Origin of the sequence: Shewanella japonica, from assembly GCF_002075795.1 — a bacterium.
In the GTDB taxonomy this organism is placed as follows: Bacteria; Pseudomonadota; Gammaproteobacteria; order Enterobacterales; family Shewanellaceae; genus Shewanella; species Shewanella japonica.
Window position 1 is genome coordinate 2,005,828 of record NZ_CP020472.1, and the last position, 57,671, is coordinate 2,063,498.

The following is a 57,671-nucleotide window of genomic DNA, read 5'->3' on the forward strand; positions in this document are numbered from 1 at the left end:
AGTTTAGCCGATATCGCCTTATTTGCTTATACCCATGTCGCCCATGAAGGTGGCTTTGATATAACGCCCTTTGAGAATATAAGGCAGTGGTTGAGTAATGTTGAACAACAGCCAGGCTTTGTCGGTATGCAAGATTAATTACATTGATTTTGAGAACATGCGACTAGAAAAATAAAGCCCCGTATCAAACTAGATAAGGGGCTTTTTAAACTCAGTTAAACGGTGTAGCTAATAAAACGATCAATCTTTTAGGAATATCGATGTCGATATTATTTTTCTAACTTACTGAAATAATCAAAAATGACAGGAACATCATTTTGACCTAAACCTGCATCTACCGCTTCTTGTAAGCTAGTAGAAGTGCCCTGAGCAATAAGAGATTTAGTCCCTAAGTCTTCGCACATTGCAAGGAAATAACCTAAGTCTTTATTGGCATTCGCAACTGAGAAGCCAAGTTTTTCTTCACCGTCGACAGCATAGAACTTACAGAATTGCATGAACGGCGAGTTAGAAGGTCCTGCTGACATGATGTCAAATAACTGCTGTCCATCAACACCAGCAAGTTTTGCCACTGCAAATGCTTGCGACATGGTTGCTACCGTTGTCATACCCATGAAGTTATTAATTAATTTAGTTGTATGTCCTGCACCTAAAGCGCCTAGGTGGAATACATTTTCGCCTTGCTCTTCTAGTAATGGTTTAACTTTATTAAAAGTATCCATGTCACCAGCAGCCATAATGTTAAGTAGGCCATCTTTAGCATGTGCAGGTGTTCTGCCTAAAGGCGCATCAATCATGCCGACACCTTTTTCAGCAAGTGCAGCACCAATTTTTTTAGTCGAAGAGGGGATAGATGTACCAAAGTCAACTAGCACAGAGCCAGGTTTAATACCCTCTAATACGCCATCATCGCCGTATACAATTTTTTCTACCACTGCTGATGTCGTTAAACAAAACTGAACCACATCACTGGCAGCAGCTAACTCTTTTGCAGATGTAAAAGCAGTTGCATTGCCACGGTCAATAACACGTGCAACAGCTTCAGCGCTTAGATCCATTACATTGACTTGATAACCTCTCTTTTGAAGGTTCTCAACCATGTTGCCGCCCATAAGACCAAGGCCGATGAAACCAATGATTGGCTTTGTCATATCTAACTCCTAAAATTTTTATATATGTTTATCTGAGTAACAAAGATTGCTCAACGCTTAATAGTGCGAGTAAATTAGCTGCATGGATTAACTGTCCATTTTTGAATATGCAATTAATTGTTTTTACATGCTCTACTCTATTAAGTATTTGTAAATATTATCTAAATCGAGCTTATTACCAATATTAGTTAATAATAAATTTATTGTCAACCAATTTGTTATATTTTGGTTTACCAAAAGTTAAATTGGTAAGTTAACCTGTGAAGCTAAGTTGTGTTGTTATGTAATTTCGCTAAATTTATTGTCATTAATGGAAAGGTGATTGTTGGAGAAAGAGCCTACCCGTAGCGGAAGGCTCTTATTAAGTGTGGCTTATTAGAATCTAGCGCGAACTCCAACAGTATAGCGACGATCTGATTCACTGTACTTCCATACCGAATCTAGCTCTGTAGTGTATTCAATTGGTTCCCCAGTTAAATTCACAACATTACCAACAACAGTGAAGTGTTCATTGATATCCCAACTTGCAGAAAAGTCGAATTGACCTCGAGCTTCACGGTAGTTGTTACCAACAGTCGCATCAAAGTTATCTGCTGATGGGTCATTTTGGTTAAATACGTTATAACCTAATGCACCAACTGTTTGAACGCGTTTCTCTGCTTGAGAATATAAGTAACGATCGCGCCAGTTATATGCTAGACGGAATTGAAGGTCGTCATTTTCCCAGTACACTTGACCGTTAGCTGTATTCTCTGAAATATTTAGCAGTGGGTTGCCATCAGGTTGTTCACTATCAGCATAGGTATAGTTGGCATTGATACCAAATCCAGACCAGAAACCTGGTAAGAAGGTAAACTGTTGTTGATAAGCTAGCTCAACACCTTTTACTTCACCGCTGCCACCATTAACATCAGTATCAACAACAATACCTGTTCTGCCCGCAGCTTTTTCTGAGTCAACGTAGGCTAAACCTTGTGCCTCGGTTGCAAAGTTTACGTCACCTTGGCTTTGACCTGCAGTATCAAGTAAACAAACGTTGCCCCATTCTGTCGTGTTTTGGCCATCTACAGTACTTGGGTCAGCTAAACAACTGCTGTCTGTTTGTGTAAATGAATTGACGTCTTTATAGAAAAGTGCAGCTGAAACAATGCCACCATCACCAAAATAGTGTTCAACAGATAAGTCATATTGAGTCACACGGTATGGTTCAAGTTGGTAAGAACCTTGAGTACCAGTCACTAATGAGTTATCAATTGATAATGCTGGGCTTAGCTCATCAAAGTCTGCACGACGCATAACTTTTGCAGCAGCAAAGCGCATTAAGGTTTCATCTGTAAGGGTATAGGTCACATTCAAGCTAGGGAGAAAATCTGAATAATCGTTTTCGCCAGTATCAAGAATTTTGTTTCCATTGGCATCAACAGAAGCAACAACGCTAGACTCTAATTCTGTTTGAATATAACGACCACCAAATGCAGCAGTTAAATCATCAAAATCCAAATGGAATTGAGCATAGATAGCGCTGGTTTTCTCGTTAATTTCTTTATATGCACCATTATCTTCTACCATGTTGTCAGCTAATGAGCCGTTCATGGCATAAGAAGTACCTTGCAGCATTTGTTGAACTAATGCGTAAGTGGCTTCAGTGTTCTGTAGTAAATCAGCATCATAAACATTGTAAGTCATTAAATCGTTTTGACCATTTACACCTGTTTGGTCAAATGAATTACTCATGTTAACGATTTTCATGCTGTCAGCCAGTACAGGATTATCAATCCAAATAGGGCTATAGAGTCCGTCAGCATTGGTTGCTTTTTTATAAGAATCTTTAAGGGTAGTGTTGCCGTTGATAGGTTTTAGGTCATAGCGGTTGGCACTATAATCTCGGTCAGTAAAGCGCACACCAGCTTTTACCGCTGATACCCAATCTACACCAATGTCAGAGATTTTGAAGTCAAAGCGTAATGCTTGTTCTTCATTGTCAGTTTCAAGTGTTTTATGGAAGAATTCACGAAATACTAAGTTATCAGGGTTAGTTAACATACCTGAATCAGCATATGTGTAACCAGGAATGCCACTGCCCGTAAACGAACTACCTGTACTGGTATGTGTTACAAGATCAAGGGTAGGATCTGTACGTTCAATTGGACGTAAGTTAAATTCATTTGCTGTTTGTTTTTCTTTAGATTTTGATATTGAGTATTCAGCAGATAATTCAATGTTATCAGTGATAAACCACTCACCACCGAGGGCATGAGAGGTGGTATCTGATGTCGTAAAGTCACTCCAAGTTTTTGGAATTACAAGGACACCATCTAAATCGTAATTATGTAGCTGACCGTTAGCATCATAGTAAGAATCACTTCTTGCTACAGAACTACCACCCACATCTAAGATAGAGTAAGCAGATTGGCCGCCATCAAGTTTAGTTGCATTCAAATCAAGATAAATGTTGGCTTCAGCACTAACAGGTTCCCATTGTAGTGAAATACCATAAGCTGTACGTTCACGTTCTTCTGTTTTTTGCTCTAACGTGCTTTGCGTTCTACGTAAGTATTTGCCATTAGGTCCACCTGAGTCATCAACAACGCCGTCACCGTTAATATCGATGTTATCGAGCAAATCAACTTTGTTGAAATATTCATCACGGCGTAGTTCACGGTCTAAATAAGCAAGGTTAGCTGAAGCACCAAATGTACCTGCATCACCTAAATCCCAGTTATTACCAATACCAGCTGAAAAATTTGGTGCAGTATTTTCTGTTTTATCTGAATATTCGCCATCAAGCGTAATTGCCACAAGCGGTTCTGACAGCTCTAATGGACGAATAGTTTGCATGTTTACCGTACCACCTAAAGCACCCTCAATCATGTCAGGTGTAGGTGATTTAATGACTTCAACCGTTTTCAAAAAGCTTGAAGGAAAGTCATCCAATCCAATACCGCCACGACCAGCACCTGCAGTAGAGCGACCATTAAGTAGTATCAAGTTTTCAGATACGCCTCTAATTGTTACTGACTCACCCACCCCGAAGTCAGTTCCAATAGAAACACCTGTAATTCGTTGCAAGGCTTCTGCAATGTTATTATCAGGTAATTTACCAATGTCTTCTGCAACAATAGCATCGACAATACGATCATCAGCTCGCTTTAGTAAATTAGCTGCTTTTAAACTGCCAAATATCCCTTTAACTGCAATGACTTCAATTTCGTCTGTTTCTGCATTTTGAGTTTCAGCATCAGCAGCGAAGGTCGGCATAGACAGTAGAGCTGTTAGTGTCGCACCAAAAATCGTTATATTAGTTGATTTATTTTTAGTCGCACTAAACATTGCACTTATTTTGTTGAGCTTCATAATTCCCCCGAAAATTATTCCCTTTGGTCTTGCCTTTTTTGGTATGACCAATTGTTGTTATTTTAAACAACAGAAACATTTATATAACACGTTACCAATTAATGCAACATGTTATTACCAATCTGGTAATGATTGGTGGCAGTGTTCAATGACAGCTAAATTGGGGTAAAAGTGTTGGCTGCTTGTTTATGTCAGATTTTAAGTTGATTGGTTAGGTGTTAGTCGCTAAAAGCAGCGATTAGTGCTGAATTAATCATCAGATTGTTGATTTGATTATATTAAAACAATGTAACTTTTTTGGTTTTTTCTACAGATGAGTCTTAATTGGTAAGTCTGCTTGGTAATGTTTTTTTGGTAATATTGGTTGGTGTGGTGTCTTGCAATATGCACATGTTAATCGTATTCGAAAAATTTACAGGGTAACACTGATTATGAAGTCATAACTCAAACATGGATATAATATCAGTCAGCTTAATGAGTCGCTTTTATGGTATGCGGCGCATGATTGGAGAGACTAAGTAGCCAAACTAGAAATTGTTTCTAGGTCTGGCGACTTTATATATTTCTGGCTCTAATCAATTTAAAAGTCTAACGATAGTGGTTATAGCAGTTAAAATATGATTAAGTGCAGCGAGTTGCTGCACAGATAAATAATTAGCCATTACTGAATGTATCAGCACTGCTTTGTTCTTGAGTGATATCAGCTGCGATGATTTTCATCGCATTCGTCAGTTTGGTTAACTGAGCTGACGTAATCGTGTAGGGCGGGGTGATGTATATAACATTGCCAAAAGGTCTAATCCAAACGCCAAGCTCAATAAATGCTTTCTGCAGTGCTCCGGTATTAATTGCACTGTCCATTTCAATCACGCCAACAGAGCCAAGCACTCGAACATCTTTTACATGCTCATAATCAATTGCTTCAGCAAGCTCTTGCTTCATTTGCGATTCAATATCGGTTACTTGCTGCTGCCAATTGCTTGTTTGTAAAATCTGTAAACTTGCATCCGCAGCGGCGCATGCGAGTGGGTTCCCCATAAAGGTCGGTCCATGCATAAACACGCCAGCAGGAGAGTCACTTATTCCTTTAGCCACTTCGTCACTACAAATCGTTGCTGCAAGGCTAATGTACCCACCTGTTAACGCTTTGCCCAAACATAAAATATCAGCTTCGATATTGGCATATTCATAGGCAAACAGTTTACCTATGCGGCCAAAACCAGTGGCGATTTCGTCTAAAATTAACAACACTTGGTATTTATCGCATAGGCCGCGCAAAGCAACTAAGTATTCGGCTGAGTAAAAGTGCATACCGCCAGCGGCTTGCATAATCGGTTCAATGATAATTGCGGCAATGTGTTGATGGTTAGTTTTTAATATTGCTTCTAAGGCATCGGTATCACCATCGACTAGCGCCTGATTAAAAGCTGATTGCGGTGCAGGAGCAAATAATTGCTCAGTGACTGCATTGCCAAACATAGTATGCATACCATTATCAGGGTCACACACACTCATGGCTGCGAAAGTATCACCATGATAACCACGTTTAACGGTAAGTAATTGTTGTTTTAATGGCTGGTTTTTACCTTGCCAGTATTGCATTGCCATTTTCATGGCAACTTCTACTGCAATGGAGCCAGAATCAGCTAAAAATACTTTAGTCAGATTAGGGCTCGTCATATCCACAAGGCGTTTACACAAATTAACTGCAGGTGCGTGGGTAATACCGCCAAACATCACATGGCTTAATGTGGTTAATTGATACTGCATGGCTTCGATAATTTCAGGACGATTATAGCCATGGATACAAGCCCACCAAGAACTGGTGCCATCAATAACAACTTGGCCATCGCTTAGGGTTAACTCACATCCCTCAGCACTAACTACACCGGTTACTTTTGCCGCGTTATGCATAGAAGTATAAGGGTGCCATATATGCTTTTTATCAAATTCGAAATCAATATTAGCTGGAGATTGTTGCAATGAGTCGTTCATATTTTAACCGTTAGTCAAGTTGTGTTGCTTGATAGCATTGACAGTTTACATGCTCAAGGTATCCTAACCCAACAACAAGCGAATATAAAATGAATAAAAAGGATTAACCATGTCATCGTCAGCGATCCGTCACGATTGGAGCAAAGCAGAAATTGAAGCATTATTTGCTTTACCTATGAATGATTTACTGTTCAAAGCACACAGTATTCATCGTGAAACTTTTGATCCTAACGAAGTACAAATTAGTCGTTTATTATCGATAAAAACCGGCGCATGCCCAGAAGACTGTAAATATTGCCCTCAAAGTGCTCGTTATGATACGGGTCTTGAAAAAGAGCGTTTATTAGAGATTGAAAAGGTGTTGACTGAGGCTAAAAGTGCTAAAGCCGCTGGCGCTTCTCGTTTTTGTATGGGCGCTGCTTGGCGAAACCCACGAGAGCGTGACATGCCTTATTTAACGCAAATGGTTAAGGATGTAAAAGCATTAGGCATGGAAACCTGCATGACACTTGGTATGTTGTCAAAAGAGCAGTCAGATGAACTTGCTGATGCGGGTCTTGATTACTACAACCATAACCTAGATACATCGCCAGAATACTATGGTGATGTTATTACCACTCGTACTTACCAAAACCGTATTGATACTTTATCTAATGTACGTGCTTCAGGCATGAAAGTGTGTTCTGGCGGGATTGTTGGCATGGGCGAGAAAGCGACTGACCGTGCAGGGCTTTTACAACAGTTAGCGAATCTTGAGCAGCACCCTGATTCAGTGCCAATTAATATGTTAGTTAAGGTAGCTGGAACACCGTTTGAAAAAATTGATGATCTCGATCCACTTGAGTTTGTACGCACCATCGCTGTGGCTAGGATCATTATGCCTAAATCACGAGTTCGCTTATCGGCAGGTCGTGAAAACATGACTGATGAACTGCAATCTATGTGCTTTTTTGCAGGCGCCAATTCGATATTCTATGGTTGCAAGTTATTAACGACACCGAATCCAGAAGAAAATGATGACATGACGTTATTTAAGCGTTTAGGTCTTCATCCTGAACAAGGCCCCTCTGCCAATATAGAATCTGATAGCGCTTTATTAGCTAAGGCCAATGCTAAAAAAGATAAGGCGACTAAGCAGTTCTTTGACGCTGGTGCGATTTAAGAATTTTCAAGAGAATTGTTCGTTATAAAAGCAGGCTGTATTTATGGCAAGTCATCCGTTACTCGATAAGATCAATCAGCGCATGCAACAGCTGGATCAAGATGGCTTACTTAGAAAGCGTAATCAGACAGGCGTTTCTTCACATATTATTGACTTTAGTCACAATGACTATTTAGGTTTAGCCACTAGTGCTGAAATGATTTCCGCTTTAAATCAAGGTGCAAATCGTTATGGCGTGGGCAGTAAGGCGTCACCTTTAGTTTCAGGTTACAGTCAAGCGCATCATGATTTAGAGAAACACTTGTGTGAGGTCACAGGACATGAAGCTGGGTTATTGTTTTGCTCTGGATTCAGTGCAAATCAAGCATTACTTAAAACACTTGTTGATGGCAATGATGTCGTCATAGCGGATAAGTTAATCCACGCTTCAATGATTGACGGCGTAAAGGATTCAGGTGCAAACCTTAAACGCTTTAAGCATAATGATTTACAGCATGCTGAGCAGTTGTTAACTCGTCATCCCGAATCAATATTACTGACCGAAAGTGTGTTTAGTATGGACGGTGACAAAGCGCCGTTAGCTGAGTTAAAAGGCTTGTGCCAACAGTATAATACGTGGTTAATTGTTGATGATGCGCATGGTTTTGGGGTATTGGCTGCCAGTTCCGTTAGCCAATATTGTGATATACAAGTTGTGACTTTCGGTAAAGCATTAGGTTGTCAAGGTGCTGCGATATTAGGCAGTCAAGCTGTGATTGATTACCTGGTTGCTCAATCTCGTCACTATATATATTCAACAGCACTATCGCCTGCAAATGCGTACTTAGCGCTCGCGGCAGTGAAACTCACCCAAAGTTCATCTCATCGGTTTAATTCGCTTCAAGACAATATTCACTATTTTAAGCAGGCTTGCGCGCAAGAAAAAATCGATTTAACAGAGTCTGAAACCGCTATTCAACCCGTTATTATCGGCAGCAGTGAGCAGACTGTTATGGTTGCGGAGCAATTGAGGGCGGTAGGGTTACTTGTTGGTGCGATTAGACAGCCTACCGTGCCAAAAGGTCAAGCAAGGCTTCGAATTACACTTAATTCACAGCACACAAAAACACAGATAAATCAGTTGGTCATGGCATTATCTAGATTAATCCATCCACACAATTAAAATTATATTTTATACACTGCCAATTTGCAGTTATCTCCTATTTGAGAGTATCGATGACTTTTAAAAATCCAGTAGCTGAAAAGTTTTCTCAAGCGGCCAAATGTTATAAACAGCATGATGTGTTGCAAAGAAGAACAGCAGAAAAATTACTGACGCACCAAATTTTATCTGGAGATATTGTTGATATTGGCTGTGGTCCTGGTACTGATTTTACTTTAGTTAACCCACAGCAAATTCAAATCAAGCAGGTAATGGCGGTTGACTTGTCATCGGAAATGCTAGCAATGGTGAAGCAAGATTTTCCTGATTACCATACGCTATGTGCCGATGCTGCAGCATTACCGCTTAGTGCCAATCAATTTAATGGTTTGTATTCAAACTTAGTATTGCAGTGGTGTGAAGACTTACCCGCAGTGCTAAGTGAGTTTTATCGTATATTAAAGCCAGGTGCTCATTGCTTAATTAGTATTGTGTCTGCGGGCAGTTTACCTGAATTAAGCAAATTGGGGCTGGGGCACAATGATTTTTCTCATTTTGATGACATCGTCGCTCAAGCAAATAAGCACCACTGGCAGATTGAAAACGCTGAGCATTGCAGTGAGAGTTTATATTTTACAGACTTACGCACTTTATTGTATTCCATCAAAGGAGTTGGGGCGTCAGTTAAGTCACATCAGCAAACTCAGTCTAAAGAAAAGCAAGGCTCAGTGAGTTTACGAGGCCGCCAAGACTGGCTTGCACTGACTGAGAAAGCGGAATCACTGAGAGTTGAGCAAGGTATTCCACTGACATACCAAATTACCTACTTACATTTGATTAAAAAATAAGGCGAATTGCGATGCTCTATTTTGTCACAGGTACAGATACTGATAGTGGTAAAACATTAGTTTCTTCAGCATTGCTGCATGCCGCTAATGGCTCAACCATAGGTGTAAAACCGATAGCTTCAGGTTGTGAACAAACGTCCCAAGGGCTGAGAAATAGCGACGCATTAGCGTTAATCGCTCAATCCAGTATTAAACTTGAATATTCGCAGATTAATCCTGTTTCATTTGAACCTGCCATCGCGCCACACATTGCAGCAAACGCGCAAGGGGTCAAGTTAACCGCGCAAGGGGTTGTGAAGTCATTACCTTTGGCGGCGCTATTGAGTGCAGACTTTAGCTTGATTGAAGGTGCGGGTGGTTGGCGATTACCCCTTGGCAATGGTGAGTTCTTGTCAGACTCAGTGAAGCGATTAAACTCAAACAACGAGTTAGGTGTTATTTTGGTGGTTGGGATGAAATTAGGCTGTTTGAATCATGCATTGTTAACTCAAGAAGCTGTGGTGGCTGATGGGTTAAAGATAGCGGGTTGGGTTGCGAATCAAGTCGATCCTAACATGGCTAATCAGCAAGAAAATTTAGCCAGTTTACAGCAAATAATGTCGGCTCCATTTCTGGGCTATATTCCTCATTTAAGTCAGCCAAGTGCAGCACAGGCAGCAAAGTTTATTACACTCACTAATCTACTGTAAGTTTATAAAGTCAGGTTAATTCATCAGTTTATTGAATGAGTTTATTGAATGAGGTAGTAAAAACGCCACTTAATTTTTGTTTTACGTCAATGTGATTGAACCGTTTCTAGGGTGAGATATGAACAAAGTTATTATTTTCGGTAATTCAGGCTCAGGTAAATCGACGTTGGCTTGTGCCTTAGCAAAGCGTCACCAGCTTTCTCACTTAGATTTAGACACCATTGCGTGGCAAGCATCTAATCCACCCACTCGATTACCCCTCGAACAATCTAAGCTTCATATTCAATCATTTTTAGACAAGTATACAAATTGGGTGATTGAAGGCTGCTATGCTGACTTATTAGCATTAGTTGCTCCTTTTGCTGAAGAAGCTATTTTTCTAAACCTGCCAGTTAGTGAATGTGTTGATAATGCAAAGCGACGTCCATGGGAGCCGCACAAATATCCTGACAAACAAGCGCAAGATGCTAATTTGCCAATGTTAATTGATTGGATTGGCCAATATACGACTCGAGAAGATACCTTTTCACTGTCAGCGCACGAGCGTTTATATCGTGACGTGAAAGCCACGAAAATGATGTTTAAATCCAATGTGAGCGCTCGCGTGTTACTCGACAATATGACTTCATAGTTAGGCTTGTCTAAAATTCAACGATATCTTTTCAATTGAGCAAGAGTTTGCGTGATTGTTTCTGTTAATAAAGAAGGTTGAATTTTGGCGATGATATATGACTTAAGCGTTAATTGGTTCTAACTAATATAAAGCGAAGTCATTAATGAGACTCGCTTCTATTTTATTTAACAGAGGTATTAGCGCAATAAGTAATAACGATGACTATTTTTCTGCTATGTTTAATTCTAAATAAAACTCCGATTTTTCAAACATTTCCCAATCACATGTAGTAATATCTTACTAACAAAATTTAAACAATGAAGCGTCGGTTCACTACAAAAGGTTTAGGTTATAGATATGGCAAATTTAACTCTGCAACTCGTGCGACATTTTCTTTATTCGCAGCAGTAACCTTATTAATGGGTTGTGAAACCCCAGAACCTGTTATCACACCCAAATTGGTTGTGGTTGAACAAGTGGATACGGCAACGGTGCCTTTATTCGGTAATTATGTCGGTGTAACCAAGGCATCACTCGATGTTGAGGTTAGGGCGCGTGTCGATGGTTTTGTACAGGATAAAAGCTTTATTGAAGGGAGTGCCATTAAAGAAGGCGACTTACTTTACAGTATTGATAATCGACCTTATTTGGCTGTGGTAAACCGTTTAAAAGCGAATGTGGAGTCTCAGCAGTCTGTTTTAGATAAGTCTCAACGAGATGTTGAACGTTTAAAGCCTTTGTATGAGCAAGATGCTGCTAGCCAATTAGATTTTGATAATGCGATTTCGATATTGTCTCAGGCTCGTTCAAGTCTTGCAGCAAGTAAAGCAGAGCTTGAAGAAGCTGAGCTTGAGTTAAGTTATACCCAAATTACCTCACCAATTTCAGGATTAGTGAGCCGCTCCGAAGTTGATATCGGGGCATTGGTTGGCAGTAATGGCCAGTCTTTATTGACCCGTGTTAAACAGGTTGATCCAATCTATGTGACTTTTAATATGTCAGCATTAGATTACCTCAATGCTCGCCGACGCATGACCAGTTATTCTGAGCAACAAGAAGCAGAAGCAGAAGGTAAAGCGGTTGAAGGTTTTGTCACTATCACCTTGCCTGATGACAGTGAATATCGATACTTAGGTAATGTTCGCTTTACTGACCCATCAGTAAACCCTGAAACGGGCACTTTTGAAGTGCGAGCAGAGTTACCAAACCCCAATAGAGAACTTCTACCTGGCCAATACACCAATGTGCGCATCAAGTTGAATGAAATGAAAGATGCCATCGTGATCCCTCAAAAAGCAACGCAAGTTGAGCAAGGAGGCGTGTATGTCATGGTGGTATTACCAAATAATAAAGTCGAACGCAGATTCATTGTGATTGAACACCAAAGCCAACTAGGTGTAGTGGTTAAGAGTGGCTTAAAAGCGGGTGAATTAGTCATTGTCGAAGGCATGCATCGTGTTCGACATGGCCAACTCGCAGAGCCGTTAACTGCAGAACAATATCTAAAAAAAGAAGATGCAATTGAAAAAGAGCAAGCGCTTCAGCAACAGATATTGGAACAAGAACAGGAGCAAAAATAATGGCTCAGTTTTTTGTTAATCGCCCCGTTTATGCATGCGTAATATCAATCGTTATTGTGTTGCTTGGCCTTATTTCCATGTTTCAATTGCCTATTGACCAATACCCTTATATTACGCCACCTCAGGTGAAAGTATCGGCATCTTATCCCGGTGCAACGTCTACTACCGCTGCAGAATCTGTTGCCACGCCACTTGAGCAAGAGCTCAATGGCTTACCTAACATGATTTATATGAGTTCAAAAAGTACTAATTCAGGAAGTGCCAATGTCACAATAACTTTTGATGTTGGAACCAATCCTGACTTGGCTGCTGTTGATGTTCAAAATTCGACTCAACAAGCTACAGGTAGTTTGCCAATTGATGTGCAAACGGAAGGCGTTTCTGTGTCAAAAGAAGCCTCTGTTGAATTATTAAAGCTTGCGTTGACTTCAACTGATGAACGCTTTGACGAAATTTACCTCAGTAACTACGGCACAATTAACATTGAGTCTGCATTAAAACGTATTCCAGGTGTCGGTCGTGTTCGTAATACTGGTTCGCGCAGTTATTCAATGCGGGTGTGGTTACGACCTGACACTATGGCAGGTTATGGGTTAACGACTGCTGATGTTATTAGTGCAATTAAAGCGCAAAACAAAGAGTCGCCAGCTGGCACTATTGGCTCTCAGCCTAATAGTGATGCGCTTAGTATGACATTACCTATTACCGCTGCGGGCCGTATGAGTAGCGTTCCTCAGTTTAAAGAAATCATAGTCAGAGCTAATAATGATGGCTCTATCGTTCGCTTGCGGGATATTGCCGATATTGAACTTGGCTCCTCTGCTTATACATTACAATCTCAATTAAATGGCGCTAACGCGACCATTTTACAAGTGTATTTATTACCAGGAGCCAATGCGCTAGAGGTCACTAAAAACGTTAAAAAAGAAATGACGAAACTGGCTGAAAAATTCCCTCAAGGTATGAATTGGGAAGTCTTTTTTGATGCGTCTGTCTTTATTGAAAACTCAATTGATGAAGTGGTTAAAACCCTAGTAGAAGCGCTTATTTTGGTTATCTTAGTGGTGTTTTTATTCTTACAAAATGTGCGAGCCACTTTAATTCCTGCGATTGCTGTACCTGTGTCCCTGATTGGCACATTGGCAGCAATGTTAGCTTTTGGTTTTACGATAAATACGGTGAGTTTATTAGCGCTGGTATTGGCCATCGGTATTGTGGTGGATGATGCCATTGTGGTGGTTGAAAATGTTGAGCGGTTAATGAACGAGAAGGGCCTATCATCGGTTGAAGCGACTCGCGTTGCGATGAAGGAATTATCAGGGGCGCTAGTGGCTACGAGTCTTGTGCTGGCTGCTGTTTTTGTGCCTGTTTCATTTTTATCTGGAATCACAGGGATCATGTATCGTGAATTTGCGGTTGCGATTACGGTCGCAGTGCTGATTTCTACAGTGGTTGCCTTAACACTGTCACCTGCATTATGTGCGTTATTGTTAAAACCTGGCGATAAGCCGAGCTCTGGTTTTTTCAAGTGGATGAACGATAAACTTGATATGAGTACCACCAAATACGTATCGCTGGTGGCGTTGACAACCAAGCATGCTAAACGCAGTTATTTACTGTTTGCATTGATGGTTGGTGGGGTTTATTTCATTATGACGTCTTTACCGTCAAGTTTTATGCCTGATGAAGATCAAGGCCGCTTTTTCATTGATATGTCCTTGCCTGACGGTGCAACGGTTAATCGCTCTCAAGCTGTACTTAAAAAAGCTGAATCTCATGTTTTAGCTCATCCCGCGGTGGCATATTCATTTACGCTAGCAGGGGAAAATAAACGTTCAGGCTCAAATCAGGCGAATGGACAATTTGAAGTTATTCTTAAACCTTGGGCTGAAAGAGCAGAGTCAGATGCTACAGTCCAAAAAGTGATGAAAGACATTCAAGGCTCACTTCAAGATATCTTAGAGGCGGACTTTAATATTTATCTTCCTTCTGCTGTTCCGGGCTTAGGTAACGGCTCAGGTGTTGAAATGGAGTTGCAAGATACATCTGGTACCAATTTTAAAGGGTTAACTGAAACAGCAGATGAACTGATAGAAGCATTAAAACTTCAACCAGAAATCGCTAAAGCTAGTTTGTCACTACAAAGTGCAATTCCACAACTGCATTTGACTGTTGATGAAGCAAAAGCGATGGCCATTGGCGTGAATGTGGCAGATATCTACAGCACGATTAAAACATTTACTGATTCATCTACCGTAAATGACTTTAATTTATTTGGCAGAGTCTACCGAGTGAAGGTTCAGGCAGAAGAGCAATATCGTCAGTTTCCAGAGCAAATTAAAGATTACTATGTACGCTCGGCATCCGGCGCTATGGTGCCCATTGGTGTGTTAGCCAAATATGAATACTCAGTTGGACCTGCTGCAGTGACCCATTATAACTTATTCAGTAGTGTCTCGATTAATGCTACGCCTGCACAAGGGTATGCCTCGGGCGATGTGATTAAAGCGATTGAACGAGTAGCAAAACCAATGCTGCCAAATGAGTTTAGTTATGAATGGACTGGTATTACGTTCCAAGAAGTACAATCTGCAAATCAAACGAGTATTGCGGTCGCCTTGGCCATGTTATTTGTCTTTTTGTTTTTAGCAGCACTGTATGAAAGCTGGACAATCCCGATTGCTGTACTGCTAATTGCCCCCATTGCAATGTTGGGAGCGGCACTGGGCACCTTAGTGAGTGGTATGGAAAGTAACTTGTTTTTCCAAGTGGCCTTTATCGCCTTGATTGGTATGGCAGCTAAAAACTCAATCTTAATTGTGGAATTTGCGAATCAATTACATAAAGAGGGCAAAAGTCGAATTGATGCAGCGTTAGAGGCTGCCAATATGCGCTTTAGACCAATCTTAATGACCTCAATGGCATTTATTCTAGGGGTATTACCTTTGGTTCTGTCTGTTGGCCCAGGAGCTGTGAGTAGGCAAAGCATTTCTATTCCAATTTTATGTGGGATGGTGTTTGCGACAACCATAGGTATTGTCATGGTGCCGTTATTTTTCGTCACGACAGTGGGTTGGTTTAAATCTAAAGTCTCAAATGAAACCAAGTCAAATCCTGTGCAAAAAGTGCAAAATACGGACACGAATGAGGAGGGCAACCATGCTTAAATTTTCCAGCTTATCTGCCCCGACACAAGGCTATGTTGATGGGATTAGAGTCAAAGGAAAAAGTTGTCTGTCTATCCTTTTTGGGGCGAGTGTAACGTTACTGTTATCCAGTTGCGCTATGGGGCCTGACTACCAGCGGCCTGAAATTGAAGTCCCAGCTCAGTATCATGATGATTTAGCACAAGAGTCTCAAGAAAATTTGGGGCTTGCGAATTGGAAAGCGTTTTATCTTGATGAAGATTTACAAGTGCTTATCAGTCATGCGCTTGCGCAGAATCTAGACTTAGAAACTGTACGTTCAAGATTAATTGCTGCACGAAGAGAAGTCACGGTAACAGACTCAGCTTTATATCCAGCTTTTGGCATTAATGCAGATGCAGAGCGCTCTATTGATAGTGCGATTACCAATACCGATCCTGAACATGGTAACGAGTTTACTTTAGATGGCACGGTATCGTGGGAGCTAGATGTTTGGGGAGCTAACCGTCGTCGCAGTGAAGCTGAATATGCAAACTTCCTATCTGCGCAAGAAGCGTTAAATTTAGCGGTTATTAGCCTAATTAGTGATGTCGCGTCTCGATACTATGAATGGTTGGATATTGAACAGCGATATTTAATTTCTCTCAATACCGTTGAAATACGCTTAAAAGAGCGCGATCTAGCAAGACTTCGTAAACAAAATGGTGTGATTTCAGGTTTACAGGTTCGTCAAGCTGAAGTTGAGTATCAAAGTGCCAAAGTCACTTTACCTGACTTAGATTTCGAGCGTAAAGCAAAAGCTAATCAATTAAAAATACTCTTGGGTGAGTTTGACTATCCTTTAGCGCTTAAAACTCAGCAGGAGATTACAGCTTATCGGCAGTTATTCCCGACCAGCTTTACTGTGGGGGTGCCATCTCAAATGTTATCTCAGCGCCCAGATGTTAAGGCGGCAGAGCAAGAACTTATCGCCGCTAATGCGAATGTCGGCGTGGCGAAAGCTGCCTTTTTTCCACAATTTACTATAACAGGCAGTTATGGCACTGAAACCGATGATCTTAGCAGTATATTTGATAGCCAAGGTGTTACTTGGTCATTACTTGGTGGCATTACTGCGCCTATATTTAATGCCGGCCGTATCGCAGCCCAATATGACATCTCACAAGAAGCATTTAATCAAGCACACTTAAATTATCGAAGCACAGTGCTCAAAGCTTACTTTGAGGTCAATGACGCTATGAATAGTTTTCGCCGTTCAGAGTTAGCGATTGAAGCACAGCAAGAATTGGTTGAAGCGTCAAAAGAGTACACTCGCTTAGCCACTTTGCGTTATCGAAATGGTGTTTCAAGTTCTTTGGACTTGATGGATGCACAGCGCAGTTTATTTAGTGCTGAGTTAACCTTAAGCCAAGTTAAGCGTGATCGCTTATTATCGCTGATTACGCTTTACCGCTCGCTTGGCGGAGGAGTATTAACTCAAGAAGAGTTAGCCCAGATCACTGACCAAGAAAACGCTGATTAATACTTGCTAAAGCAGGTTTAGGTAAGCATTGTCTAAACCTGTTTTATGCTAGTAAATACAGAGTCATACTTTCGCTATTATATTGGCGAGCCAACTTACTCATTCCATATTTTACTCCATATTTCACTCCATATTTTACTGAAAGTGACTTTAGTCCTCTTCAATCACCATTATTGAGTCAACATTCATGGCAATTAAAGGCATGTAAACTCAAAGCTTAACTTAGATGGTGTTGCTTTGACGACTGATGTTAGATGCAAAAAGTGACAAATGTTATTTTTTAAATTAGCTTTGACTCATATTAGTAAATATTATTCTGAAAAGTTTTTACATCAATGAAACATAAGCGAAAATTCTCAATGAGTTTATTCACGATAAATGGATATTGGGATCGAGATCGCTATGTGAAAAATACTTCATGGTAGACTCCTGCGCAATTCGAGATGAGATTAATTCCTATTAAGTTTTAATTAAGGATAGCGTTGATGAAACCACTTTCAGTTAAATTAATTAGTGCTGCAATTGCTGCTGCATTATCCCCTCAGGTTATGGCAGATACAGATGAAGTTGTATCTAAAGAAGACATTAAACAATCTATCTCTAACTTCCATGAAGTGATTGTTATTTCTGGCTCACGTGTTGAGCAAACATTAGATCAAGTTGCTGGCTCAGTTGTTGTTATTGATGAAGAAGCTATTGCTCGCAACATGAGTTCAGATTTCGCAACGCTGTTCAAAAATGAAGCCGCTGTTGATGTTAAAGGTGGCGCAGGCAAACCTAGCTCAGTGACTATTCGCGGTATCGGCGGAAACCGTGTGATGATGGTTAAAGATGGTGTTCGTGTAAATAATCAATACGCATCACCATTAGGCCCAGGTGCTGAAGGTACAGGTCGTGGCCTGACAGAAGTCGAAGGTTTAAAACAAGTTGAAGTATTAAAAGCAGCTGCATCAACGATGTATGGCTCAGATGCATTAGGTGGTGTTCTTGTGATGACCACTAAAGATGCTGATGACTATTTACGTGGTGAAGATTACTACTTCTCGGCGAATGCTGGTTACACAGGTATGAATGATGAGTACACTGCGGGTTTTACTAGTGCATTTTCTGCAGGTAATTTTGATAACTTAGTAACGTATCAACGCCGTGAAGGTGAAGAGCAGCAAAACTACGATGGTACTTTGCCTGATAGTGACCTTGTCACTGATAGCTTTATCGTAAAAAGCAAATATCACTTCAATGATGACACTAACTTACAGTTAACCGTTGATTACATGAACCAGCAATTAGATCGCTGGGAAAACAGCTTAGATAACTTAAGTTCAATTGACTACGACCGTCAAACACAGGCGTTAAATACCTCTTTGCGTCTTCGTTCGACTAAAGACCGTGGTATCCACGATAGTGTCGATTTTGTTTTGTATTACGGTAAAACAGATCAAACAGAAAAACGTGATTATTATGATGGCGCCCAAGGCGGTATTCGTGACATTACCGAGAAAAGAGATTACCAATTTGATGAGTACCGTGTTGGATTTGCAAGTACGTTTGCTAAATCATTATCGCTAACGGGTCACGATCACAATATTATTTATGGCCTAGATGTTGAACAATCAGAAATGAGCCGCCCTCGTGATTATCAAGTGATTAATGACAATGGTAGCTGGTCGCCATCTGATACGGATACCTTCTCATTTGCAGATACTAAAAGCTTACGAGTTGGTGCTTTCATTCAAGATGATATTACTTTTTACGATGGTAAGTTAAATGCCATTTTAGGTTTGCGTTACGATTACTTCAGCAATACACCTGATCAACAACAAGCTGAAGATGCTGGTCGTGATCCTGCAGATTTTGAAGAGATGAGCGATGGCTTTTGGTCACCTAAGTTAGGTCTTGTGTACCATATGACCGATAACGTCAACGTATATGCTCAGTATGCGTACGGTTATAAAATGCCTACACCTGATCAAAAATGGGGTGAGCTTGAGGTTAAAGATGGCAAAATGCCATTCCCTGTATTGATTCAAGCAAACTACGATTTAGAGTCAGAATCAAGCCATACTGTTGAGATAGGGGTTCGTGGTCATCATGGTGATACACGTTACGAATTGACCACATTCTACACACAAGCCAAAGACTATATTGATTGGGAATTTGTTGGGTGTGGCGGTATTTTCGGCTGCGCACTACCTCAGTCACTTGAGTATCAATATATCAACTACGATGAAGTGACTTTATACGGTGCTGAAGCGTCATTTAGCCACTGGTTTACAAATGAAATTGAACTATGGGGTAACATTGCTTACACCCATGGTGAAGATCAAAACGGTGATTATTTAAATTCAGTTAGTCCGCTTAAAGGTAATGTTGGGATGAATTACTACACTTACCTTGCTAATAAGGAAGTGGATTTTGGGTTGACGGTTCGTTTTGCTGATAACATGGATAGAACAACTGACTTAGATATCTTCCCTCCAATTCCGGGCATGCCAGATATGGGCTTTAACGAAGTTTACAATACTGCTGGTTACGCAGTATTTGATATCACGGCTAATGTCATGCTAAGTGAAAATTGGACATTACGTGGCGGGGTATTTAACGTATTTGACACTGAGTACATTGATTACGCTGATGTGGCTGGCCAATCTAAATTTTTAATGTCTAACTTAGGTGTGACAGAAGATAATTACACGCAACCGGGCCGTTATTTCAGTCTTAAAGTCAATTATACTTTCTAAATCGCTGAGTTAACTTAGCGGTTAAAAGCGTTAAAAAGCCTTAGATTCAATATGAATTTAAGGCTTTTTTGATTAGGTATGATTCAATCGCAAGGTTTTATGCAGAACTTACCCAGTATTAATGAGGGATTAATCTAAGTAATGGCTTAAATCACTGCCAACAGGAATGACGACCTCTTGTTCTTTACCATGGAATAAATATGCGTCCTTTTCACCGACAAGTGAGAGAGTATCACCTTGACGCCAAAGGGCAGTGCCTTCCTGAATACCAATAACTGGCGTAATAGGATCGACAATCGTAAATTCAAGTAATCGCTGTGCTCGAGTTTCACCGTTATGACCAGGTGCTTGATAGTTGGTGTAGTGCGGATTTAGTTGAAATGGCAACAGTTTTAAGCCAGTAAATGAAGCAGGCTCTACAATTGGCATATCATTTGTGGTGCGAATACTCAGCCCTGTAATATTTGAGCCAGCACTCCAGCCGATATATGACTTACCATTGCTAACTTGCTCATTTAATAAATGCACTAAGTCGTAACGGTATAACTCGTTTAATAATTGGAAAGTATTACCGCCGCCAACTAAAATTCCATCTGCATCTTTTATCGCTTGTTTTGGGTCACTGTATTGATGAATGCTACTGACTTCAATATTCAGTGAGGCTAAACCTTCAGTGACCATTGCAAGATATTTATCATAATCGACACTCACGCCTGCGTAGGGAATAAACACCCATTTTTTTGCGTGAGTAGTAAGCGGTTTGATGAACTCAATGGCATGGGCTAAATAGGGAGTATTGCCTTCACGTGAACTGCTGAGCATTAATGCATTTACGGCCATTTCGATTTCCTTAACTGTTTAATTAATCGCTAGTTATTCTTATATTTATTGGATATTAACAAAGATTAATTACAAACCATAACCTAAGTGGATGGAAAATGATTAATGGAGGATAAATTTAAGCTTGGATTAATCTTATCTACCTAGACTTTGCGCTCTTCTTATCTCTGATAGCGATTAAGTCATAATTTAACGAAGACCATTCAGCTGAGATTAGGCTTGATGTGATATTTTCAAGAACTTGTCATTTTATGTCATTTTTTTTCGATGACACCTTGAAAATAACCCAATAGGACATATTATGTCATTATGCATTGAACTATCGCCATACGCTCAATGTAAAAAGTAGAATTGGCAAAAGATTTAAACAATCATGCATGAAGACATGGTTGTACGTTATTAGAAAGTTTTAAGCGGCGTTAGTGCCAGATAGGAGTTGTAATGTTACGTATTATGTTATTGATTGGCACCAACTTAGCAATTTTGCTAGTTGCTTCGATTGTGATGTCGTTACTTGGGGTGAGTACCTCAAGCATGAGCGGGTTGTTAATTTTTGCTGCCATGTTCGGTTTTGGTGGTGCATTCATCAGTTTAGCGATTTCTAAGTGGATGGCTAAAAAGACCATGGGGTGTGAAGTCATTACAACACCACGTGATAACACTGAACGTTGGTTAGTTGAAACGGTTGCCCGACAAGCTGAGCAAGCGGGTATCAAAATGCCAGAAGTGGCGATTTACCAATCACCAGAAATGAATGCTTTTGCTACTGGCCCAAGCAAAGACAATGCATTGGTCGCGGTAAGTTCTGGTCTACTTTATGGTATGACTCAAGACGAAATTGAAGGCGTACTAGCGCACGAAGTTAGCCACGTTGCCAATGGCGACATGGTGACATTGACCTTAATTCAAGGTGTTGTTAATACCTTCGTTATTTTTGCCGCTCGTGTTGTTGCTGGCATTGTTAACAATGTCGTTGCTAATAACAGCGAAGATGGTGAAGGTTTAGGTATGTTTGCGTACATGGCCGTAGTTTTTGTCATGGACATGCTATTCGGTATTTTAGCGTCAATGATTGTGGCTTACTTCTCACGTATTCGTGAATTTAAAGCCGATGAAGGCGCAGCTAAACTTGCAGGTAAGCATAAAATGATTGCTGCATTAGAGCGTTTAAAAACAGGGCCAGAAACAGGTGCAATGCCAGCACAAATGGCTGCATTAGGTATTAATGGTAAGCGTTCAATGGCTGAATTCTTAATGAGTCACCCGCCGTTAGACAAACGCATTAGCGCACTTAAAAACAGCTAATACATTAATAATATTGCGAAAAGGAGCCCAAGGGCTCCTTTTTTAATACTTTCTTTTTGAAATTGTGCGAGTAGAATGATGACCACTTTAATCTTGTGGTTACATCGCGTGACGCATGTTAAGGGAGAAGGTTCAATGTTAGGCTTGGGTAGTTGTATTTACTGTTGCTAAATTAAGCAGTGTTAGCTAAGTTTATTGTAGAGTCAAAGTATTGAGCCAAAATATTGAGTCAAAATGTCGTGCTGATAACCGATAACTAAGAAAGCTAATTGATGATCGTTTTCTTTATTATCACAAATGGAGGGTATTATAGTGAGCAATAAAATTCTTGTGGCTTTGTTTGCAGCAGCTTTAGCTGTACTGACATTGTCAACAAACGCGTTTGCGTCAGATGAAAACTTAGCTGATTTCCATGCCGAAATGGGTGGCTGTGAAAGCTGTCACGCTGATGGTGAACCATCTGCTGATGGTGAGTATGAGTTTGAACAGTGTCAAAGCTGTCATGGTACATTAGCTGAAATGGATGATAACCATGCACCGCATGACGGCATGTTAATGTGCGCCGATTGTCACGCGCCACATGATATGAATGTGGGTGACGTACCAACTTGTGATAGTTGTCATGATGATGGTCGTTCTGCTCAGTAATTGAGCTAGTTGAACTGTGTAACAACTGATGAATAAAGCACCGTTAATGACGGTGCTTTTTTTTTGCTTTGATCCAAGCGCCTTAAATTGACTGATATTTGTATATCAAAAACCCACTGCATGTTCAGATACTTATAATTAAACTACCCCTAAAGAGGTATTTAAATTGCTGTGTTTTCAATGGTTTGCGCTTAATTGGTGCAAAATAATGCACTTATCTAGAACAGTTTTTGATTGAAACCTTACCCTCAGATTTAAAACATCTTTAAAATCATCACTTTGGCTATTGGCACAACTTTTGCGATGTTATTGACATAGAATTTTGTCAGTAAAAGGAAGTTGCATGTCTCATATCCGGTCTAGTATCCAAACAAGTTGTGCTTATTGTGGAGTAGGCTGTGGTGTTAGTGTTTCGCCTCTTGCAGAGGTAACGCCGCATGTTAACGATGAGCAGAAAAACTCAAAAGCAAGTGCACCCATGTATAACCTTGAGGGTGATCTGCAACATCCAGCTAATAAAGGACAGTTATGTGCTAAAGGCGAACGTTTACTAGAAAGCTTGGTTCAGCCTAATACACTGCGTTATCCCAAACGTAAGTCAGGTAAGCCAATTGACTGGGATGTGGCGTTAACAACAATTGCAGACTCTTTTACAAAGACAATTGCTGAGTTCGGGCCAGACTCTGTGGCTTTTTATTTATCTGGTCAGTTGCTAACTGAAGACTATTACGTAGCAAACAAGCTTGCTAAAGGCTTTATTGGTACAGCCAATGTAGATACCAATTCACGTTTATGCATGTCATCGGCTGTGAGTGGGCATATGCGTGCCTTTGGTGAAGATGTCGTGCCGGGCTGTTATGACGATTTTGAGCAAACGGATGTTATTGTGTTAGTTGGGGCGAATAGCGCTTGGACTCACCCGGTTTTATTTCAACGAATGATTAAAGCGCGCGAGCAATCTGGTACAAAAATCATTGTGGTTGACCCAGCTAAAACGGCCACTTCGGCTCAAGCAGATTTACATTTACAAATTACGCCTGGCACTGACAGTCTGTTGTTTAATGGTTTATTGCAGTTTATTTCTGAAAATGAGGCTCAAGATAAGGCGTACATTGATGAGCACACAGAAGGTTTTGATGTTGTACTTCACACCCTATCTTCACAAACTGATCTTGTTAAAACTGACCAGCTTGCATCGTCTTTAGGCTTGACGGAAAGCGAATTAACTCAATTTTATCAGTTGTTTATTGCCAATGAAAAAGTCATTACTGCCAGTTGTCAGGGAGTGAATCAGTCTACTTCAGGTACCGAAACGACGAATGCAATCATCAATTGCCATCTCGCGCTTGGTCATATTGGTAAAGTTGGCTGCGGTTTCTTTTCTTTAACTGGTCAGCCTAATGCGATGGGCGGGCGAGAAGTAGGCGGACTTGCCACACAACTTGCTTGTCATATGGGATTCTCTGCTCCTGAACGACAGTTATTAGCAGATGTATGGCAAACCGAATCCATTGCTAAAGATAAGGGGTTAACTGCAGTTGAATTATTTGATGCAATGGCTGATGGCAAAATTAAAGCCGTATGGATCATGGGAACAAACCCGTTAGTTTCATTACCGAACACAGCAAAAATACAGCAGGCACTTGATGCTTGCCCATTTGTGGTGGTATCAGATATCACCCAAGATGCCGCAACAGCAAAACAAGCCGACATATTATTACCTGCTTTAGGTTGGTCAGAAAAGTGTGGCACTGTCACTAACAGCGAACGTGTTATCACTCGTCAACGTGGCTTTATACCCGTTAAAGGCAATGCAAAACCTGATTGGTGGGCACTCGCTGAAGTCGCAAAACGCATGGGGTTTAGCGCAGCATTTACATTCTCAAGCAGTGCGGCTGTGTTTAAAGAGTTTGCTCAGCTTTCAAAAGCAGTAAAAGCACAATTTCCTGAAAAACAATTTGATATCTCTGGCATGAGTGAATTAACTGATGCTGAATACGACAGGTTAGCGCCAACTCAATGGCCAGTAACAAGTGCCGCAATGCTTGGACAAACTGAGCGTCGATTATATCAAGATGGGCTATTTTCAACGCCTTCTACTAAAGCGCAGTTTATTGCAACACAGCCGCTCAAGTCAGAGTTGAGTGTCGGTCAACATCAAGTATTACTCAATAGTGGCCGCAGTCGAGATCAGTGGCATACCATGACTCGCACTGGCCACATTGCCAGTCTTAGGGCGAGTATTCCTGAGCCACTTGTCGCGTTACATCCAATCAAAATTCAACAGCTTGAGTTAAATGATGGCGATTTAGTGTGTTTTGCAACGCCTGATGCTGAGCGTGATCTAGTAAGTTGCGAACAGAGCACATCGAATGTTCAAGCTGCGGCGAGGGTTGTTGCCGACGACAATCAATCTCCCGATATGGCTTTCATGTCTATGCATTGGTCTTCGCAATTCTCCCTTGGTAAAGGAGTGAATCAAGCACTAAATAGTCAGTTAGACTCAATATCGAAGCAACCTGGCTTTAAATGCCAAGCAACAACCATTACTAAAGTAGAGCTGGCATTACAAGGGGTTATCTTTGGCGAGCATGACCCGTTATTTACCGGCACATGTTGGAATGTTCAGCAAAGTTTGTCAGCGGGTGAGTGTTATCACATCGCTTTTGATGATGCGGAAAAAGGCTTTAATTTTCAGTCTACTAGTTACTCTTTAAAGTGGACGGTGAGCTTACTGAATAAGCAAGTTATTCATGTGCAGTGCAATATGAATCAGGGCCAATTAGTGTCGCTTAAATTGCTAAGTAAGCAGCAAGTTGAAGTCGCCCTTGAGCCGATGCATCTTCTTATCGGTGAAACAGTAGATACAGGGCTAATGAACCGATTACATCAACTGATTAAAGCTGGCAACAGTCCGCTTATTTGTGCGTGTACTGGTGTCACAGAGGCCAAAATTCAGGATTCAATGCTGCAAGCGTTAGATAATTTGGTGTTTGCTCAACGGACAAGTGGTAATGAAGCGATATTGTGCCAAGGTGATTTTGAACAAGCGCTTGAACAGACACAGTCAGAATTGGGTTGTGGCAAGCAATGCGGCAGTTGCCATAGTGAAGTGGTGCAATGTGCAAGTGATGTTTGGCTACTTGGTCTTGAAGATATGGCAATAGAGACTGTGGCAGTAAAAAATAAAAAACAATCCAAATCAACTCAAGAGGAGGTGGCGTGATGAGTCATTCAATCAGTCAATTAGTGAACCATAGTGTTGCTGGGAGTAATCCTTCTAATGTTACTAGCAGCGAGTTAGTTGCTGGTGAGGTTGAGATTGTTGGCGCAGGTTGTGGCCAACTTGATTTGTTGACCATTAAAGCCGCTAGAATTATTTCTCAAGCTGACGCATTAGTTTACGACAGCCTAGTAAGCAGTGATATTTTATCTCTCGTTTCAGTTGATTGTGAACGACACTTTGTCGGAAAACGTTGTGGTCAACCTAGTTATAAGCAAGATGATATTAACTCCTTGTTGGCCAAATTAGCCTTTCAAGGAAAAAAAGTTGTTCGTCTAAAAGGAGGCGATCCGCATATCTTTGGTCGCGGTGCTGAAGAGTCGCTATTTTTAGCAAAAAATGGCCTGATAAGCCGATTTACACCGGGAGTAACAGCGGCATTAGGTTGCGCATCGAATACGGGTATTCCGCTTACTTTTCGAGGAACCGCACGTTCAGTGACTTTAGTGACGGGAACTAAGTTTGACCAAGCCCCCACACATTGGAAAGCATTACTCGCAGCTGAGTCGACACTGGTATTTTATATGGGTAAAGAGCAGGCCAAGGCTATTTCAGCTGGGCTACTCGCTGTTGATGCGCCAGCTGATTTACCCGTTGCTTTTATCACAAATGGCGGCAGACCCAATCAATTAGTGACTTACGCCAATGTCTCAACGATGGCAGAACAAGCTGAAACAATTAAAGACTCTGGCCCGACACTGATTATTATTGGTGAAGTGGTTGCTGTTGGGCAAGAGCTAGCTGCTTTACTTGCTGATGTCAGTGCGACATCAATGGCCGAGGTCGTCAATGGTTGAACAACATTCAAAAACACAGCTTGATGCTGATGACTTTGATAACCGCAAGCTGGTTAAAGCATTAGGTAAAGGCGTGAAAGGTAGCCGAAGTTTAAATTTTGCTGAGGCATCTCATCTCATTAGGGCTTTCGCTAATGGGGAGCTATCATCTGCTCAAATGGCAGCTGCAATGATGCTAATGCGAGTCAGAGGTGAGTCAGTTGAAGAGCTTGCAGGCGTTGCTTCTGGGCTAAAGCAGCTTGTTGGCAAAGAATGGCAAGACCTTAATGCGGACATAGATTGGCCAGTATATGCTGGAAAGCGAGAGCAATTACCATGGTTATTATTAGCCGCTAAAACAATCGCGCGCAAAGGCCAAACGATTATTTTACATGGTGACAGCCAGTCTCTTCCTCACCGAAGACATGTAGAGTCTTTTATTTCGGCGTTAGACATTCCACGCTGTTTTACCGCAGAGCAAGCTAAAGTTAATTTAGCAAAAACAGGGATTATTTATGTCAATTCTGCCGATATCGTTCCTGTGCTCAATGATTGTCGCCGCTTGCACCAGGAGTTAGGCCTTCGTAGTTTAATTCAAATGTCAGTTCGCTGTATCAATCCTACCAATGCACCATTCAGTTTACGTAGTTATTTTCACCCAGGTTTAGATGAGCAGCACCAACAAGTCGCAATGTTACTAGCAGAGCAGCAAGCTTGCGATACTTTAGCAAAGCAACATGCCGACATTGCGATTTTTAAGGGGTTACAAGGTGAAACAGAAATCAATCCAAGAGTGAGTACAAGTGTAAAATTGCTTAGATTTGGTGCAAGTGGCGATAAGCAAACACTTGAATTGAACCATGTTGATCTTCCTACTCAGCTTGAAGCATTTGTTGGCGCTAAAGTAGGGCAGTCGGACTTGCCAGCTTATTTGCTTGCACAACTTTGGCACGGGGAAGATATTGCTGAAAGCGAACTTACAGATGGGCAATTACAACAAGCTATGGCCAGTATTACTGCGACTGTCGCATTAGTGAAAATGCTATCAACACCGAGTTTAGCAATTGACACTGCCCTAACATATGCAAGTAAAAGTTGGTTATGTAGAAATAACGTTGCTCAATTAAATAAGCTATCTATTCATAATGCTCACCAATTTGATACGTCTGAAAATGGCATTAATAATCAACAGTTAACGTGTAGTGAACACGTTGGCTGGGCTGACGAACAACAAAATGATATTCAACAAGAATTTATCTCTGGTAATTCTGATTTTAATCCTATTTGTGAAACTGCATACGATCACTCTTCATCAAGAGAGTATCAAAGTAAGCAGCGTGAGGTGAGGACTTAGTCGTGGTTAACTTAGTATATCGAGATCCTTCATTTACCAATGAAAACGTGTTTATCGATTGTATGTCGGAGTTGAGTAGTATCGACCCGTGTATGGAAGCAAGTTCTTTGAGTCAGTTAGAGCGCCAAATTATAAAAGGCAATGCTCTTTGTTTGGTGTTTTTTACTGAGTCTTTGACGCCACTGCAACAGGTATTCATTGAGCGTTTATTAATGGTAACGGCACTGCCAATTATTGTTAATGCGTACGCATGGGATGAAGAATTATTAAAGAGTTTATTACAGTGTGGGCGAGTGACATTTGTACCAGAAAAACTGACGCCTAAACGATTAAAGTCATTAGTTGGCTTGGCTAAAATTCGCTTTAATAGTGCTTCAACTATGCTTGAGAAAGTCAAAGAGTTAGATGAAAAGTGCACTGACTTAAAACGTGTATCAAGGGCTAAATCATTATTACAACGTCAGGGAGTGACAGAGGCTCAAGCACATAAAATGATTCAGAAACAAGCAATGGACAAGTCGATCAGTTTTGCTGAAATGGCCAATGAAATCATTTTAGCGGCGCAACAACTTGAAGCAAAGCGTGTGCATCAAATTGGTGCGTGTGCCCATGGTGCGAACAGCAAAGCCTAGTGTTGGTAAGTCTTTTGTAAATATAATCCTTTGTTTTTATGTACTTATATTTACATTGTAATTGGCATAGTCAATGCAACACATAATCATAAATGAATAATACCGAAATTAACTCAAACGCATTCGTTAACGCTCGAATGACTTAAAACGTGATAAACGATATAGCAGGCAATGGCGTCTTTACTATCATCCGTTTTAGAGTCAATGAGAATAACAAAGTATATAAAGTTTTAATTTAAAAATTGGAATAAAGGCAATGGCGCCATCTCTGCTTGCGGAGATCGGCGCCTTTTTGTTTTTTGATTTCAAAAATAAAAAAGGAGCCAACGATGGCTAATTCTACAGGAACGTCGAATTCACCGACAACGGTCAACAAAAAACCTAAATTGGTTGTGATCGGTAACGGTATGGTCGGGCACCATTTTATCGAGCAATTATGCAGTCAAGGGTTTCAAAAGCAGTTTGATGTTGAGGTTTTTGGTGAAGAACAACGCCCAGCTTATGACAGGGTGCAACTATCTAAATACTTTGAAACAGGCAGCGCTGATGAGCTGATGTTAACAAGTGCGCAAGATTATCTAGATTGGGGTATCAAGCTGCACCTTGATACCCGAATAACTGAATTAGATACACAATCTAAAAGCATTACTACAGAAGATGGTGTCACGAGTCATTATGACAGCTTAGTGTTAGCCACAGGCTCTTATCCTTTTGTACCACCCATTAATGGTAATGACAGAGAACGTTGTGTTGTTTACCGTACCATTGAAGATTTGCAAGATATTGAAGCTGCGGCTAGTCAATCTAAAGTGGGTGTCGTCGTCGGTGGTGGCCTGCTAGGCCTTGAAGCTGCTAATGCTTTGATGGCACTTGGTGTGCAGACTCATGTTGTTGAATTTGCCCCACAATTAATGCCTGTTCAGTTAAATGATAAAGCGGGTGATTTATTAAAGAGTAAAATCAATGATCTAGGGGTTACCGTTCATACCTCAAAAGCCACTACCGCTATTATTGATGGCGAGTCAGCGATGCATCGTATGACTTTTAATGATGACAGTTTTCTTGAAACTGACATGATTGTTTTCTCTGCGGGTATCCGTCCTCAAGATGCGCTTGCTCGTTCAAGTGGATTGCAAATGGGAGAGCGTGGCGGTATCACAATCGACGATAATTGTTTGACTTCAGCAGCAGATGTTTACGCTATTGGTGAATGTGCATTATGGCAAAACCGCATTTTTGGTTTAGTGGCACCTGGATATCAAATGGCACGTGTAGCGGTAGCAAGTCTCGTGGCTAGCTTAACTGATACGGCAACATCATCAACTGCCTTTACTGGTGCAGACATGAGTACCAAGCTCAAATTACTTGGTGTCGACGTTGCTGCAATCGGTGAAAGCCGTGGCTTTGAAAATGCCCAGTTTGTGGAATTATCGGACAACCAATCGGGCATTTATAAAAAGCTTTGGTTAGATGAAACGGGTAAATTCTTAAAAGGAGCTGTGTTAGTTGGTGACAATAGTGACTATAACCGTTTGCTTGATTGTTATTTATCTCAGGATGAAATTGAAGGTAATGCCGTTGATTTATTAATGACAGGTGAAGAGTCAGCTGCAGATTTGAAAGACACTTCAATTATCTGTTCATGTCACCAAGTCACAAAAGCGGACATTGTGAGTTCTGTAAAAGAAGGCAATCACACAATTGCAGAAATCAAGTCTTGTACCCGAGCAGCTTCAGGTTGTGGAGGTTGTTCTGCACTTGTGAAGCAAGTCATGGATGAAGCGCTTATTGCAGAAGGTGTTGAGTGTAATACCGGCATTTGCGACCATTTTGAGCATGATAGACAATCTCTATATCACTTGTGCCAGGTAGAAGGTATTGAAGATTTTGATACGTTAATTTCTAAGCACGGTAAACGCTCAGCAACAGGTGAAGCATCAACATTTGGTTGTGATCTTTGTAAACCCGCTGCAGCTTCCATTTTTGCATCGCTACAAAACAAATATGTGCTTAACCAAGACAGCAGTCATGTGCAATTACAAGATACTAATGATGCTTATTTAGGTAACTTGCAAAAAGATGGCACCTATTCAGTGGTGCCTCGTATTGCAGGTGGTGAAATTACTCCAGATGGCTTAATTGCGATTGGTGCGGTGGCCAAAGAGCACGATTTATATACCAAAATTACCGGCGGACAACGTATCGATTTGTTCGGTGCTAAATTATCAGAGTTACCAGTCATTTGGCAGAAGTTGATTGAAGCAGGCTTTGAGACTGGTCATGCCTACGGTAAGTCACTACGTACGGTTAAATCTTGTGTGGGTAGCACTTGGTGTCGATATGGCGTACAAGATTCTGTTGGAACAGCCATTGATTTAGAAAATCGCTATAAAGGGTTACGTAGTCCGCACAAAATTAAGTTTGCTGTGTCGGGGTGTACTCGCGAGTGTGCAGAGGCGCAAAGTAAAGATATAGGTGTGATAGCCACTGATAAAGGCTGGAACTTATATGTGGCTGGTAACGGCGGCATGCGACCTCGTCATGGTGACTTATTTGCCACTGATTTAGATACGCCTACACTAATACAATATATCGATAGAGTATTGATGTTCTATATTAAAACAGCAGACAAGTTACAGCGTACTTCAGTGTGGATGGAGTCACTAGAAGGTGGTCTTGAGTATCTACAATCTGTAGTAATTGAAGACAGTTTAGGGATTGCTAGTGAATTAGATGCTCAAATGAGTCGAGTTGTTGATGCCTATCAATGTGAATGGAAAACAAGTCTTGAAAAACCGGAGTTTTTGGCTCGCTTCAATGAGTTTGTTAACCCAGAAGCTAAACCTGAGGGAGAAACTCATCTATACCATCGTGTGCGCGAACAACGATTCCCAGTCGATATAGCATCATCTGGCGCTGGCAATATTGCGATTAAAGATATTACTGCTGAACAAAATGAGCAAGAAGCTGTGGAGGAACTAGTATGAGTTGGGTAACGGTATGTAATGAGTCAACTTTGCCTCAAGGAACAGGTGTAGCAGCTTGGGTTGCTGGCAAAGCAGTTGCCATTTTTGATTTAGGTAAGCATGGTTTATATGCTATTGATAATGTTGATCCAGCAACAGGGGTAAGTCTACTCGCCCGTGGGTTAATTTGCGATATGGAAGGAGTGCTTTGTGTTGCATCGCCATTATATAAGCAACATTACAGCCTAGAGACAGGCGTGTGTTTAGAAGATGAAGCACTCGTTGCTTCACCTTACGAAATTAAAAAGGAAGCTGGCCAAGTATTGGTTTTGGCTAAGTCATAGGGACATGTCGTATGAGTTCTGAGAAATTTAATTTATTGTCGTTTTCGGGGAAGATGAAAACGCTGCATTTAAGCTGGATTGCATTTTTTATTACCTTTGTGGTTTGGTTTAATGCGGCACCCTTGTTAAGTGTTATAGCTGATAGTTTGGGGTTAACTAAATCACAGATTAAAACCTTGTTGATTTTGAACGTTGCATTAACCATTCCTGCACGGATTATTATTGGAATGGTGACAGATAAGTATGGCCCAAGGTTAACTTACTCTGTGCTTTTAGGTGTTTGTTCTATACCTTGTTTTATGTTTGCAGTGGCTAATTCATTTGAACAATTGGCATTAGCGCGCTTTTTAATTGGCTTTATTGGTGCTGGTTTTGTGATTGGTATTCGCATCGTCAGTGAGTGGTTTCCAGCGAAAGAGTTAGGTACAGCAGAAGGCATTTATGGCGGCTGGGGTAATTTTGGTTCAGCTGCAGCAGCATTTACTTTACCTGGATTAGCCATCTTTTTTGGGGGCGAAGACGGATGGCGATACGCGATTGGCTTAACAGGGTTAATTAGCTTAATTTTTGCATTTGTTTACTATTTTAATGTCACCGATACACCAAAGGGGTCGACTTATTTTAAACCCAAAAAAGCAGGTGGATTAGAAGTCACCAGTAAAGGGGATTTTGCTTTATTGATGTTTATGAAGCTTCCTATGTACGCTACGTTAGCCTTGTTAGCATGGAAGTTGTCGCCTGCTGGCGTGAGTATGTTAGCAGAGCAAACAACCCAGTTAATTTATGCTGGTTTAGTACTTATATTACTGGTGGACATTTATCAAACTTATCAAGTTAACAAAGATATTTTTGTCAACGAGGTGCCAGAGTTTGAGCGGTATCCTTTTAAACAAGTGGCCGTATTAAATGTGCTGTATTTCACCACTTTTGGCTCTGAGTTAGCCGTTGTATCAATGCTGCCGTTATTTTTTGCTGAAACATTCGGCTTAGGCATGGCGCAAGCTGGTATGGTTGCTTCAAGTTATGCCTTTATGAATCTAATGTCTCGACCTGGTGGTGGCTGGTTAAGTGATAAATTCGGACGTAAGAATACCTTACTAATTTTAACCGCTGGTTTGGCTGTTGGATACTTTGCGGTAGGCCAAATAGACGGTAGTTGGGCATTACCGCTTGCTGTTGTTGTGGTTATGGCATGTTCATTCTTTGTTCAAGGTGGTGAAGGGGCAGTATTTGCTGCCGTGCCATTAATTAAGCGTCGTTTAACTGGACAAATTGCTGGTATGACAGGAGCTTATGGTAATGTTGGGGCTGTGTTTTTCTTAACGGTTTACTCAATGGTTTCAACCTCTGTATTCTTTTACGTTATTGCTATTAGCGCTGTGATTGGTTTCATCACATTATTCTTTATGACAGAGCCCAAAGGTCATATGGCTGAGGTGAATGAAAAAGGTGAAGTCACACTAATTAGTGTTAATTAGATTTTTATCTATCTCAATCACTAACACCGTATCACTAGAACGATACGGTGTTGGTGTTTAAAGGGTTTTATGCAATCACATCTAAAAAACCAAGCATTGAGTCATATCACTAACAAAGGACATGATAAAGAAACCGACGTTGAACAAGACATTATATTGTCATCATCAGACACTGGTTTAACTTTGCCGAACAATAAGCAAGAACAATTACCAATATCGGGTGCTCTTGAAGTGCATGCGGGGCAATATTCAGATAAAGGCCGAAAATCAGAAAATGAAGACGCAATTGGTATAAAAATTCCAACCGGATTAATGTTAACCACTAAAGGTATTGTGAGTGTTATCAGCGATGGGGTGAGTGCGGCTGAAGGTGGTGCGAAAGCATCAGCTATTAGCGTATCTAACTTCATCGCTGATTACTACTCAACCCCCGAGTCTTGGAGTGTTTTAACGTCAAGTACACGAGTATTAACTGCACTTAACCGTTGGTTGTATGGTCTTGGTCAAGACTATAGAGATGCTCGTAAAGGCTATGTCTGCACTTTTAGTGCTTTGGTATTTAAGTCTTGTTCTGCGCACATGTTGCATGCTGGAGACTCTAGAATATACCGATTCAGGCAAGGCGAATTAGTTAAAATAACCCGAGACCACAGCACATCAGTAAATGAATATACAAGTTATTTAACCCGAGCTTTAGGTATGGATGTAAACCTTGAGGTTGATTATAAGCAGCTGAATCTTGAGGTTGGTGACTTATATTTACTAACAACTGATGGTGTTCATGATGTGTTGACTGATCATGAATTAAAAAAGATGTTAGCTGTATTTCAAGAAAATAATATCACGATCTCAGATCAAGCTTGCGAGCACTTCTGTCAGCAACTCACCGACAAAGCTTTCAAGTTTGATAGTAAAGACAACCTTAGTGCTCAATTAATTTCAGTTTCACAATTACCCACTCAAGCGATAGACGATGTTTATCACAAGCTCGCTAGCCGTCCTTTTCCGCCTCCAATGGAAGTAGGAATGCGTTTAGATGATTACGAAATTATAAAAGTGATTCACCAAAGTCAGCGCAGCCAGGTGTATGTTGTCAAAAATAGCCAAGGCGAAGTACGTTGTATGAAAACCCCATCAGTTAATTATATTGATGATGGTGCATATATAGAGAGATTTATGCTTGAGAGCTGGATTGGTCACCGAATCAATAGTCAACATGTAGTTAAAGTCGTTGATCACCACCTTAATAAGTCGGCGCTCTATTATTTAACAGAATATTTAGAAGGCTTAAGTTTGGCTGACTGGATGGCACAACATCAACGAGGTCCAGTTGAAGATGTATTGCAATTACTCAAACAAATTGAAACAGGCATTCGCGCGTTTCATCGTAAAGAAACATTACATCAAGATTTAAAGCCAGATAATATTTTTATTACTCGTGAAGGGGTGGTGAAAATAATTGATTTCGGCGCTTGCCATATTAAAGGTATTGCGGAAATTACAACGCCGCTAAAACGCGATCAAATTCTTGGTACTGCAGATTACACATCACCTGAAGTGATTTTAGGGTATCAAGCTGACGGGCGTGCTGACTTGTTTTCATTTGCTGTGATAGCGTATGAAATGTTAGCAGGTGAGCAACCTTTTAAAGGTCAGTTGGCCAAATGCCATCAGCACAGCGACTTCTTAAAGCTAAATTATGTACCTGTTTTCAAAACAAACCCTATGGTTCCGGAGTGGATGGATACGGCATTAGAAAAAGCCTTGTCTATAGAGCCTTCATTTCGTTTTGTTGATACGAATGAATTTATTCACGCTTTAACCACGCCAGCAAAGGCTGAGCCTAAAACAACCATTCCTTTTATTGAGCGAAACCCTGTAAAGTTTTGGCAAACAGTCAGTGTAATTTTGCTTATTTGGTCACTGTATTTATCACTTGTGTGATGAGTATAAATCAAGTTTATTCTGCTCAAATACGTAATCCATTTTAGTCAATCTTGTTTGTCCAATACTTAATCTTGTTTTCCATTCCTGCTTTTCAGCTCAACCTTTCGTTATATGTCATTTTAATGGCGCTTTTCAATATTTTGATTGTATATCAATATGTTAGATTGTTTAGTTTGATAATTCCTTATAGTACAAAAGTGGGGGTTAGGATACATTTTAGTCTATTGGTCTAAGTTCCTTTAATACTCGGGGTGGATTCAGAACACATTATATCGAGTAATACTAAATTCACTGGAAATGTAAAGGGAATAACTCTTTTACAAAGTGAAGGGCAGGAAGCATGGACTTATTCAAGCGTGAACAATTACATCGCGTTAAAACAATAGCAGGGATGTTATCTGTTGCTGTATGTCTAGCTTCTTTTCCTAGTTTCAGTCAGTCAGATTTAAGTGATTTTGATGAACTCGCAAGTGGGACCAATATTGCTCGAGCTGTTCAGGATGGTAGCGATAACTCATTAAATTTAAATCAATCTGGTGTAGATAATCAATCTAGAACATTTCAAAACGGTTTCACGAATACGATAAATATTGACCAGCAAGGTTCACAACATTATGTCTTGGCATCGCAATTTGGTGCCAATGTAGAAGCTGAAATATTGCAAGTCGGTGTTGGAAATGTCGTTTTATCTGCTCAGCAGGGTGAAAACCTACTTTTAGATGTGATGCAAACAGGAACAGGAAACGTAGCTTTAATACAACAAAGTGGTTACGAGAATTCAATCGAGATCCAGCAGTACGGATCTGGGAATGCAGTAGGTGTACTCCAGTGGGGTAATTCGCAACACGTTGAGGTAACTCAGCAATGTTGCAGTAATTAACCTTGATTAAATTAATTAATAATACACAGTAAAGGGAAATACGATAATGAAACATTCTAAATTAGCAATATTAGTGTCAGCTGCGATTTTAGCGTCAAGCAGTGCATATGCAAGTTCTGATAATGAAGCAACCGTTGATCAAACCGGTAATGGCAATGGTGCCACTGTTACTCAAGTTTTGAACAGCGAAAATAATGATGCATTTATTACTCAATCAGGTGATACCAATACCGCGTCAGTAACACAAGAAGATACTTCTGAGACAATGGGCTCTATTACTCAAACTGGTAATCTAAACCAAGGTAGTATTTTTCAGCATGATGATACACAGTCTGCGACAGGTATTATCAGCACAACTGGTAATGAAAACGTAGCTGCTATCGAACAGCGCTTCAATAATGGTGCAAATGCGGCCTCACTTGTAAATCAAAATGGCGATAACAATAACGCTAATATTTTACAGGATAATGGGGATGCAGCTAACTCTACAATTAATCAAAATGGTTCTGGTGATATTGCGGACATTTATAACCATTGGTCTGATTATGCAGATGCCACAATTACTCAAGCAGGTGGACCTTTGAATAATGCTTCAATTATTCAAGAATCTTCAGATGGTGCAGTTGCTTCGATTGATCAAAATGGTACTGGTAACCAATCAGTTGTTAGTCAAACGACATTGAACTTTGGTTATATAGCTAGTTCTGATGATACTGTTGCTGCTGTTAGTCAAGAAGGTGACAATAATATAGCAAATACGACTCAAACTGGTTTATCTAACGATGCAAATGTAATGCAAATGGGTAACGACAACCAAGCATATGTTACTCAATCTAATTTAAATAACATGGCAGATGTTGCTCAAACGGGTGATAGTGGCTTAGCGACTGTAACTCAGGACGGTGAGAATGGCCAAGCAATGGTCGCTCAATCAGGATTTAGTCAAACTGCCACTGTAACGCAATCTGATTATGATCAAATGGCAAATGTAACTCAAAGTAACTCTGGTAACTCTGCAACAGTTACTCAAAGTGGTTCAGCAGCTGGTATGGGGAACTCTGCCACAGTTGATCAAGCGGGTACTGATGATACTGCAATCGTTATGCAAAGTGGTGACTCTAACACGGCTTTAGTTAGCCAAACAGGTTCTAGTGTTTCAAATGATATTAATGTTTACCAAACTGGCGCAGACAACTACGCTGGTGCAAAAACTGGTTATAACGCAGATAACACTATTACTATCACTCAAACTGGTAATGGGAATTCTGTAACGGATAACGCTAATTCTTCAAGTTTCTATGGCACAGGATATGGTGCTGGAACATGGGGTAGCAATAATACCGTCAATATTACTCAAACTGGTAACGATAACAGTGCATATGCTGATGGTTCAAGTAATGGTTCAATGGTTGATATCGTACAAACAGGTGATATGAACGAAGCGATTGGTGAGTCATGGCTTGGTTCTGGCAATGATATCGATATCTTGCAAACAGGTTCAGATCATTTTGCTGACGTTTATGCCAATGGAAGCATGAATACAACCTTAGTTACTCAAACTGACATGGGCAACAATGCAGTTGTGACTCAAGTGGGTTCAAACAACATGGCAACTGTTACTCAAGGTATGTAGTACTAAAGTATACAAAAGGGATTTTTAACACCCTTTAGGCTAATTGTTAAAGCCAGATTAGCTTGCTAATCTGGCTTTAATGATACAGGTACAGTATCAGATGTAAGTTACTTTGTTTAATCACATGGAGTGTAAGTGATGTTTAAAGTTATCAATTGGGTGATAGTTTCACGTTCGCGGTTACTTGTTGATTTACTTGATTGTCGTTGGCCACAAGAGTTCTTGGTCAAACTAGCGAAAGCAACCCCTGCGACGATGAGCTCGCAGCTGTCTGAACAGCAAATCTCTCTTGTGGTTTTTGATTTAGCCACCATCGATTTACAACAAGCTTATCAATTACAAAGGCTCATTGAGAGAGAGCACTATGTTGTCAAAACCGTCTTTATCAATTTTCCTAAACAGGTTGACGCTAAATTTTTAATTCATCCAGTAACCACTTCTGGCGCATTTTATACCGATGCAGATTTAGCTGAAATTAGTAGCGGTTTTAATGAGATCCTTAAAGGAAGAAGTGTTATTCCAAATGATTTACATAAATCATTAATGGGCTTTGAGAATGAAGATGAAAGCGAACACCTTACCATTCGAGAAAGAGAAGTATTACAAGCTTTATTGACCGGTAGCACTAATCTTGATATCGCAAACCAATTATTTGTGAGTGAATCAACGATTAAAACTCATTTATACCGCGCATTTCGCAAAATTGGGGTATCTAGCCGTGGCCAAGCTATTGCGTGGGCCCAAACTCATATGCATGAGGTGAGAGTGTGAAGATAACGCTTCCGATTCTATTGTGTTTAGCTTGTGCGTTTGTGTTTACTGCAAACCAGGTAAGTGCGGCTGAAGATAAGAAATTGGAAGCGATATCTGAAACCTCTGGGTTAACAAACCCTGAGATTAAACCCGCTTCTGATGAAGTTGTCCCAGAATCTAAAGCGTCTGTTGCGCAAGAAAACTCTTTAAAAAAATCAAACACCGAAACAGTCGTTGTCAGTGATGCCAAACCCAAACGTGAATCGGACTTGATTGAGGGCTTGATCCTTAATAGAGCGATGACACGAATAGGGCATCAGTTTTATCGTGAATTTGTGAGTGCTTATCGGGATATTGGCGGTGCGACTAAGCATTCGGGAATTACGGTTATAGAGCAAGCTACCGCGCGTAGTGGTAGTAAAATTTTAATCCAACAAAATCGAAAAACAATCTTTGTCACTTTTGTTTCGCCTATTAGTCGAAATTTGGAACAACAAGTTAATTATGCCGCTAAAAGAGTGAATACCGCGGTAATAAAACAAAATGAACAAGCAGTGTTAGGGGCTCTTTTAGATCCTGACCTTGCTCCTGACGAATTCTAAGCAGGGAACGCCAAAATGAAAAAAATACTATTTAGCTCAATTTTATTATTATTTTCAGTTGAGTGTTTAGCAACTCAATTGATATATCAGCCTGTTAACCCCGCTTTTGGTGGTAGTTATTTAAACGGCTCATACTTATTAGCAAATGCTGCAGCGCAAAATGATCATCAAAGTAGCTCTGGTTCAGGATATACGCCGCCCACGGCATTAGAGCGTTTAGCCAGTTCTTTAGAGTCTCGGTTAATGTCACAGTTATTTAATGACGCAGCGAATGGTGGCGAAGGCTACTTGTTAACAGATGACTTTGAAATAAACGTTGTGAATGAAGATGGCGCATTGATTGTTCACATCACGGATATTTTAACAGGCGAAACAACCATCATTGAAGTCGGCGGTATCGTTGATACTGGTACCGGAGGCTAATATGAACAAGATTATTATATCGGCTCTTGTGGTTATGCTATCAGCTTGTTCATCAGTGGATGAAGAGTTCGAGAATATTGATGCAACAACCAGTTTAATGCCGAAAAGTGAAACTTATTACGATTTAATTAGCTTACCTATTCCACAAGGTGCGATGGTTGCGGCAGTTTATGATTTTCGTGATCAAACTGGGCAATATAAGCCGATTCCGTCCAGTAACTTTTCGACTGCAGTACCGCAATCGGGGACCGCTTTTCTAGCTCAATCTCTTAATGATTCTTCGTGGTTTATTCCAGTTGAACGTGAAGGGCTACAAAACCTGTTAACAGAGCGAAAAATTGTTAGAGCAGGACTCAAAGGCGATGCAAGCAAGTTACCTCAACTGAATAGTGCACAAGTTTTAATGGAAGGCGGTATTGTGGCTTATGATACCAATATTAAAACAGGTGGTGCAGGTGCGCGCTACTTGGGTATCGGAGCATCAGGCCAATATCGTGTTGATAGCATTACCGTTAACCTAAGAGCAGTTGATATTCGAACGGGTAGATTATTAAGTAGTGTGACTACAACTAAATCGGTTATTTCAAAAGAAATCACCGCAGGGGTTTTTAAATTTATCGATGCGCAAGAATTGCTGGAAGCAGAAGCGGGTTACACGTCTAATGAGCCTGTCAGTTTATGTGTAGCATCAGCAATCGAAAGTGCAGTAGTACATTTAATTGCAGATGGTATCTGGAAAGGCGCATGGAGTTTAGGTGATTCTGCAACAGGTATGCAAAATGAAACCTTACAAAAATATTGGTTAGAAGCGCATAGTGAAGCCCGAGTAAGCGAAAGAATTAAACGTGGTTAAACCCCGTACTTTTTAATCGTTAAGCTAACACTAAAAAGGTGCCATAGGGCACCTTTTTTATTGAACTAGCGAAGGTTTATAGCCATATTTTGAGTTTTTTCTCATCATTGATAGATAAACTAATCGTATCTTTTATAGCAAGTTTAATTGGCATTGTGCCTTGCATTAACTCATCTCGTCTAAACCAATGTAGTGCTAACTCTGTGTCCAATTCTTTAGATTCTAATTGCTGTTCAAATTGGCTATCGACCTGTAACTCATTGGCTGCAATGAGTAAGTCACCAGCACTTAAGCCTGCTTGATGCGCTGGGCTGTCGTTGGTAACGGTTAGTACTTTGAGGCCAAATGCTTCTGCTTTGGTTTTAGCGCCAAATGCAATATTAAGCCCTTTAGTTTCACCGCCACCTAAATCAGTAGCCCCGGCACTGGTACGCAATGTCATGGTGATACCAACTTTATTCAATAAAGGTTCAAGTGGAATATCTTGGGTATTATTTAAATAAACAAATAAATCATCACAGTTACGGTTTAGTAGCTTCTCAATAATACGCTGATGCGTATCACCCTGAGTGCCAATGCCTTTAGCTCCATAGTCGTGCCAAAGCGCCAACATGACATCGTTTAAACTGTGTTTTCCCTTGGTTTCAATACGAATAGTTAAATCAAGGTATAAAGCGAATAAAGCTCCTTTTGTGTAGTAACTAACAATGGCATTGTTGGCATTTTCATCTTGTTTATAAAACTTGGTCCATGCATTAAAGCTTGAGGATGACAGTGTTTGTTTAAAGCGACCTTGCGAACGGTAAACCCGTGTCATAATTTCACTTAACATAGTTAGATATTGGTTCTGGCTGACACAACCACTGCGATAAGTTAATAGATCATCGAAATATGAGGTAATCCCCTCATAAGCCCATAATTGCTCAGTATAAGCCTCTTTAGATAAATCAAATGGGGTAAACTCAGCAGGCTTTATACGTTTTACGTTCCAGCTATGAAAATACTCATGACTGCATAACGATAGATAAACGCGATAATCTTTGTTGACCTCATGGGTCATGTTTGTTGGCAAATCTTTTCTTGAGCACATTAATGCGGTGCTTGCACGATGTTCTAATCCACCAAAGCCATTACCTAAAACAGTCGTTAAAAATACGTAGCGATCAAAAGGAGCTTGACCACCAAATAAGTTGATTTGATATTCGCATATGGCTTTTAAATCCTGGCATAAACGAGGTAATGAAGCATCATGTTTACCACTTAACACAACATCATGGGGCACACCGCAGGCTTCGAAACTGGCTATTGCAAGTGGGCCCATTTCTACTGGATGGTCGATAAAATCATCATAATTATCTGCGTAAAACTCACCGAAACCGTATTGTTCACCAGCGGTTCTTTTCATGCTGGTGGCAAGTTTCCAGTCTTTAAGTTCATCCAGGGCTGGTTTGGCTATCGTTAGTGTGTGCTTGGTATGCTCTAAGCCTTTGGCACTTAAGAACACGCTACTGCCATTAAAAAAACCATGGGTTGTGTCTAAATGGGCAGAGCGCACAGATAAATCCCAAGCATAAACCTGATATGAAATTTTAATAAATGACTGACTGTTTTTACATTGCCAAGTTTGCTTATCGAGTTGTTCGATTTCAATTGGCGTGTTTTGCTCATCCACTGCGGTTATTTCAATTAGATTTCTGGCAAAATCACGGATCATATAACTGCCTGGAAGCCAAGAAGGTAAAGACAATATCTGTTGTGGTTTTGCATCTTGAATAGTTTGAGTGACTTCAAACAAATGTGCTTTAGGATCGATAGCAATGATGTGATAATGCATGAGCAATTTCCAAGTAAGTAGGTGTTGCTGAAAAGAAATAAGAACGAGAAGAAACCCAATGCTGCCAAATTCATTACTAATGTGCAAATCCATCTGTACATGAATAGTAACAACTGTTTATGGTTTTGACTGGAGTGACAAACACTGCAGTTGATACTATAAGATAATCTAGCCAAGCATTGCGATTACCCACGTTAACTAACGCATAATAAAAGGATGATGACACATGGCCGAAGAAACCATTTTTAGTAAGATTATTCGTCGTGAAATCCCAGCGGATATTTTATTCCAAGACGAGTTGGTCACTGCATTTCGTGATATTTCCCCTCAAGCGCCAACGCATATTTTAATCATTCCAAACCACTTAATTCCGACAGCTAATGACATTAAAGCGTCAGATGAGCTTGCACTCGGGCGTATGATGACTGTTGCTGCCAAACTAGCTGCTGAAGCTGGTATCGCCGAAGACGGGTATCGGTTAATTATGAATTGTAATAAGCATGGTGGCCAAGAGGTCTACCATATTCATATGCATTTGGTGGGCGGTAAGCCCCTTGGCCCAATGTTAAGCCGTAAAGACTAAGTAGCCATTAATGAAAATAAACAGTGAGTTTTTCCCGTTAACTGAAGTGGCCACGCGTTTTGTTGGCCAGTTAGCACATTGTCGCCGTCTACAAATCTCGGTACTTGAGGCCAGTGAGCACCATGTACTGTTAGAGTTGCCATATAGTCAGGACATTATTGGCGATCCTGATACTGGTGTTATTCATGGTGGTGTCGTCACTACGTTAATTGATACTGCGTCTGGTACGGCAGTGGTCAGTGCGATTTTAGAAAAATATCAATCATTAGAAATATCACCCACGTTAGATTTACGGGTTGATTATATGAAACCTGCAGAGCCAGATAAGCCTATTTTCGCTTTTGCAGAGTGCTATCGTTTATCCTCTAATGTTGCTTTTACTCGTGCAATTGCTTATCAAGACAGTATTGATGATCCCATTGCTCATGCTGTTGGTTCCTTTATGCGTATTAGCCCTGAAATGGTGGGGGAAGAGTTTCGTCAGGCATTAATGGGTGAATCAGATATCAAGGTCAATGAGTTAGCGACTGAGAATGGGACTACACTTACTAAAGAAGCAACTACTCAGGCAAGTCTTACTGATATTGTGGCGGCAGAAATTAATGTCCATGATATTGTAAAACGAGCAATAGACTTAAACGACTACAGTTATTTACTGGCGAAAGTGCCTTATACACAATTCATCGGCATGAGTGTTAATCGCTTTGGTGATGAAATGGTGTTTAAATTACCAGCTAAAGACGACAATATCGGTAATCCTATTTTACCTGCCATTCATGGTGGCGTGATTGCTGGCTTTATGGAAATGTCTGCTATCGTGCAACTAATGGTGTTTATGCAAGCTAAAAAGGTGCCAAAAATAATCGATTTTTCAATTGATTATTTACGAGCAGGTTTGCATCAAGATACGTTTGCAGAGTGTAAAATTACTCGCCAAGGTCGCAGAGTTGCAAATGTGAGTATTAATTGTTGGCAAACAAACAGAAAACAGCTTATTGCGACAGCAAGAGCGCACTTCTTGTTAGATCAATAATAAGATGACTGAAGCGCTTTAATACCTATGGGATTCACATTCACAGTGTTAAAAGGATAAATGATGAAGATTTCAATCGTAATAGTAACCTTATTTTTGTTGATGACTGGTTGTGCAAATCACACCGCTGGATTATCTGCAGGATCTAATGGTGTTGTTCGAGTCGACAATAATTCATTTTCCCGAGAAGTTGGTATTGAGCAAGTCAGAGTCCGCACTCAAGCTGATTTACTGCAAGGCTCTGCACTGATTTTAAGTAAAGTGTCTACTGATTTAAGACTGCAGTATAAATTTACTTGGTACGATGCAAACGACTTTACTATTGAAGATGAAGGCGTGAGTTGGAAATCATTAAAACTACACGGTAAGCAGCAAATGCAGGTGAGTGCGTTAGCGCCAAATGCCAATGCTACCCGGTTTGAAGTGTATGTGAGAAAAGCGTTTTCAAATTAATCCTAACGTCACTTCTTTAGAGCGTTACTTGCATCATACCGTGCATAGTTGGTGATGATTTAGTGATTCATTAGCCATTGGTTTTCTTCTCACTGAGTCCAATTTGGCCGCTAAATAAACTCATTATAAAACACCCAATAATCGGGTGTTTTTTTATGGCTTAAATACCACAATTTATGACAAGCCTTCGTGCTAGTACCATGCATTTTGTGCTCTTATTAATCATTCAATTGTTTCTAAAGCCAGCTTGTATTGATTTAGTTAATGAAAAGTGTTCACTAATAGTGTCGCACTTTAGTTGAATCGTTTATAATCCGCCTCGCCAAGGGGTGTTTGCGCTTTTCTCGTAAACTGAGATGTCTTATGACAAACCCTTAGAACCTGATCCGGCTAATACCGGCGTAGGAATGGGCTGCATGCTTTACTTGCTATTTTTGTCATGGATGCACAAACTAATTCACTATGCTTGCCGGATCTCAAAATGAATATTTGAGGTCCTATGTCTTTATTTAAATCAAAATCGCCTTTGGCGGTTGCCATTCTCGCCGCTTTATCTACTTCAGCTGTCGCTCAAACTGAAAATATTGAACGTGTTGCACCTAATGCCGAAAAAATGGAAGTAATTGTTGTTAACGCTGACTTTAGTGGTGTTGAACTTGAAAAAGTTCCATCGAGTGTCACTGTCATTGATAGCCAACAATTACAAGATGAAGGTGCTCAACATTTCGAAGACGTATTAAATTCAATCGCCAATTTTAACTGGTCTGGTGGCAGCTCGCGTCCTAAATATTTTCAAATTCGTGGTGTCGGTGAGCAAGAAGAATATCAAGGTGCGCCTAATTCATCGGTTGGTTTTATTGTTGATGATATCGATCTCTCGGGTATCGGCATGGTTTCTAGCATGTACGATATGCAACAAGTTGAAGTCCTTCGTGGACCTCAAGGTACCCAATACGGTGCTAATGCATTAGCGGGTTTAATATATTTAAAAAGTAACGATCCGACGGATGTGTTTGAGCATGGCGCCCAAGTGTCACTTGGTGATGACGACTTACAAACATTTTCTGGTTTTAGCTCTGGCCCACTGAGCGATTCAGGCAAATTATTATATCGCGTATCGCTTGAGCAGCACTCACAAAATGGCTACCGCGATAATACATATCTTGAGCGCGAAGATACCAATGCCCGTGATGAGTTTACCGCTCGTGCAAAATTACGCTGGTATGCTGCTGAAAATGTCCAATTAGACTTAACTTTACTGCATGCAAATTTTGACAATGGCTATGATGCATGGACATTAGACAATAATGGTTTTGAAACCATTACTGACAAGCCAGGGGTAGACAGCCAAAAAACCACAGGTGTAGGCTTTAAAGCGATTTTCTCTCAATTCGATACGTTTGAATTAACCTCATTGACCTCATATGCACAAACAGACCATCATCATAATTACGATGGTGACTGGGCTAACCCTGATTACTGGGCATCAAAAGAATGTCCAGCTTATGACGAGAATTGGGCTGTAATTGGTACTGAACCATGTGTTTATGATTACACTTGGGACAAACAAGGCGATCGTAAAACCATTTCTCAAGAATTCCGCATTAGCTCAAATGATGCAGGTCGAATCTTTAATGATTCTACAGACTGGTTAGTGGGTTTATATGGCATGAACCTTCAAGAAGATAATGACTTATATTCTGAATACAATGGCTGGCCAGATGAAGTGTTAGTGTCAGAGTATGAAGCAACTAACTATGCCATTTTTGGACAAACCGACACTCAGTTTGGTGACGGTTATGTATTTTCTGCAGGTCTTCGTTTAGAACGCAGAGAAAGCGAATACAGTGACAGTAACGGTGATGAGTTTAGCCCAAGTGAGAACATGTGGGGCGGACATTTAGCCATTTCTAAAGTGTTAACTGATGATCATAACGCTTACTTTAGAATTGCTCGAGGTTACAAAGCGGGTGGCTTTAACATGACATTGCCGCCTGAATTGTCTGATAAAAAAGAGTTCGATGCTGAAACCTTATATAACTACGAACTAGGTTTGAAATCGACATGGCTTGATGGCGATGTAGCAACCAATGTTGCAGTGTTCTATATGGATCGTCAAAACCAACAAGTTTCAGCATCTCAACAAGATCCTGATGATCAGCAGCGCTTTATTCTATACACAGAAAATGCTGGCAGTGCTAAAAACTATGGCGCCGAGGCTGACTTTAATTATTATGCTACTGAAAATATACAATTTTATGGTAGCGTCGGTTGGTTAGAAACTGAGTATGGTGATTATCAATATAATGATAAATATGGCAACGTTATTGATTTAACGGGTCGAGATCAAGCACATGCACCTAAATTTACTTACAGTGCAGGCATGAGCTATGTGAGCGACTCCGGCTGGTTTACTAACCTAAATGCGAGTGGCAAAAGTGACTTTTATTACTCAGATAGTAATGAATCTAAGTCAGATGCCTATACTATTTTCAATGCACGAATTGGTTATGAATCTCAAATGTGGTCAGCATACTTATGGGGTAGAAACCTATTTGATGAGCAATATGGCGTCAGAGGTTTTTACTTCGGTAACGAACCTGATCTCGATTGGGCCGACAAGCAATACGTCAGATACGGTGACCCTCGTCAATTAGGCATTACATTAGATGTGAAGTTTATGTAGAAATGATAGATCATTATTGAAGATAATTTCTTTAATAATTACAACAGTTTTACGCTATGTAACAGTAAAATACCGCCATAGTTTGCTAAACTATGGCGGTATTTAATTTAGTGTAATATCGAGGAATGTAGAATGAAATTAACTGCTGAAATCAGTATGTACCCGTTTAACGAAAACTACTTAGATCCCATTAAATGGTTTATAGGCCGTGTAGACAGTTATAGCAATATTGAAAGAAAAACCAATGCGATGGCCACCCAAGTATGTGGTGAATATGCAGATGTGATGTCTATGCTCGCTGTAGAAATGGAAGCTGCTCACCAAAAGTGGGGCAAAGCGGTATTTGTGTGTAAGTTCATTGGTGGTGAGCTGGATTTGAGTCACACTGAATAACTAAAAAACTGCTGTATTAGCAAATAATAAGAAGTTAACACTATGCTTGATGAGATTTTACAACCAATACAAACGGCGATATCTGAAGCGTCAGCAATGACCGGATGGGAGGCTATTGCGGTTATATTGGCGATCGCCTATTTAGTCCTAGCCATGAGAACGAATATCTGGTGCTGGGCTGCGGCGTTTGTCAGCACGGCAATATACACAGTGTTGTTTTGGAAAGTCTCTTTATTAATGGAGTCGGTGTTAAACGTTTATTATATGGCGATGGCGGTTTATGGTTTTTGGCTATGGCGATACGGTCAAAAAGAGACTGACAATACCGAGCTACCTATTGTCAGTTGGTCATTACAAACTCACCTAATAATTATTGGTGTGACTACTGTTATAGCTTTGGTTGTCGGCTACCTTATGGCAAATAACACCTCAGCATCGTTTCCTTACCTTGATGCATTAACAACATGCTTTGCAGTAATGACGACTTACTTAGTGGCTAAAAAAGTGATTGAAAACTGGTATTACTGGATGGTGATTAACTCGCTGTCGATTTATTTATATTTGCAAAAAGGCTTAATGCTAACGTCTGGTTTATTGATTTTATATCTCTTTATGGCCATTAGCGGTTACTTCATGTGGCGTAAAAAAATGCAGCAAGATAATGGTGTCACATCCATATCACTTAACAAAAGTGCCTGTTAATCATTGTTATGAATATGGATGAACCTTGGGAATATCTACCAAATGCACTAAAACAGGCCTTACCGCCAGCATTAGCATTATTGATTAGCCAACATTGTACTCGGGTTGAAAAGTTATCTACTGGACTCAGTAACACGAATTATCATTTGCACATGGATGGCAAAGATTGGGTTGTTAGAGATAATCTATCCATAGCACAGTGGTGTGATAGAAATAATGAAGTCGATTGCTGGAAAAATGTCGCGGCGATGTCCATTGCGCCCACATTATTATGGATCAGTGACGACAAACGTTTTTATATCAGTGAGTTTATTCAGCAGGTGCAATTTGACTGGTCAACCATTTACGATGAGTTTGGTTTTAACCAGCCTCTAAGGCCTACTCAGTCAATTTACCCCGTCGATCCCGTCCCATTACTATTGCAATTACTCAATCAGCTTATAACACTACCATTACCCGACAAAGTGGTGAGCTTGTCAGGGCAGTGGCAAATATATCTTGATGATTTACTTCGTCTAGCGCAATCTCAGCAGGCAGGATTATTAACCCAATATCATGCTGATTGGCGCGCTAACTTTCAGCAATTATTAGCCATGCAGCCACAGATGGATGTTTGGGTTAATGATGCCGAGTCTTGTTTAATTTCACCACAATTTTGTCATCGAGATTTAACGCCCTTTAATCTTTTACTTAAGCAAGACAAACTGGTTTGCATCGATTTTGAATATTGCGCGACCAGTCATCCGATGTTTGATCTCGCCTCGGTGATTGCTTCTCATCCTTTAACACCACAACAAACGGATGAGCTAACATCACAATACTTGTCATTACACCCTAATTTATCGGTTGATGCGCCAAAATTCATGCTTCAAATGATGAACATATTTTGGATGTATTCTGCAGCTTGGGCGTTAATGATGGCAGGCAGGAGCTTGTTAGATGCCAAAGAGCACGATGAAGAAATTGCATCATATTTTATCTTGTTCAACAAATACCTATCTTTAATCTCATAAGCCTATTATTCTTAATTTAGTATCGCTAATTAGGGAGAATGCAAGTTGAAAAAGTCATTGATTCCATTGTTGCTGGTGATGTTTCTGGCGGGTTGTTCCACCAAATTTAGTTATTTTTTTCTTGATTGGGCTATTGAGTGGCGAGTTGAAGAATACGTTACCTTCGATGATGAGCAGCAAGAAAAGTTTGATGTATTACTGGATAAATTTCTGGTTTGGCATCAAAAAGATGAATTAGTTCGATACAGTAGTCAATTAACATCCTTATCAGTCGCCATCGAAAATCAAACCTTAACGCCCGAAATGTGGCAGCAACAAGTTGTTGACGCTAAAGCGCATTGGTTTCGTATTTTTAATTTTGTGTTACCTGATTTATTACCGATTTTATCCAGCTTTAGTGATGAACAAGCAGATGAGCTAATTGCTCAGCTCAAGAAAGATAACCAAGAACTTAACCAAAAGTATGCAGGTAAAACTCAACTACAATTAGTTAACGAATCAAATGAAAAGCTTCAAGACCGTATGGATGATTGGTTAGGTTCAGTATCTGATGAACAAGCAGCATTAGTTGCTGAATATAATCAACAACGTGTGGCGACCTTGGATATGTGGTTAGAGTACCGTTTAGATTGGTTAAGGCAATTTCAAGTTGCAATCGAGCAGAGGGATGAAACGGCATTACTTGAACAAAGAATGCGTCTATTAATGACCAATCCTGATGAATTAAAATCTGCAGCTTATCAACAACATGTGGAACAAAATACCCAATTATTTGGCCAACTTATTATTAAAATCAACCAAAGTTTAAGTCCTAAACAGCGTAAACATTTTACTCGTAAGATGTCTGAATTAATTGAAGATTTAAGTGACTTATCTAAAGAAATTAAATAAACCCCACTATGTGAAATGCATTTTTAGTAGTGGTAATTGAAAGTTTTTTTCTACGTATTAGGTCTAGTGAGACAGAAGATACTATTTAAGGGAATGAACATGGTAAATTTATACCAACAATTTTTAGGATTTTTGAAGCATATTGAAGGCTTAGCCCCATTAGCACTTAGAATTTATTTAGCGCCAGTGTTAATGCAAGCTGGTTATAACAAACTATCTCACTTTAGCGATACAGCAGCTTGGTTCGGTAACCCAGACTGGGGCTTGGGTTTACCTTTTCCTGAAGTGATGACCGCATTGGCTGCAGGGACAGAGTTTTTTGGTGGATTTTTATTGTTAATAGGTCTGGCGACGCGATTAGTTGCGATTCCAATGATGTTCACTATGTTTGTGGCGGCGTTTGCTGTACATATTGATAATGGCTGGCTTGCTATAGCGGATGCGAGTTCATGGTTAGCGAATGATAATGTTGCTGCGTCTGCAGAAAAACTGGCGGCAGCCAAGTCGATTCTTCAGCAGCATGGTAATTATGACTGGCTGACGAGCTCAGGTAACTTCGTCATACTTAATAACGGTATTGAATTTGCCATTACGTATTTGTTCATGTTGCTTGCATTACTTATGCTTGGCGGTGGTCGCTACACCAGTGTTGATCACTTTATTGGCAAACGATTTTTATCTTAATCTGCCTTTTCTGAAAAACAATGCAATTAAAAAATCCCACGTTAATGTGGGATTTTTGTTAATATCTTCCTGAATTCAGTAAAAAGGACACTCCATTGGACGCATCAGAATTATTACTTACTCGTCAATCTACACCACGATTAACCCTACCAGCACCGAGTGAATCTCAGCTTGATTTTATTCTTAACGCAGCGGCTCGGGTTCCCGATCATGCAGCATTGACGCCTTGGGAGTTTATTATTGCTACCGGTGATGGTTTGGATAAACTGGCCGAAGCGTTTGTAGAAGATGCAATAGCTAAAAACAAAGATGAAGCTTATATAGCGAAAGCAAAAGTGATGCCGCATCGCGCACCAATGGTCATTACGGTTGCCACCAAACAGCATGAGCATCCTAAAGTTCCGGTATTAGAGCAGCATATAGCAGCAGGTTGCGCCACGATGGCTATGCAGCAAGCTGCATTTTCGTTGGGATTGGGTGCAGTGTGGCGAACGGGCAGTTTTGCATTTAGTGACATTGTGAATAAAGCGCTTGGCTTAAATGCTGATGATCAAATCGTCGGTTTTTTATATATAGGTACACCAGCAGTTAAAGCACCAGTTAAGCCATTAAAACCAGGCCGTCAATTTACTCGTTATTTATAGGTGAAAGTAAATTGTGAATAATAAGTGGCGCAACAGATGGTTAGCCACTTATTAAGTTATTCTCTCGGATCTAACGAGTCTAGCGGCAGTAGGTTTTGAAACAGGTAATAACCTAGAGGCCCAAAAAATAGGCTTATGGTGCCCCATACATAACGTTTAACGTCGTCAATATGAGCCCCAGTAGTGATTGCGCGATAGCAAAACATAATGTGCAACATGATCAGTAATATGATCAGTAGCACAACCAAATCCATTTGTTCCATGTCTACATCCTTGAGCGCTGCCAAAAGACTAACTTAAGCTTAATCCTATTTTACTATTTAGCAGCTATTTCAATATAAAATCCATCTTATAGATGACATAAACTACTGCAGTCATTATTCATAATTCAAGGATGTTTGTGCATATATATACAAAAGGTTGATTTATCGTTGATTAAATAATCAATCTATCGAGCTTTTGGAATAATGGAGCTAACTATCTGATTTTAATCTTGTCTGTTTATTGGTGTCATCAAGCCATAACGGATACTTCACCATTACAGCTTTAAACAACTCACTTTCCATATGCGCAGTCAGCCAACGTCTAACATGTTGATATGGACTTTGCTCAAACCAAGGTTTATTGACGTGAGCAAACTGTCTAATAAATGGAAAAATAGCGAAATCGGCAAATGTCGGTGTATCTGCCATTAATTGATTTTTATCAGTTAAATGTTCTTCTAGGCACTGAATAAATTCGCAAGCCCGATCGCGATAATATATTTCATCAAACTCTGGATGCCTGTCAGCATATTTATATTTATCTAACCAAGGTTTGAACTCAATGTCATTTTTGCTAATCAGTTTCTCAGTACTTTCATCATCTAATGATTCAAGTAGCGAGATATAAGCATTGCCGCATAAGTATTCAGAGCACTTATCAGGGTAGTTTGATAAAGAAAAACGGGCAATATCAAGACTTTCTTCCAATATATTTTCAGCGCGATTAGTACTTTTGTCCTCACTTTCCCCAGTTGAAACATCGTGATGTGCATTAATTACCAACACAGGGACTGTTCCTTTAGGCGAAACAGCCAGCATGGCTTCGGGTTTATTACGCAGTTCAATTTCTCTTACATCTGGGTTGAGTGCAGATAAATGCAAGCCTAATCTGGCTCTCATTGCATAAGGACAACGTCTGAAACTGTATAAAATCATGGGGGTAGACTTCTTTATAGGGCATAGTATTGAGTCATTTGGCAGTATTTTAAGTCCTTATGGCGATAATTGTTAGTTAAAATCTGCGATGGCTATTTTTTATTTGTGATCTAAGTCTTATTTATTTGGCTTTGGTGCTGTGAGCAAGGTACAATTCTGCGCTTTTATTTGATAACGATCACCATCTTGCGGTTGCCAGACGGTATTGGAAACAATAATTCGGTTATTTATTCACTAAACATGCACTGGAAATTAAGTTTCAGCTAGCGGAGAAAAACATGTCACAAGTTGTCGTATGTGCCTTATATAAATTTGTAGCCTTACCCCATTATGAAGCGATTCGTGCTCCTTTATTAGATAAAATGGAATCCTCTGAAATCCGTGGTACTTTACTGCTGGCAAAAGAAGGTATCAACGGGACCGTAGCTGGTTCGCAACAAGCTATAGATGGGCTTCTTGAATGGTTGGCAACACAAGACGGCTTAGCTGATATTGTTTACAAGTTATCTTTTGATGACAACATGCCGTTTTATCGCACCAAAGTGAAATTAAAAAAAGAAATTGTCACCATGGGTGTAGAAGGTATTGATCCCCGTGAAGTGGTTGGCACTTACGTTAAACCAAAAGATTGGAATCAACTTATATCTGATCCTGAAGTGCTATTAGTCGATACCCGAAATGACTATGAAGTACAAATTGGCACCTTCAAAAATGCTGTTAATCCGGTTACCGAGACGTTTAGAGAGTTTCCTGAGTACGTAAAAGAAAACCTTGATCCAAATAAACACAAAAAAGTCGCCATGTTTTGTACCGGTGGTATCCGCTGCGAAAAATCGACAGCTTATCTAAAAGAGCAAGGCTTTGATGAAGTTTATCATCTTGAAGGTGGCATCCTAAAATATCTAGAAGAAGTAAAGCCTGAACAAAGTTTATGGGAAGGTGAGTGCTTTGTTTTTGATAACCGCGTTGCAGTTAACCATCAGCTAGAAAAAGGGGTTTATGACCAATGTAATGCGTGTCGTATGCCAATCACCCAAGAAGAAATGCAAACAGAAGCATATGTTCAAGGGGTAAGTTGCCCACACTGTATAGATAAAATTTCAGATGAGCAACGTCAGCGCTTTATTGAACGTGAACGTCAAGTTCAACTAGCAAAACAACGTGGTGAGGCGCATATTGGTAGTGAAGTAAAACAAGTCATTGCACAGCGCCGGAAACAAAAAGAAACCCAAAAACAAGCGCAAAACGAAAGCTAGTTAAAGCGCTCTTTATATCAGTTTGCTTTTACTAAGCATCAACAAGTTACCGCTCTTTAATTAGTCCTAACTAGATTCAAGAACTATTTAAGTACACGTTATGAATAATAGCGTGTACTTTTTTTTGGGCATTCATATGAGTTAAAGTTCAACTTACTTAAAGCTCAAATTAATCCCTATAGTAGCTAACTTCTTTTGTTCCGCATATAAGTCTTGTATTAATAATTCGCTGCGTTGAATTGCTTCTTTATCCTGCTCTTTGCGCTGCGAAAACTTAATGGTCAAATCAGCTTGTTGCGCTTTAACTTTTATTTGTTGGTTGCTGCTGGATGTTCGGCCTAAATTAAACAACACAGCGAGACGCAGAAGAGTTAATAAGCGAGTAAAAGCTTGGCGCTGAATCTCATCAGCTATCGTTATTGCAGGATAGTTTAGTTTTTTTCGATGATTGCCTACAAGCAAGGATAACATTTGCTGTTGTTGCTGGTTAAAACCCGGTAAGTCACTATTTTCGAGAATGTAACTTCCGTGCTTATGGTGTGATTTTGAATTAATCGAAATGCCAATTTCGTGGAGCTGACAAGCGCCTTCCAGTAACCAACGATAATCTGCTAATTGCCATGAATTACTGACTTGCTCAAATAAGGTTAAAGCAGTTTTAGTCACCTTAGATGCTTGGTTAACATCAGCATGATATAGCTGAGCCAAACTCGATAATGTGCGTTGCCTAATATCATCTTGTTGTTCAATCTTGGCAAGCTCATAGAGGACACCTTCTCGAAGGGCACCTTTTGCAGCTTGCAAATGTTCAATTCCCAATTGCCGAAAAAAACTGATTAAGATAGCTAAACCTGCAGCAAGAAGAGGGATCCTTCTTTCATCTAGTAGCTCGAATTCTAGCTTGTCGATACTACCGACATTGATGAGGTGTTCCTTTAACGCTAAAAGGTTTTTACTGGTTATACCTTTGCCATTATCAGTTACTTCACTGATGGCGAGAGTGATGGCTTTTGCTGAGCCTGAACTCCCTAACACGAGTGACCAATCTTGGTTAAAGTAAACTTGGCTTAAGCCGGAGAATTGCTTATCTGCAGCTTGAATAGCCTGTTTAAACGCTTCTTTTGTAAGGTGTCCATTCACAAAAAAGCGTTTGTTATAGCTGACGCAGCCACATTTTAAACTGGCTAAGTGTTTAGCGCGTTTTTCATTACCCACAATCACTTCTGTTGAGCCACCACCAATATCGATAACTATATTTTTTTGTTCAAGCACTTGGCTGTGGGCTATACCGGTATAAATTAACCGCGCTTCTTCATGACCTGAAACAACATTAATTGGGTAGGGCAGCACTTTGCGGGCTGCGGTTAAAAAAGATTGGCGATTTTTGGCAACCCGTAAGGTGTGTGTGGCGACAATTTTGACTTGGGCTTTCGCTAAGTTTGAAAAACGCTGACTAAAGTCTTTAAGACATTGAACGCCATTTTCGATTGCAACTTCTGCTAACACATTGTGATTATCAAGGTATTTGGCTAGTTGCACTTGGCGTTTTTCTTTATGTAACACTTGCAAAAGCCCGTCTTGTTCACGTGCAATAACTAAATGAAAACTATTTGACCCCATGTCGATAGCGACAAAATGTTGTGAGTCTTGTGCAATAACATCAGCCAATTTAAGCCTCTTGTGGTAATTCTGCTTGGTTCTTATTGTTATGTTTGACTGCTAATGCAGTTTTTACTTTCTTTTCGTAGCTATTAAGGTATTGATGAATAGCAACTTGACTACGAAGTTTGCGTTTGTTTCCTCTAGGGTTATAGCGATTATCATGCTGCTGATTAATCACCCTAGACTTAGTATTATCTTTAAATTGCAATGAAAGTATAGCAATAACCATTTGTTTTAACTGCTTATCATATACTGGGGTTGAGACTTCAATTCGTTCGTCAATATTACGCGTCATCCAGTCAGAGGATCCAATAAACAGTTTTTGTTCGCCGCCAGCATGGAACAACATCACCCGTGAATGCTCTAAATAACGATCGATAATACTATAAACCTTAATGTTGTCGCTTTGCCCAGGTATTTGCGGGATCAAGCTGCACATGCCACGGATAAGCATAGTGATTTTGACACCGGCATTCGAGGCTTCATATAGCTTATTAATCATGATGTCATCCACCAAATTATTCAGTTTTAGCTGAATACTGGCAGGCTTGTTTTGTTTAGCTTGTACAATTTCATCATCGATTAAGCTTAAAAAGCGTGTTCGCGAGTTATAAGGCGAGACGATGAGATGATTGAATTCGTCTTTACGGTAAGGCCTTTCAATTAAATCAAAAACTTGTTTGACTTCACCTGCAATATCTTGATTGGCGGTAAACAACGAAAAGTCAGTATAAAAACGGGCTGTTCCTTCATTAAAGTTACCTGAACCTATATGGCAATAATACCGGGTTTGACCATGTTCTTTACGGCCAATGAGGCATAATTTTGAATGGACTTTTAAACTCGGAATACCATGATGCACAGTCACTCCAGCTTCAGCTAAGCGCCGAGTCCAGTTAATGTTTGATTCCTCATCAAAACGGGCTCTAAGCTCAATGATTGCGGTCACTTGTTTACCATTTTTAACGGCATCAATCAGTGACTGCATAATGTGGCTTTTCTTCGCCACTCGATAAAGGTTAATTTTAATGAATTTAACTGCTGGATCATAAGCGGCTTGTCTGACTAATTCAGTAAAATGAGAAAACTTATGATACGGGTAATTAAGCATAATATCTTTATGCCTAATTGCATCAAAACTGTTGTCAAACGCTAAAAACTGACTGCTATCAATGGGGTGAAGCTTCTCGTTTACCAGTTTTTTTCGACTTGGATTGGGGAAGTCCATAAAGTCTTTGAAGCTATGATATCGGCCGCCCGGCACAAGACACTCTGTAGAGCTGATATGCAAGTGTGACTTTAGCATTTCTAGCATATCTACAGGCATATTGCGGTCATATACTAGCCTCACGGGTTGAGCATTTAAACGTTTTTTAATCCCTTTTGTCATTCGTTCAAGTGTTGTTTGTTCAAGCTCATTACTGATGTTGTAATCCGCATCTCGGGTCATTTTCATTGAGAAAACTTGAATGGTATCGAACTCAAAAAAAGGTCTAAATAAATCATCAATACAGTGACGTATAATATTATCTAGCAATATTAAGTGTTTAATTTTTGATGTTTTTTCAGTTGGTAGTTCTAAAAATCGAGGTACATTCTTATTGGGCACTTCTACCAAAGCGTACTCTTTATTATCGCCCGATTGCAGGCTAGCGACTAAGTAAGTAGTCCCATCAACTAAGTGCTGCACTAAATCACTTTCATCGGTGACGATATGGGGTGCTATATGACGCTTTAATTGATTTTTAAAGTACTTCTTAAGCCAGGCACTGTGAAACTCACTCAGTTGAGTCTCGTTAATTAAAAAGATATTACAGCGGGCTAACTCTTTCATTAATACAGGATAAATTCGATCAAACTTCTCTTGTAAGTCGAAAACTTTTTCCTGAATTTTGTTCATTAATTGCTGGTACTTAAGTTGTTTAGAACTGATACCAGAAACGAGTATCGCTCGTCTCACTGCAGCGACTCTGACCTGA

General features: G+C 40.2%; 46 protein-coding genes and 1 riboswitch (2 of these 47 only partly in view). Of the genes, 37 read left to right on the plus strand and 9 right to left on the minus strand.

Annotated features, from left to right (window positions below; all coding sequences use genetic code 11):
• A protein-coding gene (locus SJ2017_RS08575) for a glutathione S-transferase family protein (protein ID WP_080915485.1) crosses the window boundary here: on the plus strand, positions 1–138 show its final stretch. Its footprint begins 465 nt before the window's first position; the window shows 138 of its 603 coding nt (coding positions 466–603); its start codon lies off the left edge, out of view; it ends in the stop codon at positions 136–138.
• Positions 139–269: 131 nt separating this feature from the next.
• On the opposite strand, the gene SJ2017_RS08580 is transcribed toward SJ2017_RS08575, so the two are convergent.
• The 3 genes from SJ2017_RS08580 to bioA all read right to left on the minus strand — a co-directional run bounded on the left by SJ2017_RS08580 (position 270) and on the right by bioA (position 6,500).
• Positions 270–1,151 (minus strand): NAD(P)-dependent oxidoreductase, encoded by an 882-nt coding sequence (locus SJ2017_RS08580; protein WP_055026325.1) that lies wholly within the window; start codon positions 1,149–1,151, stop codon positions 270–272.
• Positions 1,152–1,526: 375 nt separating this feature from the next.
• Positions 1,527–4,505 carry a TonB-dependent receptor gene (locus tag SJ2017_RS08585; protein WP_080915486.1) on the minus strand — a complete coding sequence of 993 codons (2,979 nt, stop codon included), beginning with the start codon at positions 4,503–4,505 and terminating at the stop codon, positions 1,527–1,529.
• A 654-nt stretch (positions 4,506–5,159) separates the two neighbouring features.
• Positions 5,160–6,500, minus strand: coding sequence for an adenosylmethionine--8-amino-7-oxononanoate transaminase (gene bioA, locus SJ2017_RS08590; protein WP_080915487.1), 1,341 nt, complete (start codon positions 6,498–6,500; stop codon positions 5,160–5,162).
• 109 nt (positions 6,501–6,609) lie between these two features.
• Here bioA and bioB point away from each other — a divergent pair, with 109 nt between their 5' ends.
• The 9 genes from bioB (at position 6,610) to SJ2017_RS08635 (ending at position 19,942) form a co-directional block, all read left to right on the plus strand.
• Positions 6,610–7,662: a biotin synthase BioB gene (bioB, locus tag SJ2017_RS08595; RefSeq protein ID WP_055026322.1), complete on the plus strand. Its 1,053-nt coding sequence runs from the start codon at positions 6,610–6,612 to the stop codon at positions 7,660–7,662.
• Between the two features lie 43 nt (positions 7,663–7,705).
• Positions 7,706–8,824, plus strand: a complete 1,119-nt coding sequence (locus tag SJ2017_RS08600) for an aminotransferase class I/II-fold pyridoxal phosphate-dependent enzyme (protein ID WP_080915488.1) — start codon at positions 7,706–7,708, stop codon at positions 8,822–8,824.
• 53 nt (positions 8,825–8,877) lie between these two features.
• Positions 8,878–9,651, plus strand: a complete 774-nt coding sequence (locus SJ2017_RS08605; RefSeq protein WP_080915489.1) for a methyltransferase domain-containing protein — start codon at positions 8,878–8,880, stop codon at positions 9,649–9,651.
• Positions 9,652–9,662: 11 nt separating this feature from the next.
• On the plus strand, positions 9,663–10,340 hold the full coding sequence (bioD, locus tag SJ2017_RS08610; RefSeq protein WP_080915490.1) for a dethiobiotin synthase: 678 nt from the start codon (positions 9,663–9,665) through the stop codon (positions 10,338–10,340).
• 118 nt (positions 10,341–10,458) lie between these two features.
• A complete protein-coding gene (locus SJ2017_RS08615; protein ID WP_055026318.1) occupies positions 10,459–10,971 on the plus strand; it encodes an AAA family ATPase in 513 nt (170 codons plus the stop codon).
• Between the two features lie 401 nt (positions 10,972–11,372).
• Positions 11,373–12,533, plus strand: a complete 1,161-nt coding sequence (locus SJ2017_RS08620) for an efflux RND transporter periplasmic adaptor subunit (protein ID WP_167692953.1) — start codon at positions 11,373–11,375, stop codon at positions 12,531–12,533.
• Positions 12,533–15,700 (plus strand): efflux RND transporter permease subunit, encoded by a 3,168-nt coding sequence (locus SJ2017_RS08625; RefSeq protein WP_080915492.1) that lies wholly within the window; start codon positions 12,533–12,535, stop codon positions 15,698–15,700. The genes SJ2017_RS08620 and SJ2017_RS08625 overlap by 1 nt, the downstream gene beginning before the upstream one ends.
• Positions 15,693–17,201, plus strand: a complete 1,509-nt coding sequence (locus SJ2017_RS08630; RefSeq protein ID WP_080915493.1) for an efflux transporter outer membrane subunit — start codon at positions 15,693–15,695, stop codon at positions 17,199–17,201. Before SJ2017_RS08625 ends, SJ2017_RS08630 begins: the two co-directional genes overlap by 8 nt.
• A gap of 485 nt (positions 17,202–17,686) precedes the next feature.
• On the plus strand, positions 17,687–19,942 hold the full coding sequence (locus SJ2017_RS08635; RefSeq protein ID WP_080915494.1) for a TonB-dependent hemoglobin/transferrin/lactoferrin family receptor: 2,256 nt from the start codon (positions 17,687–17,689) through the stop codon (positions 19,940–19,942).
• 129 nt (positions 19,943–20,071) lie between these two features.
• On the opposite strand, the gene pepE is transcribed toward SJ2017_RS08635, so the two are convergent.
• Entirely contained in the window at positions 20,072–20,782 is a 711-nt protein-coding gene (gene pepE, locus SJ2017_RS08640; RefSeq protein ID WP_080915495.1) for a dipeptidase PepE, read from the minus strand.
• 441 nt (positions 20,783–21,223) lie between these two features.
• Between pepE and htpX the strand changes: the two genes are divergently transcribed.
• From htpX to SJ2017_RS08720, 16 genes are all read left to right on the plus strand, one after another.
• Positions 21,224–22,087 (plus strand): protease HtpX, encoded by an 864-nt coding sequence (gene htpX / locus SJ2017_RS08645; protein ID WP_055026313.1) that lies wholly within the window; start codon positions 21,224–21,226, stop codon positions 22,085–22,087.
• 312 nt (positions 22,088–22,399) lie between these two features.
• Positions 22,400–22,735 carry a tetraheme c-type cytochrome CctA gene (cctA, locus tag SJ2017_RS08650; RefSeq protein WP_055026312.1) on the plus strand — a complete coding sequence of 112 codons (336 nt, stop codon included), beginning with the start codon at positions 22,400–22,402 and terminating at the stop codon, positions 22,733–22,735.
• A 343-nt stretch (positions 22,736–23,078) separates the two neighbouring features.
• On the plus strand, positions 23,079–25,961 hold the full coding sequence (locus tag SJ2017_RS08655; RefSeq protein ID WP_080915496.1) for a nitrate reductase: 2,883 nt from the start codon (positions 23,079–23,081) through the stop codon (positions 25,959–25,961).
• Positions 25,961–26,815, plus strand: a complete 855-nt coding sequence (gene cobA, locus SJ2017_RS08660) for a uroporphyrinogen-III C-methyltransferase (RefSeq protein WP_080915497.1) — start codon at positions 25,961–25,963, stop codon at positions 26,813–26,815. The genes SJ2017_RS08655 and cobA overlap by 1 nt, the downstream gene beginning before the upstream one ends.
• The gene (locus SJ2017_RS08665) at positions 26,808–28,148 is read left to right on the plus strand and encodes a hypothetical protein (protein ID WP_080915498.1); all 1,341 of its coding nucleotides are present in this window, start codon (positions 26,808–26,810) and stop codon (positions 28,146–28,148) included. The genes cobA and SJ2017_RS08665 overlap by 8 nt, the downstream gene beginning before the upstream one ends.
• Positions 28,149–28,150: 2 nt before the next feature.
• Positions 28,151–28,780, plus strand: a complete 630-nt coding sequence (locus SJ2017_RS08670; protein WP_055024376.1) for an ANTAR domain-containing response regulator — start codon at positions 28,151–28,153, stop codon at positions 28,778–28,780.
• Positions 28,781–29,109: 329 nt separating this feature from the next.
• Positions 29,110–31,767 carry a nitrite reductase large subunit NirB gene (gene nirB / locus SJ2017_RS08675; protein ID WP_080915499.1) on the plus strand — a complete coding sequence of 886 codons (2,658 nt, stop codon included), beginning with the start codon at positions 29,110–29,112 and terminating at the stop codon, positions 31,765–31,767.
• The gene (gene nirD, locus SJ2017_RS08680; RefSeq protein WP_055024378.1) at positions 31,764–32,090 is read left to right on the plus strand and encodes a nitrite reductase small subunit NirD; all 327 of its coding nucleotides are present in this window, start codon (positions 31,764–31,766) and stop codon (positions 32,088–32,090) included. Before nirB ends, nirD begins: the two co-directional genes overlap by 4 nt.
• Positions 32,091–32,101: 11 nt before the next feature.
• A complete protein-coding gene (locus SJ2017_RS08685) occupies positions 32,102–33,568 on the plus strand; it encodes a NarK family nitrate/nitrite MFS transporter (RefSeq protein ID WP_080915500.1) in 1,467 nt (488 codons plus the stop codon).
• 69 nt (positions 33,569–33,637) lie between these two features.
• Positions 33,638–35,512 (plus strand): bifunctional protein-serine/threonine kinase/phosphatase, encoded by a 1,875-nt coding sequence (locus SJ2017_RS08690; protein WP_080915501.1) that lies wholly within the window; start codon positions 33,638–33,640, stop codon positions 35,510–35,512.
• 343 nt (positions 35,513–35,855) lie between these two features.
• Positions 35,856–36,395 (plus strand): hypothetical protein, encoded by a 540-nt coding sequence (locus SJ2017_RS08695; RefSeq protein ID WP_055024380.1) that lies wholly within the window; start codon positions 35,856–35,858, stop codon positions 36,393–36,395.
• 46 nt (positions 36,396–36,441) lie between these two features.
• Entirely contained in the window at positions 36,442–38,028 is a 1,587-nt protein-coding gene (locus SJ2017_RS08700; protein ID WP_080915502.1) for a beta strand repeat-containing protein, read from the plus strand.
• Between the two features lie 138 nt (positions 38,029–38,166).
• Positions 38,167–38,799, plus strand: coding sequence for a LuxR C-terminal-related transcriptional regulator (locus SJ2017_RS08705; RefSeq protein WP_080915503.1), 633 nt, complete (start codon positions 38,167–38,169; stop codon positions 38,797–38,799).
• Positions 38,796–39,383, plus strand: coding sequence for a curli production assembly/transport protein CsgE (locus tag SJ2017_RS08710; protein WP_244899790.1), 588 nt, complete (start codon positions 38,796–38,798; stop codon positions 39,381–39,383). The genes SJ2017_RS08705 and SJ2017_RS08710 overlap by 4 nt, the downstream gene beginning before the upstream one ends.
• A 15-nt stretch (positions 39,384–39,398) precedes the next feature.
• Complete coding sequence (locus SJ2017_RS08715) at positions 39,399–39,806, plus strand: curli assembly protein CsgF (protein WP_055024383.1); 408 nt, start codon at positions 39,399–39,401, stop codon at positions 39,804–39,806.
• A gap of 1 nt (position 39,807) precedes the next feature.
• Entirely contained in the window at positions 39,808–40,659 is an 852-nt protein-coding gene (locus tag SJ2017_RS08720; protein ID WP_080915504.1) for a CsgG/HfaB family protein, read from the plus strand.
• A 76-nt stretch (positions 40,660–40,735) separates the two neighbouring features.
• Here the strand turns inward: SJ2017_RS08720 and SJ2017_RS08725 are convergent, their stop codons facing one another.
• A complete protein-coding gene (locus tag SJ2017_RS08725) occupies positions 40,736–42,493 on the minus strand; it encodes a M61 family metallopeptidase (RefSeq protein WP_080915505.1) in 1,758 nt (585 codons plus the stop codon).
• Positions 42,494–42,719: 226 nt separating this feature from the next.
• On the opposite strand from SJ2017_RS08725, the gene hinT reads away from it, so the two are divergent.
• The 10 genes from hinT to SJ2017_RS08775 all read left to right on the plus strand — a co-directional run bounded on the left by hinT (position 42,720) and on the right by SJ2017_RS08775 (position 51,575).
• Positions 42,720–43,076, plus strand: coding sequence for a purine nucleoside phosphoramidase (gene hinT, locus SJ2017_RS08730; RefSeq protein ID WP_055024386.1), 357 nt, complete (start codon positions 42,720–42,722; stop codon positions 43,074–43,076).
• Positions 43,077–43,086: 10 nt separating this feature from the next.
• Entirely contained in the window at positions 43,087–44,109 is a 1,023-nt protein-coding gene (locus SJ2017_RS21955) for a PaaI family thioesterase (protein ID WP_080915506.1), read from the plus strand.
• Between the two features lie 60 nt (positions 44,110–44,169).
• Entirely contained in the window at positions 44,170–44,562 is a 393-nt protein-coding gene (locus SJ2017_RS08740) for a YcfL family putative periplasmic lipoprotein (RefSeq protein WP_080915507.1), read from the plus strand.
• A 315-nt stretch (positions 44,563–44,877) separates the two neighbouring features.
• Positions 44,878–44,987, plus strand: a riboswitch (TPP riboswitch).
• Between the two features lie 74 nt (positions 44,988–45,061).
• Positions 45,062–47,248, plus strand: coding sequence for a TonB-dependent receptor (locus SJ2017_RS08745; protein ID WP_080915508.1), 2,187 nt, complete (start codon positions 45,062–45,064; stop codon positions 47,246–47,248).
• 132 nt (positions 47,249–47,380) lie between these two features.
• Positions 47,381–47,641 (plus strand): YkoF family thiamine/hydroxymethylpyrimidine-binding protein, encoded by a 261-nt coding sequence (locus SJ2017_RS08750; RefSeq protein WP_055024389.1) that lies wholly within the window; start codon positions 47,381–47,383, stop codon positions 47,639–47,641.
• A gap of 42 nt (positions 47,642–47,683) precedes the next feature.
• The gene (pnuC, locus tag SJ2017_RS08755; protein WP_065108302.1) at positions 47,684–48,343 is read left to right on the plus strand and encodes a nicotinamide riboside transporter PnuC; all 660 of its coding nucleotides are present in this window, start codon (positions 47,684–47,686) and stop codon (positions 48,341–48,343) included.
• A 14-nt stretch (positions 48,344–48,357) separates the two neighbouring features.
• Complete coding sequence (locus tag SJ2017_RS08760; RefSeq protein ID WP_167692902.1) at positions 48,358–49,356, plus strand: phosphotransferase; 999 nt, start codon at positions 48,358–48,360, stop codon at positions 49,354–49,356.
• A gap of 45 nt (positions 49,357–49,401) precedes the next feature.
• A complete protein-coding gene (locus SJ2017_RS08765) occupies positions 49,402–50,247 on the plus strand; it encodes a DUF6279 family lipoprotein (RefSeq protein WP_080915510.1) in 846 nt (281 codons plus the stop codon).
• A 93-nt stretch (positions 50,248–50,340) separates the two neighbouring features.
• Positions 50,341–50,931: an HvfX family Cu-binding RiPP maturation protein gene (locus SJ2017_RS08770; RefSeq protein ID WP_055024393.1), complete on the plus strand. Its 591-nt coding sequence runs from the start codon at positions 50,341–50,343 to the stop codon at positions 50,929–50,931.
• Positions 50,932–51,026: 95 nt separating this feature from the next.
• On the plus strand, positions 51,027–51,575 hold the full coding sequence (locus tag SJ2017_RS08775) for an NAD(P)H nitroreductase (protein WP_055024394.1): 549 nt from the start codon (positions 51,027–51,029) through the stop codon (positions 51,573–51,575).
• Positions 51,576–51,631: 56 nt separating this feature from the next.
• Here SJ2017_RS08775 and SJ2017_RS08780 read toward each other — a convergent pair whose 3' ends face one another.
• Together SJ2017_RS08780 and SJ2017_RS08785 are read right to left on the minus strand one after the other, a co-directional pair.
• On the minus strand, positions 51,632–51,838 hold the full coding sequence (locus tag SJ2017_RS08780; RefSeq protein ID WP_055024395.1) for a hypothetical protein: 207 nt from the start codon (positions 51,836–51,838) through the stop codon (positions 51,632–51,634).
• A gap of 210 nt (positions 51,839–52,048) precedes the next feature.
• A complete protein-coding gene (locus tag SJ2017_RS08785; protein ID WP_080915511.1) occupies positions 52,049–52,774 on the minus strand; it encodes a glutathione S-transferase in 726 nt (241 codons plus the stop codon).
• Positions 52,775–53,052: 278 nt separating this feature from the next.
• Between SJ2017_RS08785 and trhO the strand changes: the two genes are divergently transcribed.
• Positions 53,053–54,030, plus strand: a complete 978-nt coding sequence (trhO, locus tag SJ2017_RS08790) for an oxygen-dependent tRNA uridine(34) hydroxylase TrhO (protein ID WP_055024397.1) — start codon at positions 53,053–53,055, stop codon at positions 54,028–54,030.
• A 153-nt stretch (positions 54,031–54,183) separates the two neighbouring features.
• Here trhO and SJ2017_RS08795 read toward each other — a convergent pair whose 3' ends face one another.
• Positions 54,184–55,698 carry a Ppx/GppA phosphatase family protein gene (locus SJ2017_RS08795; RefSeq protein WP_244899791.1) on the minus strand — a complete coding sequence of 505 codons (1,515 nt, stop codon included), beginning with the start codon at positions 55,696–55,698 and terminating at the stop codon, positions 54,184–54,186.
• A gap of 1 nt (position 55,699) precedes the next feature.
• Positions 55,700–57,671, minus strand: the 3' portion of a protein-coding gene (ppk1, locus tag SJ2017_RS08800; RefSeq protein WP_080915512.1) for a polyphosphate kinase 1. The gene runs 155 nt beyond the window's last position; only the last 1,972 of its 2,127 coding nucleotides appear in the window; its start codon lies beyond the right edge, outside the window; it ends in the stop codon at positions 55,700–55,702.

Excerpts from the sequence above, each read along its gene's own strand:
- SJ2017_RS08580 (WP_055026325.1), bottom strand. The coding sequence starts at position 1,151 with ATGACAAAGCCAATCATTGGTTTCATCGGCCTTGGTCTTATGGGCGGC.
- SJ2017_RS08585 (WP_080915486.1), bottom strand. The coding sequence starts at position 4,505 with ATGAAGCTCAACAAAATAAGTGCAATGTTTAGTGCGACTAAAAATAAA.
- bioA (WP_080915487.1), bottom strand. The coding sequence starts at position 6,500 with ATGAACGACTCATTGCAACAATCTCCAGCTAATATTGATTTCGAATTT.
- bioB (WP_055026322.1), top strand. The coding sequence starts at position 6,610 with ATGTCATCGTCAGCGATCCGTCACGATTGGAGCAAAGCAGAAATTGAA.
- SJ2017_RS08600 (WP_080915488.1), top strand. The coding sequence starts at position 7,706 with ATGGCAAGTCATCCGTTACTCGATAAGATCAATCAGCGCATGCAACAG.
- SJ2017_RS08605 (WP_080915489.1), top strand. The coding sequence starts at position 8,878 with ATGACTTTTAAAAATCCAGTAGCTGAAAAGTTTTCTCAAGCGGCCAAA.
- bioD (WP_080915490.1), top strand. The coding sequence starts at position 9,663 with ATGCTCTATTTTGTCACAGGTACAGATACTGATAGTGGTAAAACATTA.
- SJ2017_RS08615 (WP_055026318.1), top strand. The coding sequence starts at position 10,459 with ATGAACAAAGTTATTATTTTCGGTAATTCAGGCTCAGGTAAATCGACG.
- SJ2017_RS08620 (WP_167692953.1), top strand. The coding sequence starts at position 11,373 with ATGGGTTGTGAAACCCCAGAACCTGTTATCACACCCAAATTGGTTGTG.
- SJ2017_RS08625 (WP_080915492.1), top strand. The coding sequence starts at position 12,533 with ATGGCTCAGTTTTTTGTTAATCGCCCCGTTTATGCATGCGTAATATCA.
- SJ2017_RS08630 (WP_080915493.1), top strand. The coding sequence starts at position 15,693 with ATGCTTAAATTTTCCAGCTTATCTGCCCCGACACAAGGCTATGTTGAT.
- SJ2017_RS08635 (WP_080915494.1), top strand. The coding sequence starts at position 17,687 with ATGAAACCACTTTCAGTTAAATTAATTAGTGCTGCAATTGCTGCTGCA.
- pepE (WP_080915495.1), bottom strand. The coding sequence starts at position 20,782 with ATGGCCGTAAATGCATTAATGCTCAGCAGTTCACGTGAAGGCAATACT.
- htpX (WP_055026313.1), top strand. The coding sequence starts at position 21,224 with ATGTTACGTATTATGTTATTGATTGGCACCAACTTAGCAATTTTGCTA.
- SJ2017_RS08655 (WP_080915496.1), top strand. The coding sequence starts at position 23,079 with ATGTCTCATATCCGGTCTAGTATCCAAACAAGTTGTGCTTATTGTGGA.
- cobA (WP_080915497.1), top strand. The coding sequence starts at position 25,961 with ATGAGTCATTCAATCAGTCAATTAGTGAACCATAGTGTTGCTGGGAGT.
- SJ2017_RS08665 (WP_080915498.1), top strand. The coding sequence starts at position 26,808 with ATGGTTGAACAACATTCAAAAACACAGCTTGATGCTGATGACTTTGAT.
- nirB (WP_080915499.1), top strand. The coding sequence starts at position 29,110 with ATGGCTAATTCTACAGGAACGTCGAATTCACCGACAACGGTCAACAAA.
- nirD (WP_055024378.1), top strand. The coding sequence starts at position 31,764 with ATGAGTTGGGTAACGGTATGTAATGAGTCAACTTTGCCTCAAGGAACA.
- SJ2017_RS08685 (WP_080915500.1), top strand. The coding sequence starts at position 32,102 with ATGAGTTCTGAGAAATTTAATTTATTGTCGTTTTCGGGGAAGATGAAA.
- SJ2017_RS08690 (WP_080915501.1), top strand. The coding sequence starts at position 33,638 with ATGCAATCACATCTAAAAAACCAAGCATTGAGTCATATCACTAACAAA.
- SJ2017_RS08695 (WP_055024380.1), top strand. The coding sequence starts at position 35,856 with ATGGACTTATTCAAGCGTGAACAATTACATCGCGTTAAAACAATAGCA.
- SJ2017_RS08700 (WP_080915502.1), top strand. The coding sequence starts at position 36,442 with ATGAAACATTCTAAATTAGCAATATTAGTGTCAGCTGCGATTTTAGCG.
- SJ2017_RS08705 (WP_080915503.1), top strand. The coding sequence starts at position 38,167 with ATGTTTAAAGTTATCAATTGGGTGATAGTTTCACGTTCGCGGTTACTT.
- SJ2017_RS08715 (WP_055024383.1), top strand. The coding sequence starts at position 39,399 with ATGAAAAAAATACTATTTAGCTCAATTTTATTATTATTTTCAGTTGAG.
- SJ2017_RS08720 (WP_080915504.1), top strand. The coding sequence starts at position 39,808 with ATGAACAAGATTATTATATCGGCTCTTGTGGTTATGCTATCAGCTTGT.
- SJ2017_RS08725 (WP_080915505.1), bottom strand. The coding sequence starts at position 42,493 with ATGCATTATCACATCATTGCTATCGATCCTAAAGCACATTTGTTTGAA.
- hinT (WP_055024386.1), top strand. The coding sequence starts at position 42,720 with ATGGCCGAAGAAACCATTTTTAGTAAGATTATTCGTCGTGAAATCCCA.
- SJ2017_RS21955 (WP_080915506.1), top strand. The coding sequence starts at position 43,087 with ATGAAAATAAACAGTGAGTTTTTCCCGTTAACTGAAGTGGCCACGCGT.
- SJ2017_RS08740 (WP_080915507.1), top strand. The coding sequence starts at position 44,170 with ATGATGAAGATTTCAATCGTAATAGTAACCTTATTTTTGTTGATGACT.
- SJ2017_RS08745 (WP_080915508.1), top strand. The coding sequence starts at position 45,062 with ATGTCTTTATTTAAATCAAAATCGCCTTTGGCGGTTGCCATTCTCGCC.
- SJ2017_RS08750 (WP_055024389.1), top strand. The coding sequence starts at position 47,381 with ATGAAATTAACTGCTGAAATCAGTATGTACCCGTTTAACGAAAACTAC.
- pnuC (WP_065108302.1), top strand. The coding sequence starts at position 47,684 with ATGCTTGATGAGATTTTACAACCAATACAAACGGCGATATCTGAAGCG.
- SJ2017_RS08760 (WP_167692902.1), top strand. The coding sequence starts at position 48,358 with ATGGATGAACCTTGGGAATATCTACCAAATGCACTAAAACAGGCCTTA.
- SJ2017_RS08770 (WP_055024393.1), top strand. The coding sequence starts at position 50,341 with ATGAACATGGTAAATTTATACCAACAATTTTTAGGATTTTTGAAGCAT.
- SJ2017_RS08780 (WP_055024395.1), bottom strand. The coding sequence starts at position 51,838 with ATGGAACAAATGGATTTGGTTGTGCTACTGATCATATTACTGATCATG.
- SJ2017_RS08785 (WP_080915511.1), bottom strand. The coding sequence starts at position 52,774 with ATGATTTTATACAGTTTCAGACGTTGTCCTTATGCAATGAGAGCCAGA.
- trhO (WP_055024397.1), top strand. The coding sequence starts at position 53,053 with ATGTCACAAGTTGTCGTATGTGCCTTATATAAATTTGTAGCCTTACCC.